Here is a 47,389-nt window from a genome sequence, read left to right as displayed (position 1 = left end):
AAATTATTAATTTTAGATTATTAAATAGTAACCTTTTTCATTAAATTAAAAAAGGTTTACTATGTGTAAACCTTTTGATCATATTTTTAAAAGATAAACTTATTGTACTATAATTTTCTTTGTAGCTTTTCCTTTATCAGTAATAATTTCAAAATAGTAATTTCCTTCTGATAGCTCCTGAACGGAAATTTTAGATGATGTACTGCTTTTTATTAACTGACCAGTAGTACTATAAATATTTACTTTTTGCAAAATCAGATTTTTTTGTAGTGAAATATTTACAAAATCAGTTGTTGGATTAGGAGAAATAGTGAAGTTTTTTAATACAAGGTCATCTGTTTTTAAAATACCTTGTAAATTAAAAATACGCACATGTCCCGCATCTATTAAGGTATTATTATCAGCTCTTATAGCTCCTACCGCTACAACGGATCCATCATTAGAAAGGGAAACCTGATAACCATTGTTATCAGAATCAGCTACGCTGTTAATATCACTACCTGCCTGAATCCAATTGTCGGAAATATTTTTAAATATTTTGGCCTGGCCGTTTGTAGCATTGTATAACCATGCTCCTACGGCAACCATAGAACCATCATTTGAAAGAGAAACACTGACTCCAGTTCCACTCGCAGTTGCACCATCTATATCAGATCCTATCTGATTCCAAGCATTGGCAATATTTCTGTAAATGCGTACATGCCCCGCATAAGTGCCATTTCCATGTGAGTTATTACGCGTAGCACCTATAGCAACCACGCTTCCGTCACCTGAAAGCGAAACGCTTTCTCCACTGAAATCACCGCTTGCTTCTCCATAGATTGCAGGACCTACCTGATTCCAGACATTAGAAATATTTTTATAGATGCGAACTGATCCTGGTCCATCACTGAATGCTCCCACAGCAACAGTCGTTCCATTATCCGAAAGGGATACACTCCAACCACTGAAACCACTATTGACTAAGCCATCAATATCAGGCCCAACCTGTGTCCATACATTACCAATATTTCTATATACACGTACATGGCCCCTGTCACCACCACCTATCGCATTTGCATCATTTCCTGGAGCTCCAATTGCTACAACATTTCCATCACTGGAAAGTGAAACACTGAGGCCATTCCAGTCGCTACCTGCCTCTCCATTGATATTACTTCCAATTTTAGTCCAGACATTGGAAATGTTTTTATAAACACTTACCGAGCCGGTACCATTATATGGTGTACCGACAGCAAGTACGGTCCCGTCATCCGACAGACTAACACTATAACCACTCTGAGCATTAGCTTGGAGCCCATAAATACTACCTATTTGGTTCCATGTTCCGGAACTGTTCTGGAATACCCTGACATTTCCTCTGCCGGAATTATATTTAGGTGCTCCAATGGCCACAATATTCCCATTGCCTGAAAGAGCAACACTGTATCCACTTTGATCTCCGGCTGCTATTCCATTTATGGTGTTACCAATTTGTGTCTGTGCAAATGCAATTGTAGAGCTGAATAGAAGTGTTAGAAAATAGTTTTTTTTCATTGTTAATTAGTTTTAATTATTTAAAGGGCACAAATATATAATATAATTTTCAGAATAAAATAAATTATTCACCCACAGGTCTTTTAGTTACGTAGATGATCATCCAAAAATTAAAATATTTTTGTCTCAAAAAACGATACCTTCATAAAGTCAAAATGGGATAAAAGAAAACTACTGAAAAAGCACAACGAGCTGGAGAAAGTACGGCGACAGCCCAAAAACTATATTTTAGTTTTTATTTTATGTTAAATAAATTATTAGAGAATTGTTCCTATCTTTAAAGTCGAATTTAAAACAATTACTATGAAAAAATTAACGAGAGAAAAATTAAAATCAACTTTCGCAGCGGGAGGTGTAGGTGGTAGTACTGGCGTAGGTATAGNTCGAATTTAAAACAATTACTATGAAAAAATTAACGAGAGAAAAATTAAAATCAACTTTCGCAGCGGGAGGTGTAGGTGGTAGTACTGGCGTAGGTATAGAGCCAACAAATCCAACAGATCCAACAGGGCCAGCTTGTGGAGGGTCGCATTGTCCCAATAACGATTACATTTGCTGCTATCATCAAACAGGAAGCTATTGTACGAGCAGATCTTGCGACGTTAGAGTCAACTAATAATGATCCCTCATTTAGAGGGATTTTTTTATTGAGGATCACATATCCGACTAAAACGCTGACAATGGAGGCAACGAAGATGCCGAATTTTGCCTGTATCTGGTAGTAAATGCCAGAGAGGTATTGAATAAAGACATAGTAAACCCTATAAAGGCCAGGAAGCCAAGTTCGAAAAGGTTACGGAATTCGCTCACCGGACAGCAGCTGGCTTCTATGACAGGATTGAGGGTAGAAACAGTAATAAGAGCGTTAAAAAAATCGAAAAGCAAAATAAACTTGAAATCAGAAACACGAAAGTTTACATTTAACGTCAAACTGTTTCTGAAGGTAAGGTGTTACAAAGCGATCATTAGAAGTGTGCTTACTTGCCTTTCAGTCGATGCTGAGCACTCCATTTCTTAGGTTTCATTCCAAAATGCTGCTCAAACAACCTTCCGAAATGACTCAAATTAGTAAAACCTAAGTGATATCCAGTTTCAGAAACCGAGAGATGTTTCTCCTTCATCAATCTGGCTGCTTCCTGCATTCTTAGGTATTGGCAGTATTCGTAAATACCCTTCCCGAAAATTTGCGTGAAAAGTTTTCTGAGTTTAAGCACATTCATACCGCTTATTGTTACAAGTTCTTCCTGGGTCAAAGGATTGTCAAGAGAAAATGAAATCGCATCCCTTACACGGTAAAGAGCTGCTATTTCATCACCACGAAGGCTTTGATATTTGACATGTTGTCGTTTGGAAAGGTTTTTAAAAAGCAGGTATAACAGCTCCAGTGCTCTTAATTTGTAATAAGCTTCGGAAAGTATATCGGATACGGGAATTCCGGCAATCTCAGTAATAAGATCAGCCATCTCCGGCGACATAAATTCTTCGATCAAAAATGTTTTTTCATCATTGAAAAGATAGCGGAATGCCTCTTGATCATTGCCAATGAAATTTTTGAGAAAATCGAATTCGATCAGTATCGTAATCTGGGTAATGGTAAGCCCTTTTGGAAATACTACTTCGCTTTCCAGGTGGAATGGCGTTATACGGATATGAGGTCTTGCCTGGAGGGATTTTTCGGAATATTGATCTATATGATTATTTGAAGAATGATTAAATATGTTCTGAAAAGAAAAAAGCAAGCCTCTTCTAACCCCATCAACAGATTTTCTTCTGTATATAAATGTTTCTTCTGCAATCACAGACCGGACCATCAGCAGCATTTCAGGAAGCATATCAACGATATGAATCTCGTTGAGCCGCAAGAGATCCAGATTGTCACTAAATTCAGATGCCAGCATCCCCAATTTTTCTACCAGATCTAGCATTTGCTTCTTATTATCCGTTAAATTCATTTTATGGACTATTTTTATTATAAAATAAGACTATTTTATCCCTAAATGTAAAGCTAATTTTGTAATAAGAACTTAAAAGATTTTAAAAATGGGAAAAAATATTTTAATATCAGGCGGGGGAATTGCAGGACTGACCGCCGCAAAATTTCTGTCGGCACAAGGACATCAAGTTACAGTAATTGACAGAGCTTCTTCCTTTGGTAAGGCAGGTTTCCTGATATCGCTGAAGAGCTTTGGTGTCCGTATCATGGAGGAACTCGGTTTGAAGGCAGAATTGCAAGCATCATCTTCTCCATCCGAGTTTGTAAGCTTTTTAGAAAAAGATGGGCAGGTTATTCAACACATCAGCTATGAAAAAATGAACGAGAATATTGAACGTTCAGTACTGATTTCCCGTGGCGGGCTTCATAATGTGTTATATGATTGTTTAGAAGATCAGATAAATGTATTTTTCGACACAACGATTTCCAAAATAACTTCAGTAGGTGAGAGAACAGAGGTGGTATTATCTGACGGACGCGAAATGGAACCTGATATCATTATTATTTCTGAGGGTTTACGTTCTTCAACACGGGAACGTTACTTCACGAATGCTCGAATAGTAGATTTCAATACACTTTATATGGGTGGAAGACTGCAAATTGAACATTCCTGTAATGTGGGTGATTTTAAAATTTATATCGATGTGAATAAGATGCTCTCTATTTATCCGATTGCTAATAATGAAATTGCTATCCAATGTTATATCCACCATACAGGTGATCTCGCAACGATGAAGGAAAGACCGGCGGAACTGTTACACCGCTCTTTCGGTCATTATGGCATCGAAATAACGGATCTGCTCAATCGTTTTGCTGAAGAAGGCATGATGTTCATTGATAAGATGGGAATGGTAGACACACCTGACTTAGTCAATGGAAATGTGGTTTTGCTTGGTGATGCAGGGTATTGTCCCACCGCCATGTCGGGAATGGGAGCATCGCTTTCAATCTATGGAGCTAAGGCATTGTCTCATTTTATCAACGAAACACCCGATGATTTAAGATCCGCCTGCAACAATTATAATGGATGGATGCAACCTATCATCCACAAATTCCAAAGTAATGCGAGAAATAATGCCGCTTCTTTTATCCCTGCCGATGAACAGCAGCTTCATGAGTTTATCAATACATTCAGGGCGGCTTCTGACATCGAACTTAAAAAAATTATGACTGATCCGATCATACTCACCGAAGATCAGTTGAATTTTATAATCAGTTAAGTTATGAACTTTAAAAAAATATTTTCCATCATTATTGGATTTGGCGCCATTGGTCTTTTAAGTTCAGTATTTGCCAAAATACAGGGCATTTTCTTTCCCGCTTCTTTGCAGCTGTTTAATCAGGTCACATGGGCTTCTTATGATATCATTCAGCTTATCATCAAATTAGTATGCGTTTACCTTAGTTGTATTGCAGGAGGTATTGTAATATCATTATTTGGCGGGGAAAAAAGAGAGCAGTATATAATGGCAATCAGCATCATCTTGATCGTAACATGGTTGTGGGTAAGCACGATTCATCCCTTATGGTTCTGGGCATTATTGCTTACAGGGATTATCCCTTTTGTTCTGATTGGAAGTAAAATTAAACAAATTTTAGCCATAAAAATGAGGAATACAGAACAATAATATTACGTACAAAGATAAAAGACTTGTTTAAATTTTTTAGAAAAAAGAGTTCCATAAAATCAACAAAATTAAGTAGCAGAAAAAAAGAATTGAATGAAAATGGCGCTGCAGATAAGCCAAAAGCTTATATAGTTAATGAATAAACGTAAAAGGTAATCTCAAAAAATAATGATAACAAATTTACCAACCTATCAATATTTTTTGTAAAAGCCTAAAGAAAAATTATACGCAAACGGTAATGTATATTACAACAGCTTTATAATAGAAATAACAGCAATTTATATAAGCCCTCAACACTTTTATGTGTTGAGGGCTTTTCTATTTAAACCGAATGGATAGTGCGTGTAGTTATTTTACTACATCAACTTCCATGTTCCACTACAAAGAAGATTTTATCACCGCCGTAGATTTGTATTGTTCAAAAAGAGGATAATTAAACAAGAATAAAAATAAAATAATACGATCATGACAAAATTAATCGCAATCGCAGCTTTAACTATCGGAGCAACTATATTAGGAACGAACAATGTTCAGGCTCAAAATACAACTGCAACAACAACCGTAAACATTACCCTGAACGATGTAATCTCCATCGACGCCGGAAGTACGGCAATTGGCAATACAGTTGACTTCAACTATGCGACTGCAGCGGATTATAACTCTGATCAAACGGTTACTAAAGCCAACTCTTTAAAGGTTACTTCAACGAAGAACTTTAATGTTAAAGTAAAAGCAGGCGGTGCTAATTTCATGAATGGAACCAACCTAATCCCTGTAAATGTTCTGACGATCAAAGCTGCTGCAGCTGCCGGAACCATGGGAGGAACAAAAAGTGCTGTCGTTTTATCTGCAACGGATCAGAATTTAGTTACCAATGCACCACTAGGAAGTGCCTTAACACTGAATCTGGATTACACCATTCCTGCGGCGAAATCATCTTCTTCTGATATCTTAGGTAAACCGGCCGGAACTTATACGCAAACAGTAACTTATACTGCAACAGCTTTATAATAAAAATATTATTTACATTATGAAAAAATTAATTTTTGCTTCTTTTGCTCTTGCAGGATTTGTATCATTGAATGCTCAGCAGGCCGTAACTTTAAACGTTAGATTAAAGCCTATCCAGACCCTTATAGTGAATACCGCTCAGAAAATAGTTAACTTAGACTATGTAACCAAAGATGATTATGTAAACGGTGTATCATCTGTTAATGCTGACCATTTGAGCATTTACAGTACAGGAGGATTCCAGGTAAAAGTGAAAAGTGCCAATGCCGCTTTACAGAACGGTGCTAAAAATATCCAGGCCAACACCATCCAGATCAAGGCAAGTGCAGGATCAGAGCCTGTTACAGGAGCTCAATATGCACAGAACACCCAGTTGTCAGCTACCGAAACCACATTGGTTACTTCAGCAGTAGGAGGGGTAGATAAAAAAATCAGCATTGAATACAAAGGTGCAGGTGCTAACGCTTACCTTGACAACTATATTGCAGGACAGACTCCTACTGTATATACAACAGAATTAACATATACTATTATTTCTCAATAAGATATTTTCATAAAGCAGAGATAACTTCTATATATAAGCAATTTTTAATACTTTAAATGTACTTTGTCATACTGACAAAATGAATTACAGTATAATAGAACGATTTCTTTCATTATAGAATCTCAAATTCAGTTATGGAATATTATCTATTAATAAATCATTGCTATGCTTACATCTAAAGACAGTTTTTCGCACTTTATTAAAGCTGAAATAGAGGAGTTCTATAAAATTAGCCTGCCGGACTGTAAGGAACAGAAGCAGCTTATTTATACTCTTTCCCATTATTTATTGGGAGTATATAAGAAAAAGTTATACATCAATCGAATATCCGGAGAAGTTGTTAATTATAAAGTCTCTCATTTTCTTTTTAATGTAAGGATTTTTTAAGAACCAATACCATTTTTGTTTCAATGTGGCTGATCATACTTCGGTACCTCCAAGGTTATTTTATAAACTTTCCGACTTGAAGTTTTAATAGTGCTTACGATTAATATCATAAAAACCTATTATCGTTTTTTTTGAGACTTTTAAGTTATATAAATGATAACTAATTGTTTAATTTATATTATTGCTATCCTCAGTAAAACACTCCAGGCATTCAGCAATTCAAAAAAATAAATACAGTCATTTAATGTCAATTTGAAACAATAACAGGCGAGCGTTTGATAAATATTAATTTAGAGTTATATATAAAAATAACCAACAATATATATGATTATCAGATATATAATCAATACTTTTGCAAAAAATTTCTAAAAATCGTTAATCTAATTAAGTGTCATGTTTAAAAAACTAATTCCCAGGAAAACGCTCATGTTTCCGGTTCTTATTCCTGTTTCTTTCTTTCAGAATGTAGGCGAAAGAAAAACCAATTACAGGATTTTATGCTCCTTATTTTTACTATTTCTGACCAACATCCTGGTCTTTTCCCAAAGTTCCGGAAAACTTTACCTTTCCTCTTCAGGAACAGGCTTTGTCTATGACATTACCGGGACCACACCTTCCACAGTGGCAGCAGCTCTGCCCGCAGGGATCACGACGCCTACTTATTACAGTGCTAATAATTCGACCGCTGTAAGTAACTTAGCTGTGGGTTATGATACCGCTCAGGCAAACCAGCCTTTGGTATTCTTAAATTCAAATACGGCAGCAAACAGCCCGGTATTAAAAAACGGTACTGCTACAGGTTTGATATTGCCGGTACAGATCGGCGGGATAGGCACTAACAATGTACTGGGTTCGTATTTTGGGCAGTCATTCGGGTTTAGCGGAAAAAACCTTTACAAGGTGTACCCGGCTGTTTCGGCAGCACCGATGGTAATTACGGGTGACGCCATCTGGAATGCTACAACATCCACTATTTTTGCCAGCGACACATTTTATGATTATCAGAACAATGTATATACTATTCTTCAGAATGTAGTCGGGACTACCTATACCAGGTATTTGTACCGTATTGCCATTACAGGGGCGACAACGGCAACGGCAACCCAGGTAGCGACAATTTCCGGGCCTGTAGGCGTAAGAAATGCAGATGCCAATCTCAGTACAACAACCGACGTTGGGAATGTAAGGGGAACTGCCTATCTGAACGGTTACGTATTTGTAGCTTCAGAAAACGGCGATAATGATGTCGTAATGTACAGAATGAATATCAATACAGGTGTTTCAGAATACCTGACACAATATAATAATGTTACAGGCATCAGCGCAGGAAATATTGACCTGGCTTCCGTGGATTATTTCCAGCCCTTTACTTTTACCTGCGGTTCAATGGCATTGCAGGGAACAAGCCCTTATGTTGCCGGAACATCTTCCACACGAACGTTAAGAATTCCGGTGTCCAATATTTATGCCCCGGGAACGTATACCATTAATGTTACAGGGACAGGCTTTTCCAATCCTGCTTATTCGGCGACCATTACTTCAACGTCAACCTTTATTGACGTTCCGGTTACCTATAACGGAACCGGACAGGGAGGCTACCGGACATTAACCGTTGATCTGAATGGAAGCACGACAACCTGTACGTATAATGCATTGATTGATGCAGATTCTGACGGAGACGGCGTTTTGGACAGTGCAGACCTTGATGATGACAATGACGGGGTATTGGATAGCGCAGAAGGATGTTCAGGAACCGTGACCATGGCAGCTGTTACAGCGGCAACAGCTACAAGTTTAACAAATACCAATACCGCTTTTGTTACCTTGGTTCCGCCGGGAGCTGCATTACCTGGTGGTGGAATAACCCTTACAAAGACTGCAGGAACGGGTAATACATGGGGCGTATTTACGCCACCGGTTGCCACAACAACAATAACGGCTAACGGCGCCCAGAGCGCTCCTTTTTCAACAAGATACCTGGATATTACGGGGACAATTGCAAGGACTTTAAATATTAATTTCGGGGTTAGCGCAAATTCTTTAAGTTCAACTAATAATCAGTATCAATATATAATCGGTATTGCCGGATTAGGCGGTGAAGGCGGTTCAGTAACCAATACTTTTTCTGTTCCTTTAACGGTTGTAGGTAATTCGAATGTATTTAATACAGGATTTTATTCACTTTTAAACGGTACTGCTTCTACAACACCGGGAGTGTCAGGAACTGTTTTTACCACCAACAGTCCTCTTACTACACTACAGGGATATACTTTCTTCCTGGTACCTGCTGATGTTGCTTCTTTTACCATGACCTTAACCGGGAATAATGACCCACACGGAATTATTTTCGGGGTATATAATGTTAATTGTACCGCTGATACGGATGTTGATACGATCACAAACCGACTTGACCTGGATTCTGACAATGACGGCTGCCTGGATGCTATGGAGGGTGATGAAAACGTAGCTTACAATATGCTGGTTAATGCACATGCCGGACTTACAGTGGGTACGGGTTCTTCCGCTTCCAATCAGAATTTATGTGCAGCTGCAGGCTGTGTCAATACCAACGGTGTCCCGAACCAGGTAAATGCGGGAGGCCTTGCAGATACAGTGGGAACCCAGGGGCAGGGAATCGGTGATGCCCTGAATAGTTCAGTATCTGCCTGCTTTTGTTATAAACCGGTTGTAACAACAGGCGCACCCGTTTTAAATACACTTCAGGGGATTACCTCTTTAGGTAGAGCCGGAGCAAATGCCTCCAACTGGCCGATGGTTAGAAAGGGAGCATGGACCGCACTGGAATCCAAAACCAAAGGATTTGTAATGAACAGGCTGACAACACAGCAAATCACAGCAATTCCTGCAGCAAATCTCGTAGAGGGAATGATGGTGTATAATACAACTTTAGACTGCCTGCAGATCAATACAACAGGTACTGCAGGAGGATGGACCTGCTTCAACACGCAAGGCTGCCCTACAAACTAATTCTAAAATTCAAAAAATAAAAAATGAAAAACAATATATTCATCATTGCTTTTACGCTCCTTTCGGGAATCTTTTTTGCACAGGTTGCCATTGGTAAGACTGCGGTCTCCTCTCCATCGGTTTCTCTGGAATTCGGTACAGCAAATCGCGGGATTATCTTACCGTGGGTAACTTCTGCAGCTTCAGTAACCGGTGCGGTGAACGGAACAATGATCTATGACCTTACAGACAAGAAAGTTAAGATCAGATATGCTTCTGCCTGGAAAGACCTTTCTGTAAATACAACGGGAACCACCGTTGATCCGTTAACAGGGGTAAACGGGGAACTGATTGAGACTACGGCTATTGAAAATACAAATGCAAAGATGGCCGTCGGTACCCTTACTTCAACGCCCGGAATTCTGGTACTGGAAGATTCCAATAAAGCCATGGTACTGCCTAAAGTGGCAAGCCCCCATCTTAACATCATCAATCCAGCACCGGGAATGATGGTTTATGATACAGCCAATAAACAATTAGCCGTATTTAACGGAAGAGTATGGTCTTTCTGGAGACCGTAAACCTTATTAAATCAAATATATTCATCTAATAAGGTGTTTATGCAATATCTCAAACTGAAGCTGCCTTATTTATTGTAAGGCAGCTTTTTTAATTTTATATTCTGATCTCAGATTGTTTTTGAGATTATTATTAAAGGCCAGTAGTCTTAAAAAAACGATTAAATGCGATGATGAATAATAAAGAAAGCCACTTCAATTGAAGTGGCTTTCTTCTTTCTTTAATGTGAAATAATATATTAATATTTTGTAATGTGGTATGCAAATCCTGTCAAAAGTTATACCATAGAAATACCCGGCAACTGGTTTCTATGACAGGGTTATTTTAGTTTGTCAACATACAGGATTGTAATTTACAGATAAAGGAATTGAAGAACTTGCTAATAAATTAAGAGATGCTTTTCAAAAGAATAGATAGTTAAAAATTATCAAAGACCGGAATAAATAATTTAAATACTAAGTAATTTATCAATCTATTAATATGCAAGAAATTTACCTGAAATACAAAATACATTACAGTTTATTGAAAGTGCTTCGGCAGGGGGATATAATAGGTAATCTTGTTGACTTGGTTTACTAATTTATATTTCCATGAATGACATTATTAATTTTACAATTTCAACTGTTCTATATTATCCGGTCTCATCAATTTTCAACATCAATGTTTGTTAAGTTCTCGTGATAATTTATGATTGTAGTTAAAGATTGTATTAATTGGTCGTATTTTTTTCTGCCTAACAAATTAATATAGTCTAACGTTACTGACCCAAATACTTCCCCAAGAACTTTATAAAGATTCTTACCTTCTTCAGTCAGGAATATCATCATTGATCTTGCATCGCTTTCATTTCTTCTTGTGTAAATCATTCCCTGTTTTTCCAGATCTTTTACAGCTTTACTCACTCCTTGTCTTGTAACCTTTATTTCTTTTAGTAATTTATTGTTAGAGATGCCTTGATATCCAATACTCATAAAGTAAGGGATATGAGCAGGCTTTATATCTGATAGTATATCAATATTTTGTGTTCCGAAATGATCGATTAATCGTCTGTAGTTATAAATTAGCTTAAAAAGAAGGAGGTCTGAATGTATTTGTTCCATTCCGTAAAGTTAATACTTTAATTTTTTTTTATCACATAATTTAATTAAATATTAAGTAAACTTAGTTGACTAATTAATGCAAATGTTTATATTTGCAGAGTTGTTTTTGTTAAATGAATATTTACAACTTTGTATTGGTAATGTCAGTTAGATTGTTGCTGATTAATGTTAAAAAATAGATCAATGAGTCGTAGAAAAAGAATTGTAGTTTTAGGTGGAGGATTTGCTGGGATTAATTTTATTAAAGAATTTTCAAAGCATACCCGGCACGAAATAGTTTTAGTTGATGAGAACAATTATCACTTCTTCCCGCCGTTACTGTATCAGGTTTCTACGGCTTTTATAGAAGCATCAAATATATCTTATCCTTTTAGACGGATGTTTCAGGGAAAAGAGAATGTAAGATTTCATCTAGGTAAATTTCGGCATATCAATCCGATAGAAAAGGTTGTGTTAACAGATGCAGGTGAAGTTTCATATGACTATGTTGTTTTTGCAATGGGAACTAAAACCAATTTTTTTGGAATGGAAAACATTAAAAGAAAAGCTCTTCCTATGAAAACAATTGATGATGCTCTTCTAATGAGAAATCATATTTTGCTAAATATGGAAAAGGCGGTGCGGGCCAAGACATTAAAAGAGAAAGAAAAACACCTTAATATTGTGATTGCAGGCGGAGGGCCTACCGGAGTGGAAGTTGCAGGAATGCTGGCCGAAATGAGTTTGAAACTCGCAAAGAAAGAATATCCGGAAGTGCAAGATCTGAAAACAAATCTTTACCTGGTTGATGTTATGCCCGTATTACTCCAACCAATGAGCAAAAAATCGCAAGAAGAAGCCTACAGTGTTTTGAGCAAATTAGGTGTCCATATTGTCTTGAACACCGCAGTAAAAGATTACGACCAAGGGAAAGTGATTTTTTCAGATGGAACCGAAGTAGAAACAGAAGTTTTAATTTGGGCTTCTGGTGTGGTAGCTCAAAATGTTCAAGGAATACCGGAAGAGTCTTTAGGACGGGGCAAACGGATTTTAGTTGACCAATATAATAGAGTTACGGGTACAGATAATATTTTTGCGATTGGCGATATATCTTTACAGATCTCAGATCCCAATTTTCCTAACGGACATCCTCAATTGGCACAGGTAGCCATTCAACAGGGTTCTTTATTGGCGAAAAATCTAAAATTAATTATCAGTAATAAAGCGCTTTATAAAGTATTCAGATATAATGATAAGGGCAGTATGGCTATCATTTCAAATACAAGGCAGTGGTAGATCTTAATAAAAAAACATTTTTAAAAGGTTTTTTTGCCTGGATTATGTGGCTCTTCATCCACATTATACCATTGATTGGATTTCGTAACAAAGCAAAATTAATGTCAAATTGGTTGTGGTCTTTCATTACCAATGACCCTACTTTGAGATTAATTATAAGAGCAGAGAAAAACAATAGTTAACTTCATCATTTATAAATCTCGGAAATATAAAATGTTCTTGCAGTATCAAGAATTTGGATTGCAGAAGTGATTCTGATTCTAAAAATAATCACTATGCCTCTGGTGATGAAGAATTCCTTAAATTTATATGATTACTAATAAAAGATTTTAATGACATAATACTCCAGGTAGAAAAATATATTGAGAATGGTAAAATTATCCGAAATATAAGCTTCAAAATAGAAATCCTGAAAATTCCTGAGTATACTTTAGAAATTATAAAACACCCTATATCATAAAGCGGTAATTTCGAAATAATTAAACATTAAATCTCAAAAAACGATTAAATTGTAATTGCTGAATTTTTGCTGTATTTCTGGAGTAACCTATCAATATTTTTTTTAAAAGCCTAAAGAAAAATTATACGCAAACGGTAATGTATATTACGACAGCTTTATAATAGAAATAACAGCAATTTATATACGCCCTCAAAACTTTTATGTTTTGAGGGTTTTTTTATGAATAGTGCGTGTAGTTATTTTACTACATCAATTTCCATTTTCAACTACAAAGAAGATTTTATCGCCGCCGTAGATTTGTATTGTTCAAAAGAGGACAACTAAACAGGAATAAAAATAAAATAATACGATCATGACAAAATTAATCGCAATCGCAGCTTTAACTATNGCCGTAGATTTGTATTGTTCAAAAGAGGACAACTAAACAGGAATAAAAATAAAATAATACGATCATGACAAAATTAATCGCAATCGCAGCTTTAACTATCGGAGCAACCATATTAGGAACGAACAATGTTCAGGCTCAGAATACTACCGCAACAACAACCGTAAATATTACCCTGAACGATGTGATCTCCATCGACGCCGGAAGTACGGCAATCGGTAATACAGTTGACTTCAACTATGCGACTGCAGCAGATTATAACTCTGATCAAACGGTTACTAAAGCCAACTCTTTAAAAGTTACTTCAACGAAGAATTTTAACGTTAAAGTAAAAGCAGGCGGTGCTAATTTCATGAATGGAACCAACTTAATTCCTGTAAATGTTCTGACGATCAAAGCTGCTGCTGCTGCCGGAACAATGGGAGGTACAAAAAACGCGGTTGTTTTATCTGCAACGGATCAGACTTTAGTGTCAAATGCTCCTCTTGGAAGTGCCTTAACACTGAACTTGGATTACACTATTCCTGCAGCAAAATCATCATCTTCTGACATCTTAGGTAAACCGGCCGGAACTTATACGCAAACAGTAACTTATACTGCAACAGCTTTATAAATAAATTTTTTTCATATTAATATTTTGTGATTTGGTGTTCGAAGGCTTCCCACGGGAGGCCTTTGATTTTGTATGTATTGATACCGATATAGAGAAAATTCAAAATCCGGTAATAAGTATCTATCAGCTGTAAAGTAGAATCTATGTTTTTGGACATTTAAATCTAATTAATACATCACACCAAACATACCGTAAATTTATTAAGCCGTTTTATATCTTTTTTAAAGGTATCAAATCTCAAAAAACGGTAAAAACTGATTACATAGAAAGAGCCCGGTAAAATACCGAACTCTCACACAAATGCTTAACTATGTTTTAAGTCAACTTTTCGGGTCACCTCAAATTCAGGGAGGGTCTTTTATTACTTTTATTTTACAGTTTCCTCAGCATTATAATGGCAACAGCTTCTGCTTGATGCTGCAAATGCTCGCCGGTTCGGTTCCGGCTGTTAAAGCATTTAGGAACGCGCTTACGCCAATTTCTTCAAAATAAGCATTGATATGCTGATAGAGGATCTGACCTACAAAATTGCATTCTGCAATTGACGTTGGGGTTGAGGAACAGGCGCCATTGGAACAATCATCGGCTATCATCGGGCCGTTTGTTGGTAAGTCTGTTTGAAAGGTGCCGGCAAATTGTCCCTCCCGGTCAGGGTCAGAGCAAATATAGGGATTTACACCCCCGTTATTAACTAATAGCACCTTATTAAGTCCAAACAAAAGAGCCTTAACGGCCAGCGGAGTATTAAGCTGTGTGCCATAAATAGTATCGATATATGACTCAAAACCTTTTGACCATACCTGAGGAACAATGTCAAGACTGTTCCAGATTTTGCAGTTGAACTGCTGCCATTTCACAGCAGGTTCAGGCTGTGGTGGAAAAGTTGCCTTAAGGTAATCCACATAGTAGCTGTTGCCTACATCCGGGCCTGCAACGGCATAGGTTCGTGTTGTCCAATTTTGGGTTTCAGCATGCGTGGGTATTTCGGAAAAGGTAGTATCAGCACCAAACAGTACAAGCGCCAGTGCCGGCGATAATGCACCTCCCAGGCTGTGTCCGGCCACAGTGATAATAGCGTTCGGGTCATCTAATTGGGAGAAATAACTTGTAATCGAATTTTCTGAGTTTAAGCCAAGCAAAAGCTTGATACCGTTTAATGTACCATGAGAGATCCTGATGTTATTATGGGACGGACAATAAGGCCAGTCTTTAATAGTACCGCCCAGCAAATCTTCATCCAGTTCATCAAAGATAGATGTTGCTTTAGTACCCGCAATAGATACTACATATTCATTGATATCCGCCACCGTCTGACTGGGGTATTTGAACACGAGCATGGTATTTGTCGCAGTTGCGGTGTTGCCTTTTATATCCTTAGGTTCTACAACAACATAAGGTCCCCAGGCTACGGTAACATCCACCGGAAAATCGGCAGCAGCGATGATTCCGGGCAAACTCTCGGCAAAGCTGGTCTGAATTGCCTGTGCAGCCGAAGCCGGATCGGTAGCATTCTTTTGCTTAGGTGCGAAATTCGAGATCATAGACATGATGAATGTCATTTGGTAATCATTGTAAGTCATAGGGTTTAGGTTTTTATATTAAAATGAGAGTTATTGACGAACGGAGTTACTTTATATTTGAATTACGGTATACTACATTTCCGCCCAGCCAGGTTTCCTGTACCGTGATATTGCGCATATTCATGCTGATCTTGTCATGGGCCATACTTAACGGATCTTCTGCGAGGATAATAAAATCTGCAAAATGGCCTTTGGGTAAAGAGCCCGCCCATTTTTCGGCATAACATTGCCATGCGGCATCATAAGTGGCTGCCCGCAAAGCCTCTTCGGGTGTCAGGCATTCATCTTTATTGAGAACAGGCGAGGAGCCATCTTCCCGTGGATGTGATTCCATCACACGTGTAATGGATTGTTCCATCATTCTTAACGGTCCGATGGGCGTTACCGTATGATCGCTGTGAAGGGAAATCCTTAATTTCTTATCAAGGGCAGATTTGCAAAGGTCTAGCATATCCACTTTATCATAGCCATCCAATTGCTGGCCTTTAAAGATGATGTCCTTAAAAATGAATCCCCAATAGCCAACATGGCCTATTAAAAAACTTGGCGATATCCCTAATTCCGCCATTTCATCAAGCTGCTTGCGGTTGCTGAATAAAGAGCAATGCTCGATGCGGTTACGAAGTGGGGTTCCTGCATATGTTTTAAGGGCCTCACGGTAGGCATCTATGGTAAGGGTCACTGCCTTGTCGCCATTGGCATGGATCATCATTGGCCAGCCCTGATCGATGATCAATTTAATCAATGCCGGGTAGGTATCCTGAGGATGGAAATCAAAGATGCCGTCCTTATAAGTTTCCGGGAGACAGGCATAATCTTCCGACTGGTAACCCGTAAGTCCCTGATTCGAACCATCTGCTACTACTTTTATGTGCCCGAAATAAAGATCCCTGTATTTTTCCACGGCTTCATATGCCGGTAAATGCGCAAAGTCTGCTTTAGGGTCGTAATATCTGGCACCTCCCAATCGTACACGCAATTTTGTTGAGTCTACATATGGGTTGAGATACTTAAGATAGGCATCCTCCAGTATGGCATCATACATAGACGTTACTCCCCTTGAATTGGCTTCGGAAAAAAAATCATCAAGGTTTGTATTCATGTCGCGTTTTGCCAATGCCTTAATCTGTGGTAGAAAGGTACCTAAGGCATATAAAAGGCCTGTTTCTTCCTGTAATAAACCACGGCCTACTATTTCAAATTCTGTTTCTGACGAATATCCATCCTTTTTGAGGGCAGCTTCGTTTTTCTGATAGACCTTACTTATGGCCGGGCTGTTTATATAAACCGTATGTCCGGAAGCGCTGATGACCATAATAGGTATGGTTTTGCTTACCTCATTTAAAAACGTATAGTCAATGTCTTTAAAGTTATCCTTAGAATAAGGGGTCAACAAGGCCGGGTCGAGGCCATTTGCGAATAAGACGGCATCTTCGGATTCCGGTGGCAGGCTGGCCTTCAGTTGTTCCTTGACCCAGTTTTTGTCATAGCCCTGCCTGATGTTTTGTCCGTCAAACGGGCCTACATCGGCAAAAGAAGCCATCAGACCGGAAAAGACCACGTGTATATGGGGCTCGAAGAGGCCCGGCAGCAAGGTCTGGTTGGGTTCAAGATTCCTGACAGTATATTCATCTTTGAAATGGGCATCCATTTCGGCGGTGACCAAAGATAGGCTGCCGGTAGCAAGCACGCGGCCTTCAGCAAAACCGATGGCTTCAACCACGTCGGCCTTACCGTCAATCATTGGCCTGATAATGCCACCTGTAAATAGAATAGGTGCAGGCTGAACAACTTCAGGTTTCTTCTCAGGCAGGCCTGCGGTCATCAGAGCCAGATTTTCCGGCCCGAAAAGATCTTCTTTTAATAATGTAACAATAGGATTGGTACATGCGCAGAAACACATGTGATCATGATTGTGAGCGTGTTCTTTCATGTTTAGAAAAGTTTTATGGTGACTTCGAAAATATCAACCGAAATGGTTGAATTGTTTGTAATTTGAACGGTAGGGTTATTAGTGTTCATAATTAAATTGATTTGATTAAAAAGTATTATGGATTAAAATTACAGAAGTACCGATTTTTATCTTTCAGTAGTATTACCTGTTTTTATATTTTAGTATTTATACTGATTTATCATTCAATAGTGAATTTTGCATAAGAATCATAGATACTACAAAAGTTGTGATTTATTTAACTGTCACTTATTATCATACCGTATATGAGACATTTTACTATGTCTTTGGCAATGCTTTTATTTTTTTTACATGATTTTATTATAGTATTACTCAAAACTATTAATACCTGCTTTATATTATGAAGCAGTTTGCTGATGAATGGTTGGAGTGTTATTTAGAGTACAGTTATAAAAAACGAGTTAATATATTTTATATAATTGAATAACTACAAAAGTCTCAAAAAATGTAAATAGTAAAGGCTTTTTGTTTTAACGCGTATCCGCAAGAAGTTTATGGATAACTTTGTGGTGTAACAGGTATAAAAAGATACGGCATATAATGAACCCGCTAATAAAGCAACTAAAAAAATACGGAAATTTGGCTCCTGAAATTGAAGCAGAACTTCATGGAAAAATCAAAATTCTTAAAAAGCATAAAGGCGATTTTCTTCTGAAAAAGGGACAGATCATTTCAAATTTATTCGTTATCGAAATAGGGCTTGTTCGCTCTTTTTATCAGACTGGGCAAAGAGAAATAAATTTATGGTTTGGTTTCGAAAATACGATTTTAGGTTCAGTAATACCTTTATATTTTAATCAACCTTCTATCGAAAATATCCAATTTTTAGAAGATACAATCTTATATTATATCTCTCAGGACGACCTTGAAAGCTTTTATAAGTCTTCTCAAGAAATGAATACCATCGGGAGAAAAATTGCCGAAGAGTATTGTGCAATATTAGAAGAACGTTCATTTACATTACAGACACAAACTGCCGACCAACGTTATCACTGGTTTTTAAAAAATCAGCCGGAAGCTTTACAGAGAATTTCTTTAGGACACATTTCTTCTTACCTGGGCATTTCACAGGAAACACTGAGCCGGGTTAGAAAGAAATAACCATTTTGACTTTTGTCAAAAAAAGCACTTTTTCTTTTTTGTTTCTTTGCATCATTAAAGAATAAAAAGTGAAATATTTATTTTTATCCTTAGCAATCGTGCTTGAGGTAGTAGGCTCAAGCTTTATGAAATCATCACACGGGTTTTCAAAATTATTACCAACAGTTATAACAATTGTAGCTTACATTGCATGCTTTTTCTTTTTGTCGCAAGCGCTAAAATTCATTCCATTAGGAGTTGTGTATGCGATATGGGGCGGTTTAGGAATTGTGCTCACTGCTGTTATTTCCGTGGTTGTATTCAGAGAACCGGTGGACATTCCCACTATTATTGGTATTGTTCTGATTGTTTCAGGAGTTTTTGTAATGAATTTTTTTTCTAAATCAGCAACTCACTAAAATGCAGTTCATTAACCGGAATTTACAATAATCGAACAAAACTGCAAAGTACATCGGTAGTTCTCTATTGAGCTTTTATTCATCATTAAAATGTATGCTTAGAAACAGCAATACGATATCGCTGAGAATGTATTGGGAAATTGGAAAGCTTATCATTGAAGAAGAGCAGGACGGTGAGTTACGGGCTAAGTATGGTAAATCAGTGTTGAAAAACCTTGCTGCACAACTATCATTGGAATTTGGGAAAGGCTTTAATGAGAGGAATCTTAATAATATGCGGCTTTTTTCATAGCATTTCCAATCTGGAACGCAGTGCGTACCGAATTGAGCTGGACCCACTACAGAATTATCAGCAGAGTTGAAAATCCTCAACACAGAATACACTACATAGAACATTAGATTGAAGGAAACTGGAATACCAGGGCACTTAAAAGAAATATGGACAGCCAGTACTTAGGAAGATTACTGAAATTTCCGGAGCCGAAAAGCAAAGAGGTATCCAATTTTATAAAAGATCCATATATCTTTGAGTTCTTAGGGTTGCCATCAGACATATCACAGACTGAAATCCAAATAGAATAAGCTTTAATATCGCATCTTCAACAATTTTTAATGGAACTGGGGGAAAGGATTTGCCTTTGTAGCAAGACAGCAGCATATTGTTCCTGATACTTCCGGTTTTTTTGTAGACCTTATATTTTATAACTATTATCTGAAGTGCTTTGTACTTGTTGATCTGAAGACTCATAAGCTTACCCTGACGAAAAAGAATTGAAACAGCTGATTGAAGCACACAGAGTAATATTTCAACTGGACAATCAAGATTTAATAAAATACTGTTTATAATCTCACAAAACGGTCACATTAAAAAAAATGAAAACCACAATGATTAGTATTTGTGGTTTTTGCTTATTATCAAAGTGATTTTAATTTTTCGGCTCAAATTTCTTAATAGCTTCCAGCGTAGTTGGAGTGAATAAATTTACCAGATTGCCGTCAGGATCTCTAAATAAGAGAGAATTATTTCCCCAAGGCATGATCGTTGGCTTTTGAACAATATATGCTTCTAAAAAAGGTGCTAATCTATTATACTCCTTTTCTACGTCCTCAACCATAAATTCAATAATTGCTGTACGGTTTTTAGCCGCCTGAGCCACACTTTCACCACCGAAAAACTGAAGTGTATTAATACTTCCAATAGCCAAAGTAGCTGTTTTCGTCTGCAGTTCTGCAAAGTCAGGAGTAAAGCGTTCTATAGTCAATTTTGTGATGTGTTCATAAAATTTTACTAAAGCCTCTACGTCGGCAGTAATTATTCTGGTAGATACTAAATTCATATTGTCTGATTTTCTGAAACAAAAATAAGTTTACTTTGTGACAACAGTCTGTCAGTAGTCCTTGTTGTTTTAGAAATATAAATGAAAAATTATAAACATTTCTTTAATTTGAATTACCGACAGTTTGAAAATATTCTTGAAAAGAAACAATTTTGATTTCATTTAGAATCGTAATTTTTTATTTCAGAATACTCTTATATAATCTAAAATATAAGGGTTGACCTTGGACGATACCGGGAGCTTTAAAGGGATGTATTCTTTGGGATTAACATTATCTTTGCAAGTAATTTACAAAAAATAAAAGTTTCAAAAAACGATAGGTCAGCATGAACTTGCAGAAAAACCTCTTGACGAAGAAATTTTGTGACTCAAACAACACTTAGGAAAGGACATTTTTATTGGAAATCGGAGTTTGATTATTCAGTTTTAGGCAGTAATCTTAATAACGAATTTCAATTTGTATATATCCTGCCATTGAAAGGAAAGCACTTTTCCTATTTGACCAAATCAGCGACAGAATTGTTTTGAAACTTCTTAAAACAAAATTGCTGAAGTAAAGGCAACAGTGTTTTATTATGAGCCGACAAGAGATTAAAACAATAAACTGCTAACCATATGTTTATAAAAGCGATGCGGGACGTTAAGCATTCAACTTAAAATCGCTATTTTGCTTTTGTAGTTAATTGAGGTGAAGTAGCCGAGTGAAATCTAGAGTACTTTAAAGATCCCTACTTTGTCGGATGACCCTCCTTATCTTCAGAAAGTAGCGGCGCGGGTTATAAAGGCAGGGAACTGAAAAAAAACTATTTCTTCGGGATGACAAAGCGGAAATAGAAAGTTTACTGATTATACAGCCTGAGAATTTCCACCAATTCGGGTATGGATCGTATTTTCAGCTTCTCAAACAGCCTGTTTTTGTAAGTGCTGATCGTTGATGAATGGAGATTAAGTTGATTTGAAATTTCTTTGAGGGGAAGACCTTCTGCAAGTTTATTGGCAATTTGCAGTTCGCGGTCGGATAGGGCTTCAAAGGGTGAGTTTTTTGTTGCGCCATTTAATGATTCTAAAAACATCGCTTCTTTTACGTTGTCACTTGCATACCGGCCGGTACTCAGCATCGCCGTCAAGGCAGTTTCAATTGCTGCCGTGGAGCTTTGCTTGCTTAGATAGCCACCGGCGCCCATCTTTAGATAACGCATTGCATACAGCTCCTCATCCTGAGAAGAAAATATCAGAATCTTTAATTGGGGTTTGTGAATTTTGATGTAATCTATTGCTTCCTGAATAGAACCATTGGGCATATTGACGTCCATGATTGCCAGGTCCAATTCTTCTGTCAAAATTACTTTATACAACGATTTAAAATCTTCTACTTCATAAATCATGGCTTCGGGTCTGAACTTTTTAATCGTTTGTATTAAACCCATTCGGACTATTCCATGATCATCTGCAACAATAATCCGGTCGTTATTTTTTTTATTGTTCATTCTTTTAAATTTTTGGTAAAAAAATGGAAACAGCAGTACCGTTATTTTCAGACGAAATAATTTTTATATTTCCATGCAGTAAGGATACAAAATTTTTAACAATTTTTAAACTTAAACCTACTCCTGTCTCACCGGCAGTACCAGTGAATACTGGGTTGTCATAATTAAATATTGCGGATAAATACTTTTCACCAATTCCTGTACCGGAGTCGACCACAGAAATTACATCCTCATTGTTCTCTGTAAAGTATTGGAAGTGAATGTCCTGTCCCGGAAAAGAGTATTTAACTGCATTGTTAAGAATTTTGTCTAAGACATATTCCAGCAACAGACGGTCGGTTGTAAGAAATGCATCGTGATCTCCTTTAAAATGAAATTTAAGGTTTTTTTCTTTTAATTTAGCAGCGTATTTTTTTTCCAGATGGTGAAAAAGACCCATCACCATGATTTTAACGGGGTTAATCTTAAATTCCCCGTATTGTGTTTTTAACCAGGCAGTGCTGTCCTGAACGGTTTGCAGATTCTTCTGGGCATCGCTTTTTATCTGCGGCAACAACTTAAAAAAATCTTCCTCACTTATGGTTTTTTGCTCTACCGCTTCTATAAGCAACAGATAATTTCCGAATATTTCTTTTGAATCATGAGACAATATCGAGATCAATCCGTTCTTAAAATTGATTTCATGTTCAAGTTTTTCTATCTTTAATTGTAGTTCGTTAATTAGAGCATTCATAAATTTCTTATCAATGCACAAAGGTATCTAATTATTATTTTTCTTCCATTCCTATTCCATACCACTTTTTGATCATATCAGAAAGGGTTTGTTTCAATAAAGGTTTGGTTAAAAAATCAGACATTCCGGCTTGCAGGCATTTTTCTTTTTCTCCGGGAAGACCCCCTGCGGTTAGCGCAATAATAGGTATTTCTATATTTTTTTCCAGGGCTCTTATTTTCCGGGTTGCTTCAATGCCATTGAGATGGGGCATCTGAATATCCATTAAAATAAGATCGGGGCTTTCTTTTTGGAATTTTTCAACCGCTTCAGTGCCATCTTTTGCCTCGATGATCAAAGCTTGAGGAATTATATCCTTTAAATACGTTTTGGTAAGAAGTAAATTAATAGCATTATCTTCAGCAATTAAAATTTTTATTTCGCGCTCACTTACTTCAGTTGCGATATCTTTTATTTGCTCAGGTTTTTTCTTTTGAGAACTCTTTAGGGTGGATAAAACCTGGTACATCTGTTTCATACGAACCGGTTTTACGAGCCGATTTTCTATTTCCAATTCGTCACATGCATCCTGTAAATTAGTATCATCGGACGAGCTGTACAAAATAACATATGGTGTTGCATGGGGGGCATCGGGAATAATATTTTTCATTTTTCTAATGGTTTCAATGCCATCCATAATAGGCATATGATAATCCATAATGATCACATCAAATTCGGACTTGTCCATCATCAAAAGCAGGGCCTTCAACCCGCTGTCACACTCTATGACTTCGATATTTTTTCGTTCCAGCATCCTTTTCAGGATTTTCCGGTTGTATTCATGATCGTCCACAACCAAAACTCGCTTAATACCGGTTAAGCTTACATCATATTCCTCTTCCTCCGTATCAAACTGAATATCAAAGAAAAAATCGCTGCCTTTTCCCTGATCGCTTTCGAGTTGTAAAACACTGCCGAAAAGTGCCAGAATCTGGTTAGAAATGGTAAGTCCCAGACCGGTACCCCCATATCTTTTAGTATTACTGCCATCTTCCTGTGAAAAAGCGTTGAAAATTTCCGCTTGTTTTTCGCTGTTTATTCCAATACCTGTATCCCGAACTCCAAACCGGATTCGTTTTTTTCCTTCTCCTAAATCATCTACAACTTTAACATATAACACAATCTCGCCTTCCTCTGTAAATTTCAAAGCATTGCCCAAAAGATTGACGAAAACCTGTTTTAAGCGCATCTTATCAGTCCATATATATTTAGGTATGGTTTCGTCAATATCAATGAGCAGTTCTAACTGCTTTTTAATATTACTGTACACAACAATATTAAAGGCTTCTGAAACCAGTTCTTCGATCTCTACTTTGTCAGTCTTTAGCTTAAGTTTTTGCTTTTCTAATTTTGAGAAATCTAAAATATCGTTGATGATGCTGTTTAAGGAAACTCCGGATTGATTGATTATTTCTAAATACTGTCTCTGTGTTTCGTCCAGAGTGGTATCTAAAAGAAGTTCTGTAAAGCCGATTATACCATTCAAAGGGGTTCTGATCTCATGGCTCATATTCGCCACAAACTCGGATTTTAAAACATAGGCTTTCTCTGCTTGCTCATTTGCTTCCAAGATCTTATGCTCCATATTTTTTCTTTCTGTGAGGTCCGCTGCATTACCCAAATACCATTTTGAAGCCTGGTTCAGGATCTTATTGACTAATTCTTCCTCTTCTTTATCTAAATTTTTCTCTTCCCTGTCAAATAAATTTAAATGAGCGATAAGATTGCCCTCAAGACCCGGGATGGGATAACTTTTATGAAATTTAAATTCCGGGTTCTTAAACTCATAGACCGAAGTCTGATCATCAAAAAGAAAGTGAGGATTCTGAGGATAAATCTGATTGACAGACGCATCACTGGAAGCGATAATATAAACTTGCCCTTCCGAGGTAATACTCATGGTACAAAGTTCCATGTTGGTCATCTTGGCAGCTGCAAATACCAATAAATCAAAAGCATCGGCATATTTTTTTTTGAATGCATTTAATTTATCAATATCGTACTGATCCCGCAATTGATTATTGCTGTTAAAGTGATCCATGAGAAAGCGTTTTTTAAAAAGTATTGTTAAATTGCTGTAAAGCTGTAATAAACATTGATAGAGTAGGTGGTATTTTCTTTACCTACCAAACTTTGGGCACCCGCAGGTGGTATGGTGTAACTTACGTTCAGTCCCTGGTCCAAAACCGGTGTTCCGTTAAAGAGTATTTTTTGGGGAGTTTTGGATAAGGGAGCATTTACAGAACTTCCATCCACACCAATTTGTAATATGTTGGAGTTGATGTCGGTCTGCAGGCCACCCTTCTTGAAATAATTTTCGTCCGATTTTACATACAGTTCAAAACTCTCATTATTGGACAGTATGATATGGTTCGGAATCATTTGCGACTGCCCATTGGTGTAATGGGAGGCTGTATTAAAATTGAAGTTTACATTTCGCCCGGAACTGGGGATGGTGATCTCTGACCGGGGAAGCACCTTTAACTGGACAGCTGTATTCTGCAAACTGTTAATTGAATTATCTGTACTTCTGGCGTTGAGGTTCAACTCAAAAGTATACGTTCCGGCTTCAAAAAAATTGTTCTTAAAATCATCTGCAGATACATAAAGCTCCGGGATGAAGCTGTTTCTGTTTCCTGCTGCAACATTTAAATTAACAGCGGAAAAATTTTGAAAAGTGGCAGATAAAGCTTTGGTCGTGAGAGCAGATCCGTTACTTCCCAATTTAATGCTGGCAATATTTCTTGTTCCGGGAACACCTTTAGATGAAGTGAACTGCACGGTTGTGGCAGCAGCTTTTGCCCAAAAATTAAAATCGACGGTATGCGCAATTTCCGTATTCCCCAGATCCCATACCCGCGTACCTGTACTGCGATAGTCATTCAAAGAAGATATTTCAATATATTTCGTTAAAGAGGTTGTGACCCATCTTATCGATGAAGGGATCACTAAAATTGTTTTAAAATTACGTGGTGTGAAGTCGTTATAATTCTGAGTAATATCCATGGAGTAATTTCCGGCCCGGAAGGCATTCGCAGCAAATTGTGCGGCAGGAATTTTAAATGTAAAATTGATATTTCCCCGGTTGAATCCTCCTCCAAAACTGATTGTTGGCGGCTCAAACCATTTTAAAGCACTTGTACTGAATGACTGAAAACCCGGTAGAAAACCCGAAAACCCTGTAGATGGCAACTGCCCTCCCATACTTTCTAACTGCCATAGGAGAACAGAGTTGGGCAAAGTGAACAGTGAAGAGGAAAAGTGGGTAAAAGTCGGTCCGGATGTAGAGGTAAAGGTCGGAGCTGTCGGGCCAATTCCAAAAAAGCCATAATCCCAATTTGTCCTGTTGGCGTTTGTCATTAATCTTGTAGGGACCGAAGTAAATTCGGTCCTGTTAAAAATATTATTTTCCGGGATAGTCAGGTACACGTCCTGAGCTTTGGTAACTGTTGATCCTGAACACACAGCAAAAATTCCCCATAAAAAAAACCTCCTCGTTTTCATACCTTTAAATTTAAAACTTTTTCACCTTAATAGTGGTGTCTTTCTTCTTATATTCAAAAATCACGGCTTCCGGATTACCATCCTTTTTCACCTGAATTGTTTTTGTGGGTTGTATGTAGCTGTATTTGTCATTTTCAATATAGAGTTCGTATTTTCCATCTTTCAGGAAAAACTCAAACTCATTTTTTTGGTTGACCACGGCGGTATAGATCGCTCCATCTTCACCTTTTGCATACACTACAATCCCTGTTACATCAGTCTCCAAAACATCGTAGGCCTGTTTGATCTCTGTTAATTTTCCACTTACCCTTATATTTTTTACCAAACCTACTTTGCGGTTGATATTGTTATTAACCATTATTACGGGATTCATCATCAATCTTGCACCCGCACTTTCGTTTACTTTCAGGGTGTAAATACCTTCAGGCACATTCTGAAAAATTACTTTTCCGTTCTTGTCCGTCATGGCGACATAATTGTCAAGTTTTACAATTTCATCAGCGATTACTTGTTCGCCTGAATCTAAAAGTCCGTTGAAATTTTTATCTTCAAAGAACTGGAATGCTACTTTATGATTTCCCAAAGCCGTGGCTGCAGTAAAATATTTTCTGATCCCCACTCTGAACTGGTAATAACTGCCGCTGCTTGCATATTCGGCAGTAGATTTATATCCTGAAAGATTAAAATACCCTGTGCTGGACCAGGAAGGAGAAATCTTATATTCCAGGCTCCCGGTGATATTGCTGTTTAAATTTTTATAAAGTTCCGAATAGAAAGTTCCTGCTGAAAAAGATCCGATCAGATTATTACTGAGCATCTGGAAATTATACGAGGCATATACATTGTAGTTGGCAAAATTGCGGTCTGTGTTGTAGTAAGAATTTAAATCAAAAACGTTCGTTGCATTCCACTGGGCTGTTCCGTTGAGAGAGAATGATTTATATCTGTAAGACAAAGTGGTTTTCAAGCTGTTAAACCAATCCGGTCTGTTGTTCTCTTTCGAATAAGAATATTCCGCTGTAAGATTTACTGCGTGGGCGCCCAATGTTGCGCTGATGTTTGTTTCCAATCGGTAAGAAAAAAGTTCGTACGATGTGTAAAAATTAGCTGTTTTCTGTTTTTCAATCTTTGGGGATACCAGGAAATTCCAATTCTTTGCAGAAAGCTGGTAACCTGATCCCAAAGATTCTGTGCTGTTGAAATAATAACGCAGATTGGCCGTATTCCCAGGCTCGATTGGCGTGCTCTGGAAACTTAGGAACTCGGGGTCTACTTCTGAATTCTGATATTGTATAAAAGCGCGCTGAGAAGCAGAAAATTGGCGGTTGATCCGCTGATTTGAAAAAAAAGATCCCCTTTTGATCCCCGCATAACTTTTGGTGGCAAAGGTATTCACAGACTGTATATCCCAACTTCCTAATTTGCCCTCGTAATTCGCTCCCATTGAAGCTCCTGTGTTTTCATCTTTGTTCAAAAGGCCTTTTTCGTGGCTCACACCCACCTCGGTACGGACTGTATGTTTATCGTTAATTAATAATGATGCTGTTGCGTTCGCTACCTGCGTATCAACATTAAAGCGCGGATCATGGTCAAATAGGTAGGATACTTTTCCATTAAAAGATTTAGCATTTCCAAAACCATATTTTGCACCCACTATGGTAGATCCTTTTGTTTGCTGGAAATAAGTGCCGTACAAGTTGTAATTATTTTCCAGCGCAAGAATTTCAAGCTGATTATTTTTACCGAATCTGGTAGAAACTTTCCCACCTCTCCCGAAAACCGGATAATCGTAGTCATTACTGTTAACATTCCCAACCCGTAATACCGTATTTTTTTTCTCCAGCTCCAGCCAGGTATCATACAGGTTATACCGGCCGTCTTCATGATAGTAATCTGCACCTATATTGAAGCGCGATTTCAGATTTTCAGTTACCCGGAACGCTGTATTTCCTCTTAATTGAAGAAAATTGAAACCAGAACTGTTTTCGTTATAACTGATTTCTGCAAAATTACTCCCGTTCACCGCTTCGTTTCCTCTCGCAATTTGTCTGTTGTTCGATAAAATGACTAAGTGAAGCGTGTTGCTTCCCACGATTTCATTATTAAGCTGGTCTGTGGCGGTTGCATTAATATTAAATTCCGGGAAAAGCGTATTCTGTTTTCTGACCGTAATTTTGATCTCAACGGTTTGTTTTTCTAAACCTTCCAGAGAAACGGTTTGTTGTTTGGGCATCATTTCCAAACCATCAGGAATAGATTGCAAATCAATCTTAACGGTTCGCTTACTATAGCCCTGGTTTTCTACCGTCAGTAGAATGGAGGAGTGGGGCGCAGAAGGATTAATGAAGTTTTCGTATGATGCCGTATAAATGGCGATGTTGCTGTTCTCGTCTTTATCAACGGAGAAAGAGGCGCTCTGAGTTCTGGTGGCCGTTGGAGTGGTATACGAAACCTGGAAGGTGATCTCATTGGATATACGTTTCATGAAATCCACGTTGGCAATCAGTTTCACAGGAAATTTTTTAGACTGACCGGCATCTAATATAAAATCATTTTTAGGATAGAACAGTAAACCCGGATAGTTTTCCTGAGGCATGATATTCTGAATGGTAATCTGTTCGGAACTTTTATTCTCAATAACCAGTAAATTAGTAAAAGTAGAACCTTTCTCAACAGCTATGCTGCTATTTTCAAAACGGATCCCGATATCCTTCTTGTCCTGAGCAAAGGCCAACGAAAAATGCAGAAGAACCAATGCAAAAGATAAGACTGTTCTTCTTAGGATTGATATCGATATTCCATTCTGTGGTTTCAAGACTTAATTTTTAAAATTTAAAATTTAAAGTTTTTTTCGCCTACGCGTAAATCATTGGATCCTGCCATTTTGATAATCACCACGCCCAAAAAGTTCCCTGAAATATTCTCCGGTAAAGAAAATTGAACGACCTGATTGGTATCGGGAAGCATGGAGATGGAAATTGCGGGTAATTTTATTTCCTTACCGCTGTCGGTATTGGTCAGTTCAAACTCAACGGTGGCATCATTGATGGTATTCCCATCGTTATGGATGCTTACTGCGACTTTTTTGCTTACTGCATTATCACTGTTTACCTCTGATATATTGGTAATATCCAAACTTTTTGTCTGGTTCCCAGGCGGTGTGTAAAAGATGTGAAGTCCAACTTCAAATAAGGTAATAATACCAATCCCGTTCTGAATACGTGCCTGATCTGCCTGCTGGGGAAGTTGGGTGAAAAATAACATACTGTTTGTAACAGATTTTGGTGCGTTTGCAGGAATCTGCATGGTTACTACAATCTCCTTTGTGCTTCTCGCAGGAACTGTTACTGCGTTTTCTAAGGTAGACACCCAGGCGGCATTGGAGGTTTTTGAACTTCCTGCTTCAAGATATACTTTATTTCCGTCTTCTTCTCTGGCCCAATCTTTATAGTTAAGATTAAAAACATATTCTTTATCCGAGCTGTTTTGAAGCGTGACTGTCTGTGACACTTTTTCTCCTGGATTACCGGTAAAAAACAAACGTGTAGGCGACATCGAGATACTTTGTGCCAGAATTGAAGAAGACCCTGTGAGGATAAAGAAAATGAAAAGGTGAATAAACTTGCGCATGGTGTAAATTGTTTAAAAATAAAAGATTCCCAAAACTACTGAAAACGTAACAAAAGGAACCTTTAAACCTAAAAAAATTTATTTATAAAGCAGTAGCAGTATACGTAACCGTCTGCGTATAAGTTCCGGCCGGTTTACCTAAGATATCAGAAGATGATGATTTTGCTGCAGGAATTGTGTAATCCAGATTCAATGTTAAGGCACTTCCAAGCGGAGCATTGGTAACTAAATTTTGATCCGTTGCAGATAAAACAACAGCGCTTTTTGTTCCACCCATAGTTCCGGCAGCTGCAGCCGCTTTGATGGTCAGAACATTTACAGGGATCAAGTTGGTTCCGTTCATAAAATTAGCGCCTCCTGCTTTTACTTTAACGTTAAAGTTCTTTGTTGAAGTAACTTTTAAAGAGTTGGCTTTAGTAACCGTTTGATCAGAATTATAGTCTGCTGCAGTCGCATAGTTGAAGTCAACCGTATTACCGATTGCCGTACTTCCTGCATCGATGGAGATTACATCGTTCAGGGTAATATTTACGGTTGTTGTTGCAGTAGTATTCTGAGCCTTAACATTGTTCGTTCCTAATATGGTTGCTCCGATAGTTAAAGCTGCGATTGCGATTAATTTTGTCATGATCGTATTATTTAATTTTTATTTCTTGTTTAATTGTTCTCTTTTGAACACTACAAATCTACGGCGGCGATAAAATCTTCTTTGTAGTGGAAAATGGAAGTTGATGTAGTAAAATAACTACATGCATTACTCATTCGGTTTAAAATAGAAAAGCCCTCAATACTTAGAAAGTATTGAGGGCTTATATAGAAATGGTTGCTTCGTTATTTATAAAGCAGTGGCAGTATACGTAACCGTCTGCATATAATTTTTCATTAGGTTTTTACAAAAAATATTGATAGGTTGGTAAATTTGTTATCATCGTTTTATGAGATTTGATACCTTTAAAAAAGATATAAAACGGCTTAATAAATTTACTGAATGTTTGGTGTGATGTATTAATTAGATTTAGATGTTCAAAAACATAGATTTTACCTTACAGCTGATAGATACTTATTCCCGAATTTTCTCTATATCGCTATCAATACATACAAAAATCAAAGGCCGCCCGTAGGAAGCCTTTGAAACACCAAATCACAAAATATTAATATGAAAAAAATTTTATTATAAAGCAGTTGCAGTATAAGTTACTGTTTGAGTATAAGTTCCGGCCGGTTTACCTAAAATATCAGAAGATGATGATTTTGCTGCAGGAATGGTGTAATCCAAGTTCAGTGTTAATGCACTTCCAAGTGGGGCATTTGATACTAAAGTTTGATCAGTAGCAGATAAAACGACAGCATTTTTTGTACCGCCCATTGTTCCGGCAGCTGCAGCAGCTTTGATCGTCAGAACATTTACAGGGATTAAGTTGGTTCCATTCATGAAATTAGCACCGCCTGCTTTTACTTTAACATTAAAGTTCTTCGTTGAAGTAACTTTTAAAGAGTTGGCTTTAGTAACCGTTTGATCAGAGTTATAATCCGCTGCAGTCGCATAGTTGAAGTCAACCGTATTCCCGATTGCCGTACTTCCGGCATCAATGGAGATGACATCGTTCAGGGTAATGTTTACGGTTGTTGTTGCAGTAGTATTTTGAGCTTTAACATTGTTCGTTCCTAATATGGTTGCTCCGATAGTTAAAGCTGCGATTGCGATTAATTTTGTCATGATCGTATTATTTTATTTTTATTCCTGTTTAGTTGTCCTCTTTTGAACAATACAAATCTACGGCATAATCAACGATAAAATATTACATCGTTCAGGGTAATATTTACGGTTGTTGTTGCAGTAGTATTTTGAGCTTTAACATTGTTCGTTCCTAATATGGTTGCTCCGATAGTTAAAGCTGCGATTGCGATTAATTTTGTCATGATCGTATTATTTTATTTTTATTCCTGTTTAGTTGTCCTCTTTTGAACAATACAAATCTACGGCAGCGATAAAAGTTTCTTTGTAGTGGAACATGGAAGTTGATGTAGTAAAATAACTACACGCACTATTCATTCGGTTTAAATAGAAAAGCCCTCAATACTTAGAAAGTATTGAGGGCTTATATAGAAATGGTTGCTTCGTTATTTATAAAGCAGTGGCAGTATACGTTATTTTTTGAGTGTAAGTGCCCTGTGGTTTCCCCAGAAGTACTTTCGATGCTTTTTCCGCCGAAATAGAATAGGCAATATTTAAAGATTGTTTTGCCCCTGAACTTGCGTTACTTACCAGCACCTGATCGGTTGTAGATAAGGTAACCTCATTCATTGTTCCCATCAAACTTCCGCCCGGTATTGCTTTTACCTGTAATACATCTACTGGAATTGCGTTTGCGCCACTTACAAAATGTGTGCCTTCAGATTTTACTTTTACATCAAAATTTTTGGAGGAAATGATGACTAAACTGTTGGGAACGGTCACGTTTTTTGACGAATTATAATCTGTTGTATTCAAATAATTAAAATCAACAGTGCCTCCTGAAGCAACAGTGCCTATGTCCATTGCAATAACGTCTGATAAAATAATATTTACCGACTTAGTTACATGCTCAGAATTTTGTGCCCGAACATGATCTGTTCCTAAGGCGATTGCTCCCAAAGACAGCGCAGCAATAAGGATTTGTTTTTTCATGATTTAAATAAATTTAATGGTGCTGTAGTAAAATATTGTTATTCAAATATCATTAAATCAAATCTAATAACATTATCTGACATGACCAAAATATTTATTATTATTAATTAAACAGTTGTCAGTGTGATGGTTACGGATGTTTTTTTTCTGATCGAGATCATTCTTACCATGATTTTTCACTCTCAGATGAGAAATGAATATAGATTTTTCGACGAGATCATTATCTATTGGGAATTTTGTGATATCAGAATCTGTCGCTAAGGTATTAATATGATTATAACAACTGAGAGCCTGTTTAAAAAAGTAAGATACCACACCTTACGGAACCAGTTTTAAGTGGCTGGAAAAAGACGCTGATAAAGAAGATGTCACACAATGGAATCCATTTCCAGAGGATACTACTTATTCTGGGCCCTACGATAAAGATTATATGATTGGAATCTGGCTCTAAATGTGTAAAGCACGAACAGACTATAAATCTGAATAATCTAATTTTCAAATAATTAAAATCCCGGTAAAAGAAATAGCACTGCTGCATATTTCCGTAAGCCAGTGCGATTATGTTTAAAGCAAATGTAGGTTATTCAGCGACTCATCTTTGTCAAGATTTACTGTCCTGCAAACATAATTGCGAGGATACCCGATAGGGTTACCCTCCTTTACAGCCACTACCTTGGACAATTTTACTTACTCTTTGAGAGCGATCATCATCGCTCAATTTTAACAATTCATCAGAAACGCTGTTTTGCAGATCTTTCGATTGTTTCTGCAGCTGGCTTACGTTTAAAGCCTTCTGAGCTGTGTTTTTAGTCTTATCCCTCATTTCTACTAATTATTGATTGGCCGGAATCCTGTATGAAACCGAAGAGTTAAAGCTACAAAAAAAATAACCAATGGTTAACGCTAGAATTGAAAATTATGAATCTAGTTGAATAAAATATTAATCCGTATTTCTCAGACGGTATTTAAAGGATACCGGATAAAGCAAAAATCGAAAATTTAATGAATATTTTAATAAACACCTCTTTTGTAAAATGGTTGAAATCATTGAGCAGAAGTCGCCAATTATAATTTAATAATCCGGCAAATTTCGATTTTATGCCTGGATCTGGTTTGATTTTTTTTAAGACTGGTTTGGGTCTGTGCGCTACGGTTCACAATTCGCCCTGTTATTTGATAAAGTATCGTATAAGAAGTTGTCGGTTTTGATTCCTGATTTGAAATCAAACTGATACATAGGTTATTACTCGCATAATTTCAAAAAAGCGGCGCACAATGAATGCTTTCTTCGCCCTTTTTCAGATTTGTAAAAGTTCCTGATTATCCATTAGGTAAGGAAAAGTTCTTTGAACAATATAATGTGATTATAAACAATTGATGTTACGGTATAAATACCCATTCTATAAAAGCGGTATTTATACGTAATCTCCACCTCAATATTCATTATATCTTTAGTAAGTGAAATTTCACAATCACAAATTTTCTAACTCAAAAATTAAAACAATGGAAAATCAAGCAGTAAAAGTCATCAGCGAAGTGACAGCAAAAGCCCAGGCAAACCCGGATTTTGCAAATGAGTATGTAAAAAACCCGAACAGGGTACTTTCTGACGCAGGTATGCAAATCCCGGAAGGTATGAATATCCACGTTATTGTAGGTGCTCCGGCTAACTCAGAAATCCCTAACAGCACCAGTACAGATGTTTACCTGCTTTTACCGCAGGTTAGCGAAGAAATTAAAGATGAGTCCCTTGCAACAGCAGCAGCAGCTAGCTGTCAAAGCACATCAAGTACCTGTGTTACTGTACCGTCTTGTGTGAGTTGCGTATCGAGCGCATCTACAAATTCTTGCAGCTAAAACATTTTGAATAAATATCATTCCGTGCAAAAATTAATGAGCCGGTTTAGATAAGATTATTCCAAAATGCCCGGTTAAAACGGGAACCGGGCTACCTGGTTCCCGTTATACCGGATTTATCCCTAATGATTGGGCTGGATTTCTGATAAGCCAAATGCTGTTTTTAGTTGTCCTGTACCATTTCCCTAAAAATCGTTCATCCTAATTAAAAGAGATCACGCATGCGTATCCTGAAATTTAAAGATCATATACACCCGATAGTTGTCGAAGAAGACAAGCTTATTCTCAGTTCGGAATTCGGCCAGCAATTACTGACCGGCAAGTCGCTTATCCAGGTAGTGAAGTATCTGGACGGTGTAAAAAGTGTGGACGACATTATTCACCATCTCGATGGTGTGGTTGAGGCACAGCAGGTTTTGTATGTACTGTCTGTACTGGAAGAAAAAAAATATATTTTTGAAACCAATCATAAACTAAAAGTTTCCGAATCTGCATTTTGGAGTTCTCTCGGTGTAGAAGAGGCTGTAGTACAGAGGAATAAAGAACGGGCCCGTGTCCGTATCTATACTTATGGTACCGCCGAAAGTAGCAATTTTATCAGGCAGCTGGATGCTGGAGCACTTCCTGTTGTCGGGGAAGCGGAAAATTTTGCCGTAATATTAACGGATGACTACCTTCAGGATGGCGTTCTTGAAAAAGCCAGGGATTTATGGCATCAAAACATTCCTTTCCTAATTTGTAAACCTAATGGAATAGAAATCTGGCTTGGCCCCATATTCAGGCCTGGCAAGACTGCATGTTTCGACTGTCTGATACAACGCCTTATAGCCAACCGTGATGTTGAAGTCTACCTGAAAGAAACCGGTAAAATTAATACCCCTCTGGTTGCAGCCAGCAGTTTACCTTCAACACTAGAAACAAGTCTCAGTATGGCATTGACTGAGCTTTTGAAATTTATCGTGCTGGGCCATAATGAGCAATTGGAAAATAAAATGGTGACGATTCATTACGGAACACTGGAAACCAATAAACACGTAGTTGTGCGGAGACCGCAATGTAGAGTGTGCGGCACACCTGATACAGACAGGATACCCGAAAATATTCAGTTCCAATCCAGTCCGAAAAGCTTTATCGACGGCGGTCACCGATCCGTAACCGCTGAAGAAACCTACAACCGTTTTAAACACCTCATCAGTCCGATAACTGGCATTGTCAATAAGCTGGAACGTATTACAAACGGAGATGACGTACTGCAACATGTATTTATTTCTGGGCAGAATATGGCGATAAAGACCAATAACCTGCAATCGTTGCGAAAGAACCTGCGAAGCAACAGTTGCGGCAAAGGCGTTACGGAGATTCAAGCTAAAGTCAGTGCAATCGGCGAAGCCATTGAACGTTACTCAGGCGTTTACAGGGGAGACGAGCCACGCCAGCTCACCAGTTTTAAAACCCTTGGTGATAAGGCCATCCATCCTAATGACTGTATGCTTTTCAGTAAAAAGCAAGTAGCTGATATGGAACTGTGGAATGCCCGCGAAAGTTTTTTTAACGTAGTGCCACTGCCTCTGGACGAAAATGCAGTTATCGAATGGAGCCCGCTATGGTCCGTTACAAGAAATGAAGTCGTATACCTGCCTACCGCTTACTGTTATTACAGCCACCCGGATAACGGTGGGGAACATTTCTTCTGCGCACCGGATTCAAATGGATGTGCTGCAGGTAATACGCTCGAAGAAGCAGTACTACAGGGCTTTATGGAACTTATAGAAAGAGATAGTGTAGCAATATGGTGGTATAACAGGCTGAAGATGCCAGAACTTGATCTGGAAAGCTTTAACGACGACTATGCCCTTAAACTTAAGGCTTATCACAAAAGCAGGAACCGTGATATGTGGGTGTTGGATCTTACCGGCGACAGCAGTATTCCTGCGTTTATTGCCATCTCTGCCCGCAACGACCGTACCATCTGCCAAGACATTGTATTTGCCCCTGCCGCGCACCTCGATCCAAGCATAGCATTACGCCGGGCGCTGACCGAACTGAACCAAATGATGCCCTCTATGGACGAAAGCCTGCCACCGGGCCAATATCGATACGATGACCCGGAAACCGTACATTGGTGGCAAACGGCAAACCTGGAAAACCAGCCTTACCTGTTGCCTGATATACGACACCCGAAAAGCACTGCGGATAGCTTTACAGTTCCCCGATTTACAGATATAAAAAATGACCTTGAATATTGTGTTGCGGTTGTAAAAAAGATGGGACTCGATATGCACATCCTCGACCAAACCAGGCCAGACATCGGATTACATGTGGTAAAGGTTGTTGTGCCGGGCTTACGTCACTTCTGGGCAAGGTATGCCAGTGGCCGTTTATACGATGTGCCTGTAAAAATGGGCTGGCTTCCGGCCCCTTTAAACGAGTCGGAACTGAACCCGATTTCCATCTTTATTTAATCAACCGTTATTCAGATGACCATGGAAAATAATACAGCAAAGAAATCAACGGAGCTTAACCTGCTTAAGCTCTCATTGAAACAGGACACGCGGATCGAGGTAAAAGGACAAGATGGTCTGCTATTTAGTAATAAGGGAAATTTTTTCGTGATCGAAAATCTCCGTCCTTCTACCTGTACTGCGTTAAAGCTGCTGGAAAATAATAAATATACAAAAACAGAACTGGGCAGCATTGCTTTTGAACAAGAGGGCTATAACGGGCTAAACTATCTCAACCTGCACCTCGACAGACTGGAAAAAGCGGGTTACCTGGCTTACACATTGATGGACAACAATACCGTTTTCTGCAGTTACGAACAGATGACCGGCGCCACCGGTTTTTGTACGGATCAGATCTCCCAACAATTCCGGCTTTCAAAGTTTGCTTTTATCCGCCGGGAGGGAGCGCATTTTCTATTGGAATCAGCACTTGGCCAGGCCAGGATCATTATCTATGATCAGCGTATCCTGGGGCTTGTTTCGCTATTATCAACTTTTACTACAAAGGGGGCATTAATCGGAGAACAGCACATCAATACGTCTATCCTGGAAACTTTTATTACCCTGCTGCATACAGGCGAATTCCTGGAATTTGAGCCTGTTGTCAACATGCCGTCCCCAGAGGAATTATGGAGCTTTCACGACCTGCTGTTTCATACCCGCACCCGTTACGGAAGACAAAATTACAATCTGGGAGCGACTTATCGATTTATAAATCGTATTCCTCCCAAGAAGGCAAGCAGGGGCGAAGCAGGGGCACTGGCGGAAATTTACCTGTCGGTACCGGATCCGAAAGAAATATACTTATCAGAGTCACTGGATCACTGTATGGGACAAAGACATTCTACCCGGGCCTTTAAGGGGCTCGATCTCCAGTTGCTTAGCATGCTGTTGTACCGGTGCCTGCGTATCAAGGGCAGCCAACCATATGCGGTAGCAAATGCGGCAGGCAATACCGAGGAAATAGAAACATTAAGTGCGCCCTATCCTTCGGGGGGCAGTATGTATGAGCTTACCTTTTACATAACCGTTTATGAATGTGAAGGGCTTGAACCAGGATTTTATCAATACAATGCTTTTGAGCATAAGTTATGCCTGCTGCAGCGTAAAAATAAGGATACCGACACCATGATGTGGTATGCGAGGGCCTGTACCGGCAGTGAGCATCTACCTCCCGCTGTTATTACCTTCGCCGCCGATTTCGAGCGTATGTTCTGGAAATATGAAAATATGGCTTACGCTGCAATTTTGAAAAATGTCGGTGTAGTTTTCCAGACCCTATACCTTGTCGCTACCGACCTCGGCCTGGGCGCCTGTGCGATAGGCAACGGTAATATTGAGACATTCGGCAGGCTTACCAAAAAAACGGTTTTACAGGAGAGCTCTGTTGGAGAATTTATTTTAGGAAACCATCAATAAATTAGAAAAACATGCAAAAAAGCCTGAACTATAGAAACAGCTATCATGATAATCTGCATCGTTATGCAGGTTTAAAGAGATTTTTTGAGCGTTGGTCGGCCGACCCCGATTTCAAACAGGACCTGATCAACAATACAACTGAGGCACTGAAAAAGCACGCCATACCGGTAACGCCTGATGAGATAAAATACATGATTGATGAACGGATAACAGAGTTGCCGCAACCGGTGAAAACCATGTGGGAGATATCGAAGAGCAAGCAGGATCTCATTCAGTCGTTTTACCTGTCTGAGAACCTGCCCAGGGATCGCGGCATGCTTGCCTGGAGGAACAGGCAGATCGCGCGTCAGCGATTTGATCTCGGGCCTTTTTTTACGGATACCAATATTCACTCCTCCATGACGGTCGAGTTATCACAGGGATGCTCTGTAGGATGTTGGTTTTGTGCCCTATCGCCGGATAGCTTTAAAGAAAACTATAATTATGAAGACAACCGCGAAGAGTGGCTCAGGCTGCTCGATACCATGCATTCTTTCCTTGGCGACGCCATGAAATCTACATTTCTTTACTGGGCCACTGAACCTTTTGACAACCCTGATTATGAAAAATTCTGCCTTGATATTTATGAAGCATGCGGGGTTTTCCCACCTACCACTACGGCGGTAGCTCATAAAGATACAGAACGCATACGCCGTTTTATTGAGCTTTCCGCAGACCATGGCTGCTGGCTCAACCGGTTTTCTCTCACCTCGCTGGGCATTATGAGTAAAGTCCATAAAGCATTTAGCGCCGAAGAGCTTGCTGAAGTGGAATGTCTGGCTCTCAATATGAATACCAGCTTTGCTTACGGTAATGCCGGCAATTTCAGAAAGAAAGCGTTGGAACGCCCGGAGATCCTATCTCAGCAAGACAATAAGCTACGCAAAGCCCCCTGGCATCGTTTTAACTCCGACTATGCTGAATCGGAAGAATATGCCAATGGCAGCATTTGCTGTGTAACCGGCTTCCTGATTAACGCGGTAAGCAGGAAGATACAGCTGATAAGCCCCACCACGGCATCTGATGAATGGCCTTTGGGCTATATTATATTTGCCGAGGCAATCTATGAAAATGCAGCCGAACTGGAAATGATCCTGCAGTCATGGAGCATACAATATTTTAAGGAGAAGCTAGAGGACAACGACATCCTCCGTTTCCATCCCTGGTTGGATATAAGTGTGTTGCCGGATCGTATTGAAATAAAAGGACGTTTTAATCAGAAGGAAATTATAGAAGAAACGGCCAATCCATCCCTTTATTATCTGGTAAGGCATATAACCGAAGTTCCGGTCAGACTTACCGATATCCGGCAGCACGCGGCGGCTAACTTTTCAATCTCACCGCAAGAATCGGACTTATTAATTAATGAACTTTATAAAAAAGGCTTCTTTTATGGATGTTAACGAAATAATATCACCCTCTGCAACAATAACAGCGCGTTTGTACCGGGTTATTGCAACTGCCTGTTCTATTGATGAATTGATGGAAGGTAAAGCCTTTACATGTTTGGAAAGGATACAAGGTCCTACACCGGACATAGCGAAGGAGTGGGCAGATATAGTAGGTTATGGCGATGTGGCCAAATTAGATGCGTTTCTGCGATTCATGGGTTGGGATAAAACCATATTCTTAAGTGCAGTTCAGTCGGATGTGATCGTTAACGATCCGGATTTATTGCCGGACTGGGCCAAGGCACTAAAAAAAGTATTTCAGAACCTGTCCGGTTTTTGTACCCTGCCTCACACCGGGGATAAGCAGGATTACTCCGTGGAACGTATTCTGCTTCCCTTCGTTAAAATGGCGGAAGCACATGTTATTGCCGAATCGGACAGGCTTGGTTTAGGGATCACTTACCATTCAGGCGCACAGATGGTGCAGGCTATTGGCCGGAGGCTGGTTACGCTTTCTGTTTCTGTACTGGATAACGAGATTTATCTCAACAGTATTATTCCTTCATTTGCCACTGGCGATAAAACAGCAGACCTGGCAGATTTTGAGGCATGGCTGCAACGTATCGAAAATTATCCTGTTCTTGGCCGGTTATTAGCCGTGGCCTACACCAATTGGGCCGATAGTATAACCGAGTTTTTAGAACGTTTATCGCGGGATAGGGAGATGATCGCGAATACCTTCTTCAATAAAGATGAGCTCGGGCTGCTTATCGATTATTCCGGAGATGCTGGTGATGTGCATTGCAACGGAAGATCGGTTGCATTACTTACTTTTTCAGGCGGCAGGAAATTGGTTTACAAACCCAAGAATTTACAGATCGCCAATGATTTTTTTGGATTGGTCAAAGAACTGAATACCGTATTACCCCTGAACCTGGCCACGCGCAGGATAGCGGTAATGGGCAACTATACCTGGGAAGAATTTATTACCCATAAGGAATGCAGTGATACTTCGGAGTTCCCGGCTTTTTTCCGGCGGATGGGGATGCTTACCCGTTTATTCCAGTTGTGCGGCGCCCGGGATTTCTGGCTGGATAACTTAGTAGCACACGGAGATCAACCTGTATTTGTCGATCTGGAAATGGTGATTCAGCATATAAAAGAAGCAGGTAAAGACCTGTTACCATCAGAGCAAAAAGCATTACAGGAAATCGAAGAGTCCGTGATCAAGATCGGCATCATTTCTTTTCCTACGCCGATAGGCGTGGGCGTAAAAGCCGAAGATCTGGGTACCCTGGCTTCAATCAAACCCTTTTCTTCCCCTTTCAAACTTTCGCTGGCTGCTGATAACAATATCAGCATAGGTATCAAGAAATCGGATGCGGGGTATATTACTTGGGAAAAAACCGATTACCTGCCGAGTGTCAAAGGTGTGTTTGCCCTTTCCTCAGATTATATGGAGGTGTTCCAACAAGGTTATGCAGAGATGAATCATGCTCTGGTACACTTAAAAGATAAGCTGCTGGCGGAAAACAGCTGTCTTAATAAATTCTCGGACGCTCTCCTGCGGTATATCCACCGCGATACCTGGACTTATATGCGTATTATCAAAATTTCTACGCATTCGCAAAACATGGTTGGTGGTATTATCAGGGATAAATCATTATTTTCCCTGTTCAAAGAAGTATGGGAAGACAATAAACTGAACCCAGAAAAAGCAACCGTCCTCGCCAGCGAGATTGCGTCGATGCGCCACCTGGACATCCCGCTTTTTACTGCTGTCGGCGGCAGCACACAACTGGCAGTGAATACCGTTCTACTTAACTATTTTGACCACAGCGCCCTGGACATGATGATTGCCCGTTTACGCTCGATCGATTCTTTCGACATCAAAAAACATCAGCAGATCGTTGCCAGCACCTTTTATTGCGGGGATCATGCAGCGCCGGTAGGCAGCTATAAAGAAACAACCGGACAAGTTCCAATTCAGGACTGGGCTGCGCAGGCAAAAGCTTGTGCCTCCCTGATCATGAATCATGCTATCAAAAACCCGAAGGGCGATATGGCCTGGATAGGCCTGGATTACCAGCCACATATCGGTACTTATATGCTGGAGGTACTGAAGCCCGATCTGCTATCAGGTACCTGCGGACTGAGCATGATGTTTACCGATCTTTACCGGGCATATGGCCTGGCCGATTATAAAACATATGCATTAGGCAGTCTGGCCTCCACTTTATCCGTAGTAAAAAATTCTATCTCCAACTTCAATCATCTGGACCTGGTATGGGGCACTACAGACAAACCCTTATTACTTGGCGCTTATGCAGGCATCGGCTCCCAGATTATCGCTCTGGAATATGCCGCCCGGCATTTGCAATCTGCTGAAGCCAGGGACGCTTTACAACTTTACATAGATGCAATTCCCCTGGAGCAACTCAGGCAGTATACTTCCCAGGATTTCATCAGTGGTTATTCCGGGTTGCTGTTCAGTCTTCACGGGCTTAAACCGGCCGCGGAACTCGCGGAACTTAGCCGGCATTCTTTCGAATCCAAAGGCATTTTTCCGGGATATGCAAGACCGCTGGAGGTGTTGCCTTCATTAAAGCCCGGATACAACTATCTTCACCAGATCATGAATGGTCGATCTGATAATTTTTCATTCGGGCAAGACCTGGATATGGGAACTTTATTTACAGCCCTGGAATACAGGTATGATCAAAACAGCGCTGATGTATATGCTGAATGCCTGTCCCGGGATATCCGGCAGTTAACAGTACAACAGCTGATCGATTATGCAGAGCTGGCACTAAATCTATCTGATATTACCGGTGACAGACAATACCTCGTACAGGCAATGTATTTTGCTGCAGCGATCGTCTCCAGGAAAGAGCAAACAGGCCAATGGTTTGCTGATAGCTGGGCTTCCGATATACACTTGTTGTCCGTTATTCATGGAACAGGTGCACTATGCCATTTATTCTTAAGGTTAGACCAGGCCGGGAAGTTTGGTTCCTTCCGTCGTTTAAATTCTTTCAAAAATCTATAGCAAAATGATACACATAAATACTGAAGCAAAAACAATTGTTGGCCTGGACCCTTACTGGGAAGATTATTTCCGTTGGCCGGCCGACTATTTCCCTTTTAACCTGCCGGCCTGCTCTGTTGAAAAACACCAGGATGACCTTGATACACAGGATAAAGCGGCTGTTACCTGGGACATCAGCTATAACCTTGAGCTGGAATGTGGCCTGGTATCTGCAGAAAAGCACCTATTATATGATATGCAGCCGCGGAAAGGGAATGCGGGTGGGAATTTCCGTGTCACGCATCTCCTTAGCGACGATCAGTTAAGCGGCCCGGTAGGGCTCACCTTTATCTGGGCCTTCTATATTCCCCTGCCGGCGTATATGCCTAAGCATCCAATGGGTATAATACAGCTCGATCCGCAGGAACTAAGAGGGAAAAATACTGTAATCACAATCAGGGATACCAGACCCAAAATCAATAGCTATGGCAGTTAAAATCGTTATTCCATCCAAAGCCTTTTTGCAGGATCTGGAGTCCAGGGAACAAAGACTCAGGAGGGCCGGACCTCATCTCAATCTCTATTCAGCAAAGGGTAAAACCGCCCATATTCATGATCTTATTCAAAATGCGCCACATCAACAAAAAATGCGATCACAGCTCACTGAATCCAGGTCGCAGGGTGTCTATCATGCCCTTGCCAATCTTTGCACTTTTATTATTGACGAAGAGCAGATAGATGAATCTTACTTCAAAAATGCTTTTGATGCCACGATCAGGGAAAATGTAGAAGTGGCATCGGTTACACCTGCAGAAATATCGCTGGAGTCAAAGGCAACCTTACCGGAATTCTGGCACAAGAAAAAACTTAACCTGGATGGGAGCCTTACCGGCAGGAATATCAATATAGGCGTAATCGACAGCGGAATTTATGCAAGTCACCAGGAGTTTGCCGGCAAGCAGATAAAATTTGCAGAGTTTGACAGTGTAGGTAAACTTGTTGGCACAATCCCAAAAGACTACGGTACCCATGGTACTCATGTGTGCGGCCTTCTGGCCGGTAGAAATGCAGGGGTAGCGCCGGATGCTTCGCTAACCGTAGCAGCATGCCTTACCGAACGCGGTGGCACAGCAGGATACCTGGCGCAAATACTGGGCGGTCTGAATTACCTGCTGGAACAGGGCCGTGATAATGATACGCAGGCGGGAAGAGTACATCTGATTAATGCCTCCATAGAATCTGCAGCCGGTTTTAATGATTACCTGCACGGTGCACTGGACATGGCACTTACGGATCCCGGCACTCTTATGATTGCAGCAATAGGCAATAACGGAAGTAAAGGAAAAAACAGCGATTCAAGCCCTGGAAATTATGACCTGACACTGGGTATTGGTGCTTTAGACGAAAATGATCAGGTAGCTTCGTTCTCCTCCTGGGGCACAGTAGCCCAGTTAGGCAATATCAACAAACCGGACATCAGTGCTCCGGGCGTCTGGCTGTACTCCAGCCTGTCAGGACCTGGGAACCAATACTTCAAACAAAGCGGCACCTCAATGGCTTCGCCGGTAGCAGCAGGGATAGCGGCACTATTGCTTGAACGGCAGCCCGAACTGATCACGCAGCCGCTGAAGCTCAAGGAATTATTGCTTAATATGGTAGTACCTTTGCAGGATGCAGAGCGGGCCGGCAGAGGCAGGATAAATTTAATCAACTAAAAAAAAGGCCATGAAAAAAGAAGGAATCAGTTTTTTAGTAAGTTTGTCAGATGCCCAATCGCTTGTGGCGGATACAGAGGGAGCAGGCAGAGACCGGCTCGCAGCATTAAAAAACCGACTGGAAGAAATGAACATACAAGTGGAACATTTACAAATGTTGGGTCAACTGGTTATTTATGCACCGGAAGAAATCTGGCATAAAGCAATAGTGGAAATAGCATCACTTACCGATCAGGATTTTAAGATTGAACCGAACCGTTTGTTGTAAAATTGAATAATTCCCATTACCCGGCTCAAAACGGGCAGCAGCTATTATGGATAACAGTGAAAAATTAACCCTTGACAACCAGTTTGTACAGATGGCGCGCAGGGCAGCCATCATAGCCAAGACTTCGGATCCCTGGATTAGATGGCATGCCTATCTTACCCGATGGACAGAAGACGCCTGTCTTACCATTCAGGGATTGATGCAAAACATGCCTTTGCCGGCTGCTGCCCTTGACGTTGCCACAGGAACTGGAACTCCAGTACTCGATTTGGCGAAGGCCTGGCCGCAATGCCGTTATGAAGCCTGTGATATTGCTGCAGAATCAATCGAAATTGCCAGGCTGCTGGCGCAGGAAGAAAAGCTTCCCCATATCTCGTTCAAAGTATGTGCCGCAGAAGCACTGGATTATCCTGATGACAGCTTTGGCCTGCTTACCTGCTTTTTTTCCCTGATGTACATCAAGTATACATCAAAGGCCATCGACCAGTTTTTGCGCGTACTCAAACCGGGAGGACATATGATAATCACAACTTGGACCGGGGATAACCAGTTATTCCGGCTCGTCAAGGACACATTCATTATGGAAGACCATAAATATCCAGACGGCCAGGATCCGTTTATGTTTTCTGACAGCCGGTCGCTTAAGGCATTGTTCAAAAACAAGCCTGTCAGGAATCTTCTGGTAACGGAAAGAAAAACAGTCTTGAACTGGGAAGGGAACGAACAGGAATTGTGGGCCTTTTTCAAAGACAGCAATCCCGTAATCAATACACTATTGTCTGCACTTTCACCTGATGAATGCCAGGAAAGGGAACAACATATTTATTCGCTTTTGTCCGGTTTTAAAACTGGAGGCAATATTCTTTTTGAAGCCAATATGTTGGTGTGTTCAGTACAGAAAAACAGCTTACCTCTTTAATATATGTTAATTCAGTTGAATTGACCGCTGATTTCGGAGCAAATTGAACACTTAGGGCCTATTTAGATTTCATTCAATAATAATCTTATAGCAGATAATTTGATTGTATTTTCAGAAGTTCCCATCAGGAATTCGTAATTTATGCATAGCCTACTGTCGTTATTAAATCATGAAAAGTAAGTTCGATAATCCATCTTTTATGAATGAGTTCAAACTTTTTCTTTTCTGTTATTTCTAATAATGATTTGAATGATATATCCAAACCTGACTTTTATTTGAAATATGATCTCAAATTCTTACCCTTAATCTTTTATTAATTTTTTAAATTCTAAAAGACCAAAAACACCACACCTTTTGTCGCATTACAACAATAGCTTTAAAAAAATGATCAATGAAACTTAAAGCGACAATACGGGAAGAGGTGAGGGTGAATGCAAAAAGCATTATTGTGGAATTTATGGGCAATCCTGAAAAGCAGGACTTTGAGGTGAAATGCAGCTTCAATCCCTATCAGGAAGGAATGAGAAAGTGGAGTGGGATATTTGGCATTATTCTACATTACCTTTATATTTTTCTATACCCTGGACATAGAGAACAGACTTATCCGGATCATAGGTATATTGATCATTCTGATACATACCCTGAGCATCTTTATTCAAAATAATCGTATGGTGATCGGTCTGATCAGGCAAAAAAAGTTCCAGTTTGCTTTGGTCATCACTCAATAAGATAAATGCGCTGATTACTGCTGCGTCTTTTTGAGGAGCTACAGGGTTCAGCCGGAATCCTTCATTAAAAACCTGGATACAATCCTGTTTCAGTTCGCTCCAGGTTTGTCCTGCCGAGGCAATGCATCCGTGGTCATCTTTATCGGAGCCCACAGCTTGTTTCTCATTCTTAATATTTTTCTCTGTTATTTTAGCAGATTGATCACAGGCTGATAAACCAACCATACATACTGCCGTTAAAATCAGTTTTTTCATAGGAATAGAATTAATATACCATTATTTACAATACAAGTGCCATAAAGAGGGTCTTAAAATAATGCATTATAGCAGTTTAATATATGCCAGCGTAATTACAGATGTTTAACAGGTATTAAAGAGGGGGTGTTCAGATCTCCTTCGGATCACCTTCGAAAGTCTGCTTCGGAAAAAGGAAGTTTTTCCGAAAGATTACCGAAGCGCGTCCGAAGAAAGTGATCATTTCGCGGTTCCTGACACATTCGTGATTTAAATATAAAAATAAACGTATTTGTATCAAATTCAGATAACACAAGAAATTGAACGTTAAACCTTAAAAAAAAAGATTCTGTTAAATATTTT

General features: G+C 39.3%; 40 protein-coding genes and 1 pseudogene. 22 read left to right on the top strand and 19 right to left on the bottom strand.

Translation table 11 applies throughout. The features are described from left to right. Positions 1–99: 99 nt before the first annotated feature. From ASE55_RS08105 to ASE55_RS08100, 3 genes are all read right to left on the bottom strand, one after another. A complete protein-coding gene (locus tag ASE55_RS08105) occupies positions 100–1,536 on the bottom strand; it encodes a T9SS type A sorting domain-containing protein (RefSeq protein WP_056217670.1) in 1,437 nt (478 codons plus the stop codon). Positions 1,537–2,202: 666 nt separating this feature from the next. Continuing rightward, complete coding sequence (locus tag ASE55_RS20640; RefSeq protein ID WP_238585020.1) at positions 2,203–2,346, bottom strand: Na+/H+ antiporter NhaA; 144 nt, start codon at positions 2,344–2,346, stop codon at positions 2,203–2,205. 167 nt (positions 2,347–2,513) lie between these two features. After that, positions 2,514–3,488, bottom strand: a complete 975-nt coding sequence (locus tag ASE55_RS08100; RefSeq protein ID WP_056217667.1) for a helix-turn-helix domain-containing protein — start codon at positions 3,486–3,488, stop codon at positions 2,514–2,516. 88 nt (positions 3,489–3,576) lie between these two features. On the opposite strand from ASE55_RS08100, the gene ASE55_RS08095 reads away from it, so the two are divergent. From ASE55_RS08095 to ASE55_RS08070, 6 genes are all read left to right on the top strand, one after another. Further along, complete coding sequence (locus tag ASE55_RS08095; protein WP_056217664.1) at positions 3,577–4,749, top strand: FAD-dependent monooxygenase; 1,173 nt, start codon at positions 3,577–3,579, stop codon at positions 4,747–4,749. A 3-nt stretch (positions 4,750–4,752) separates the two neighbouring features. Beyond that, complete coding sequence (locus tag ASE55_RS08090; protein WP_056217661.1) at positions 4,753–5,157, top strand: hypothetical protein; 405 nt, start codon at positions 4,753–4,755, stop codon at positions 5,155–5,157. A 465-nt stretch (positions 5,158–5,622) separates the two neighbouring features. Continuing rightward, on the top strand, positions 5,623–6,168 hold the full coding sequence (locus tag ASE55_RS08085; RefSeq protein WP_056217659.1) for a hypothetical protein: 546 nt from the start codon (positions 5,623–5,625) through the stop codon (positions 6,166–6,168). Positions 6,169–6,187: 19 nt separating this feature from the next. Next, the gene (locus ASE55_RS08080) at positions 6,188–6,712 is read left to right on the top strand and encodes a hypothetical protein (RefSeq protein ID WP_056217656.1); all 525 of its coding nucleotides are present in this window, start codon (positions 6,188–6,190) and stop codon (positions 6,710–6,712) included. Between the two features lie 780 nt (positions 6,713–7,492). Beyond that, positions 7,493–10,087, top strand: coding sequence for a beta strand repeat-containing protein (locus tag ASE55_RS08075; protein WP_128414528.1), 2,595 nt, complete (start codon positions 7,493–7,495; stop codon positions 10,085–10,087). Positions 10,088–10,110: 23 nt separating this feature from the next. Further along, complete coding sequence (locus ASE55_RS08070) at positions 10,111–10,647, top strand: hypothetical protein (protein WP_056217651.1); 537 nt, start codon at positions 10,111–10,113, stop codon at positions 10,645–10,647. Between the two features lie 642 nt (positions 10,648–11,289). Here the strand turns inward: ASE55_RS08070 and ASE55_RS08065 are convergent. After that, positions 11,290–11,745 (bottom strand): MarR family winged helix-turn-helix transcriptional regulator, encoded by a 456-nt coding sequence (locus tag ASE55_RS08065; protein ID WP_056217649.1) that lies wholly within the window; start codon positions 11,743–11,745, stop codon positions 11,290–11,292. A 183-nt stretch (positions 11,746–11,928) separates the two neighbouring features. Between ASE55_RS08065 and ASE55_RS08060 the strand changes: the two genes are divergently transcribed. The 3 genes from ASE55_RS08060 (at position 11,929) to ASE55_RS08055 (ending at position 14,478) form a co-directional block, all read left to right on the top strand. Then, positions 11,929–13,020 (top strand): NAD(P)/FAD-dependent oxidoreductase, encoded by a 1,092-nt coding sequence (locus ASE55_RS08060; protein WP_317041551.1) that lies wholly within the window; start codon positions 11,929–11,931, stop codon positions 13,018–13,020. Positions 13,021–13,064: 44 nt separating this feature from the next. Beyond that, the gene (locus tag ASE55_RS20920; protein ID WP_410493007.1) at positions 13,065–13,202 is read left to right on the top strand and encodes a hypothetical protein; all 138 of its coding nucleotides are present in this window, start codon (positions 13,065–13,067) and stop codon (positions 13,200–13,202) included. Positions 13,203–13,932: 730 nt separating this feature from the next. Beyond that, entirely contained in the window at positions 13,933–14,478 is a 546-nt protein-coding gene (locus ASE55_RS08055) for a hypothetical protein (protein WP_056217648.1), read from the top strand. Positions 14,479–14,867: 389 nt separating this feature from the next. On the opposite strand, the gene ASE55_RS08050 is transcribed toward ASE55_RS08055, so the two are convergent. Both ASE55_RS08050 and ASE55_RS08045 read right to left on the bottom strand, forming a co-directional pair. Continuing rightward, on the bottom strand, positions 14,868–16,058 hold the full coding sequence (locus tag ASE55_RS08050) for a lipase family protein (protein WP_056217645.1): 1,191 nt from the start codon (positions 16,056–16,058) through the stop codon (positions 14,868–14,870). 46 nt (positions 16,059–16,104) lie between these two features. Beyond that, a complete protein-coding gene (locus ASE55_RS08045; RefSeq protein ID WP_082474372.1) occupies positions 16,105–17,991 on the bottom strand; it encodes an amidohydrolase in 1,887 nt (628 codons plus the stop codon). A gap of 579 nt (positions 17,992–18,570) precedes the next feature. On the opposite strand from ASE55_RS08045, the gene ASE55_RS08040 reads away from it, so the two are divergent. The 4 genes and pseudogenes from ASE55_RS08040 to ASE55_RS20910 all read left to right on the top strand — a co-directional run. Beyond that, positions 18,571–19,131 carry a Crp/Fnr family transcriptional regulator gene (locus ASE55_RS08040; RefSeq protein ID WP_056217640.1) on the top strand — a complete coding sequence of 187 codons (561 nt, stop codon included), beginning with the start codon at positions 18,571–18,573 and terminating at the stop codon, positions 19,129–19,131. Between the two features lie 68 nt (positions 19,132–19,199). After that, a complete protein-coding gene (locus tag ASE55_RS08035; RefSeq protein WP_056217637.1) occupies positions 19,200–19,529 on the top strand; it encodes a DMT family transporter in 330 nt (109 codons plus the stop codon). Between the two features lie 94 nt (positions 19,530–19,623). After that, positions 19,624–19,821, top strand: coding sequence for a DUF1016 N-terminal domain-containing protein (locus tag ASE55_RS20915; protein WP_082474371.1), 198 nt, complete (start codon positions 19,624–19,626; stop codon positions 19,819–19,821). Positions 19,822–20,160: 339 nt separating this feature from the next. Next, positions 20,161–20,304, top strand: a pseudogene (locus ASE55_RS20910) (PDDEXK nuclease domain-containing protein); the annotation flags it as partial. 151 nt (positions 20,305–20,455) lie between these two features. Here ASE55_RS20910 and ASE55_RS08025 read toward each other — a convergent pair. The 12 genes from ASE55_RS08025 to ASE55_RS20635 form a co-directional block, all read right to left on the bottom strand. Continuing rightward, on the bottom strand, positions 20,456–20,866 hold the full coding sequence (locus ASE55_RS08025; protein ID WP_056217631.1) for a VOC family protein: 411 nt from the start codon (positions 20,864–20,866) through the stop codon (positions 20,456–20,458). A gap of 839 nt (positions 20,867–21,705) precedes the next feature. Next, the gene (locus ASE55_RS08020; protein WP_056217628.1) at positions 21,706–22,353 is read right to left on the bottom strand and encodes a response regulator transcription factor; all 648 of its coding nucleotides are present in this window, start codon (positions 22,351–22,353) and stop codon (positions 21,706–21,708) included. Between the two features lie 4 nt (positions 22,354–22,357). Then, positions 22,358–23,086, bottom strand: a complete 729-nt coding sequence (locus ASE55_RS08015) for a sensor histidine kinase (protein ID WP_056217626.1) — start codon at positions 23,084–23,086, stop codon at positions 22,358–22,360. Positions 23,087–23,120: 34 nt separating this feature from the next. Next, on the bottom strand, positions 23,121–25,166 hold the full coding sequence (locus ASE55_RS08010) for a response regulator (RefSeq protein WP_056217624.1): 2,046 nt from the start codon (positions 25,164–25,166) through the stop codon (positions 23,121–23,123). 26 nt (positions 25,167–25,192) lie between these two features. Beyond that, entirely contained in the window at positions 25,193–26,629 is a 1,437-nt protein-coding gene (locus tag ASE55_RS08005; protein WP_056217622.1) for a hypothetical protein, read from the bottom strand. A gap of 10 nt (positions 26,630–26,639) precedes the next feature. Continuing rightward, on the bottom strand, positions 26,640–29,444 hold the full coding sequence (locus ASE55_RS08000) for a hypothetical protein (RefSeq protein ID WP_238585019.1): 2,805 nt from the start codon (positions 29,442–29,444) through the stop codon (positions 26,640–26,642). Positions 29,445–29,461: 17 nt separating this feature from the next. Further along, positions 29,462–30,259, bottom strand: a complete 798-nt coding sequence (locus ASE55_RS07995) for an Fn3-like domain-containing protein (protein WP_238585018.1) — start codon at positions 30,257–30,259, stop codon at positions 29,462–29,464. An 82-nt stretch (positions 30,260–30,341) separates the two neighbouring features. Next, entirely contained in the window at positions 30,342–30,887 is a 546-nt protein-coding gene (locus ASE55_RS07990; RefSeq protein ID WP_056217617.1) for a hypothetical protein, read from the bottom strand. Between the two features lie 543 nt (positions 30,888–31,430). Further along, positions 31,431–31,976 carry a hypothetical protein gene (locus ASE55_RS07985; protein WP_056217615.1) on the bottom strand — a complete coding sequence of 182 codons (546 nt, stop codon included), beginning with the start codon at positions 31,974–31,976 and terminating at the stop codon, positions 31,431–31,433. Between the two features lie 68 nt (positions 31,977–32,044). Next, positions 32,045–32,179, bottom strand: a complete 135-nt coding sequence (locus tag ASE55_RS20740) for a hypothetical protein (RefSeq protein WP_262483811.1) — start codon at positions 32,177–32,179, stop codon at positions 32,045–32,047. A gap of 205 nt (positions 32,180–32,384) precedes the next feature. Further along, positions 32,385–32,927, bottom strand: coding sequence for a hypothetical protein (locus ASE55_RS07980; protein ID WP_056217611.1), 543 nt, complete (start codon positions 32,925–32,927; stop codon positions 32,385–32,387). A 649-nt stretch (positions 32,928–33,576) separates the two neighbouring features. Then, a complete protein-coding gene (locus ASE55_RS20635; protein WP_238585017.1) occupies positions 33,577–33,750 on the bottom strand; it encodes a hypothetical protein in 174 nt (57 codons plus the stop codon). A 680-nt stretch (positions 33,751–34,430) separates the two neighbouring features. Here ASE55_RS20635 and ASE55_RS07975 point away from each other — a divergent pair. From ASE55_RS07975 to ASE55_RS07935, 9 genes are all read left to right on the top strand, one after another. Beyond that, positions 34,431–34,784 (top strand): hypothetical protein, encoded by a 354-nt coding sequence (locus tag ASE55_RS07975; protein ID WP_056217604.1) that lies wholly within the window; start codon positions 34,431–34,433, stop codon positions 34,782–34,784. A 221-nt stretch (positions 34,785–35,005) separates the two neighbouring features. Further along, complete coding sequence (locus tag ASE55_RS07970; protein WP_056217602.1) at positions 35,006–37,246, top strand: TOMM precursor leader peptide-binding protein; 2,241 nt, start codon at positions 35,006–35,008, stop codon at positions 37,244–37,246. Between the two features lie 21 nt (positions 37,247–37,267). Beyond that, entirely contained in the window at positions 37,268–38,704 is a 1,437-nt protein-coding gene (locus ASE55_RS07965) for a SagB family peptide dehydrogenase (protein WP_185116283.1), read from the top strand. Between the two features lie 11 nt (positions 38,705–38,715). Next, complete coding sequence (locus tag ASE55_RS07960) at positions 38,716–40,146, top strand: radical SAM family RiPP maturation amino acid epimerase (protein WP_056217597.1); 1,431 nt, start codon at positions 38,716–38,718, stop codon at positions 40,144–40,146. Beyond that, positions 40,109–43,183 (top strand): type 2 lanthipeptide synthetase LanM, encoded by a 3,075-nt coding sequence (lanM, locus tag ASE55_RS07955; RefSeq protein WP_056217594.1) that lies wholly within the window; start codon positions 40,109–40,111, stop codon positions 43,181–43,183. Before ASE55_RS07960 ends, lanM begins: the two co-directional genes overlap by 38 nt. Positions 43,184–43,187: 4 nt before the next feature. Then, positions 43,188–43,658, top strand: coding sequence for a hypothetical protein (locus ASE55_RS07950; RefSeq protein WP_056217592.1), 471 nt, complete (start codon positions 43,188–43,190; stop codon positions 43,656–43,658). Continuing rightward, positions 43,648–44,877, top strand: coding sequence for a S8 family peptidase (locus ASE55_RS07945; protein WP_056217589.1), 1,230 nt, complete (start codon positions 43,648–43,650; stop codon positions 44,875–44,877). The genes ASE55_RS07950 and ASE55_RS07945 overlap by 11 nt, the downstream gene beginning before the upstream one ends. Positions 44,878–44,887: 10 nt before the next feature. Next, entirely contained in the window at positions 44,888–45,145 is a 258-nt protein-coding gene (locus ASE55_RS07940; RefSeq protein WP_056217584.1) for a hypothetical protein, read from the top strand. Between the two features lie 46 nt (positions 45,146–45,191). Then, the gene (locus ASE55_RS07935) at positions 45,192–46,064 is read left to right on the top strand and encodes a class I SAM-dependent methyltransferase (RefSeq protein ID WP_056217581.1); all 873 of its coding nucleotides are present in this window, start codon (positions 45,192–45,194) and stop codon (positions 46,062–46,064) included. A 548-nt stretch (positions 46,065–46,612) separates the two neighbouring features. On the opposite strand, the gene ASE55_RS07930 is transcribed toward ASE55_RS07935, so the two are convergent. After that, positions 46,613–47,047: a hypothetical protein gene (locus ASE55_RS07930; protein WP_056217578.1), complete on the bottom strand. Its 435-nt coding sequence runs from the start codon at positions 47,045–47,047 to the stop codon at positions 46,613–46,615. Between the last annotated feature and the right edge of the window lie 342 nt (positions 47,048–47,389).

It is taken from the genome of Chryseobacterium sp. Leaf201 (assembly GCF_001421435.1).
Taxonomy (GTDB): Bacteria; Bacteroidota; Bacteroidia; order Flavobacteriales; family Weeksellaceae; genus Chryseobacterium.
The sequence above is the reverse complement of the archived record's forward strand: the minus strand, read 5'-3'. Positions and strand labels throughout refer to the sequence as shown.

Excerpts from the sequence above, each read along its gene's own strand:
- ASE55_RS08045 (WP_082474372.1), bottom strand. The coding sequence starts at position 17,991 with ATGAAAGAACACGCTCACAATCATGATCACATGTGTTTCTGCGCATGT.
- ASE55_RS08080 (WP_056217656.1), top strand. The coding sequence starts at position 6,188 with ATGAAAAAATTAATTTTTGCTTCTTTTGCTCTTGCAGGATTTGTATCA.
- ASE55_RS07990 (WP_056217617.1), bottom strand. The coding sequence starts at position 30,887 with ATGACAAAATTAATCGCAATCGCAGCTTTAACTATCGGAGCAACCATA.
- ASE55_RS08010 (WP_056217624.1), bottom strand. The coding sequence starts at position 25,166 with ATGGATCACTTTAACAGCAATAATCAATTGCGGGATCAGTACGATATT.
- ASE55_RS20635 (WP_238585017.1), bottom strand. The coding sequence starts at position 33,750 with ATGAGGGATAAGACTAAAAACACAGCTCAGAAGGCTTTAAACGTAAGC.
- ASE55_RS08060 (WP_317041551.1), top strand. The coding sequence starts at position 11,929 with ATGAGTCGTAGAAAAAGAATTGTAGTTTTAGGTGGAGGATTTGCTGGG.
- ASE55_RS07980 (WP_056217611.1), bottom strand. The coding sequence starts at position 32,927 with ATGAAAAAACAAATCCTTATTGCTGCGCTGTCTTTGGGAGCAATCGCC.
- ASE55_RS20920 (WP_410493007.1), top strand. The coding sequence starts at position 13,065 with ATGTGGCTCTTCATCCACATTATACCATTGATTGGATTTCGTAACAAA.
- ASE55_RS07985 (WP_056217615.1), bottom strand. The coding sequence starts at position 31,976 with ATGACAAAATTAATCGCAATCGCAGCTTTAACTATCGGAGCAACCATA.
- ASE55_RS08085 (WP_056217659.1), top strand. The coding sequence starts at position 5,623 with ATGACAAAATTAATCGCAATCGCAGCTTTAACTATCGGAGCAACTATA.
- ASE55_RS08050 (WP_056217645.1), bottom strand. The coding sequence starts at position 16,058 with ATGACTTACAATGATTACCAAATGACATTCATCATGTCTATGATCTCG.
- ASE55_RS08005 (WP_056217622.1), bottom strand. The coding sequence starts at position 26,629 with ATGAAAACGAGGAGGTTTTTTTTATGGGGAATTTTTGCTGTGTGTTCA.
- ASE55_RS07995 (WP_238585018.1), bottom strand. The coding sequence starts at position 30,259 with ATGCGCAAGTTTATTCACCTTTTCATTTTCTTTATCCTCACAGGGTCT.
- ASE55_RS08095 (WP_056217664.1), top strand. The coding sequence starts at position 3,577 with ATGGGAAAAAATATTTTAATATCAGGCGGGGGAATTGCAGGACTGACC.
- ASE55_RS20915 (WP_082474371.1), top strand. The coding sequence starts at position 19,624 with ATGCTTAGAAACAGCAATACGATATCGCTGAGAATGTATTGGGAAATT.
- ASE55_RS07930 (WP_056217578.1), bottom strand. The coding sequence starts at position 47,047 with ATGAAAAAACTGATTTTAACGGCAGTATGTATGGTTGGTTTATCAGCC.
- ASE55_RS07975 (WP_056217604.1), top strand. The coding sequence starts at position 34,431 with ATGGAAAATCAAGCAGTAAAAGTCATCAGCGAAGTGACAGCAAAAGCC.
- ASE55_RS08055 (WP_056217648.1), top strand. The coding sequence starts at position 13,933 with ATGACAAAATTAATCGCAATCGCAGCTTTAACTATCGGAGCAACCATA.
- ASE55_RS08075 (WP_128414528.1), top strand. The coding sequence starts at position 7,493 with ATGTTTAAAAAACTAATTCCCAGGAAAACGCTCATGTTTCCGGTTCTT.
- ASE55_RS07940 (WP_056217584.1), top strand. The coding sequence starts at position 44,888 with ATGAAAAAAGAAGGAATCAGTTTTTTAGTAAGTTTGTCAGATGCCCAA.
- ASE55_RS20740 (WP_262483811.1), bottom strand. The coding sequence starts at position 32,179 with ATGACAAAATTAATCGCAATCGCAGCTTTAACTATCGGAGCAACCATA.
- ASE55_RS08105 (WP_056217670.1), bottom strand. The coding sequence starts at position 1,536 with ATGAAAAAAAACTATTTTCTAACACTTCTATTCAGCTCTACAATTGCA.
- ASE55_RS07935 (WP_056217581.1), top strand. The coding sequence starts at position 45,192 with ATGGATAACAGTGAAAAATTAACCCTTGACAACCAGTTTGTACAGATG.
- ASE55_RS07945 (WP_056217589.1), top strand. The coding sequence starts at position 43,648 with ATGGCAGTTAAAATCGTTATTCCATCCAAAGCCTTTTTGCAGGATCTG.
- ASE55_RS08090 (WP_056217661.1), top strand. The coding sequence starts at position 4,753 with ATGAACTTTAAAAAAATATTTTCCATCATTATTGGATTTGGCGCCATT.
- ASE55_RS08070 (WP_056217651.1), top strand. The coding sequence starts at position 10,111 with ATGAAAAACAATATATTCATCATTGCTTTTACGCTCCTTTCGGGAATC.
- ASE55_RS08025 (WP_056217631.1), bottom strand. The coding sequence starts at position 20,866 with ATGAATTTAGTATCTACCAGAATAATTACTGCCGACGTAGAGGCTTTA.
- lanM (WP_056217594.1), top strand. The coding sequence starts at position 40,109 with ATGAACTTTATAAAAAAGGCTTCTTTTATGGATGTTAACGAAATAATA.
- ASE55_RS08100 (WP_056217667.1), bottom strand. The coding sequence starts at position 3,488 with ATGAATTTAACGGATAATAAGAAGCAAATGCTAGATCTGGTAGAAAAA.
- ASE55_RS07960 (WP_056217597.1), top strand. The coding sequence starts at position 38,716 with ATGCAAAAAAGCCTGAACTATAGAAACAGCTATCATGATAATCTGCAT.
- ASE55_RS07970 (WP_056217602.1), top strand. The coding sequence starts at position 35,006 with ATGCGTATCCTGAAATTTAAAGATCATATACACCCGATAGTTGTCGAA.
- ASE55_RS08065 (WP_056217649.1), bottom strand. The coding sequence starts at position 11,745 with ATGGAACAAATACATTCAGACCTCCTTCTTTTTAAGCTAATTTATAAC.
- ASE55_RS08015 (WP_056217626.1), bottom strand. The coding sequence starts at position 23,086 with ATGAATGCTCTAATTAACGAACTACAATTAAAGATAGAAAAACTTGAA.
- ASE55_RS07950 (WP_056217592.1), top strand. The coding sequence starts at position 43,188 with ATGATACACATAAATACTGAAGCAAAAACAATTGTTGGCCTGGACCCT.
- ASE55_RS07965 (WP_185116283.1), top strand. The coding sequence starts at position 37,268 with ATGGAAAATAATACAGCAAAGAAATCAACGGAGCTTAACCTGCTTAAG.
- ASE55_RS08040 (WP_056217640.1), top strand. The coding sequence starts at position 18,571 with ATGAACCCGCTAATAAAGCAACTAAAAAAATACGGAAATTTGGCTCCT.
- ASE55_RS08020 (WP_056217628.1), bottom strand. The coding sequence starts at position 22,353 with ATGAACAATAAAAAAAATAACGACCGGATTATTGTTGCAGATGATCAT.